We start from the raw sequence: 54,895 nt of genomic DNA, 5'->3' as shown, positions 1-54,895 counted from the left end.
GGTGCGTCACTGGGGGTCCACCGGCTGAATCTGGTGGGTGCCGTCCGGTGCCGTCCGGGCAGGCCGCGGGTCATCCGGGCCGGAAAGCGTCCGCGCATTCGACTTCCCCCGGAAGCGACCCGCCGGTAACCTGCCCGCGGCAGCCGCCCGCCGGGACGGCCGAATTTCCGGCAGGAGCGAGATGAAGAACCTCTTACGCGCGATCCTCTGCGCCCTCCTGCTGGTGGTCGGCGTCCTGTCGACGCCGCCCGCGCAGCCCGCCCGCGCCGCCGCCCCCCACCCCGAGGCCGCCCCGGGCACCACCGAGGCCTGGACCCCGCCGCTGTCCACCCGGGGCCGGTACGTCGTCGACGCACAGGGCAACCGCTTCCGCCTGCGCTCCGGGAACTGGGACGGAGCCCAAGGGTCCTGGAACGGCTCGGGCGACCGCAACGACCCCGCCACGCACCACAGCGGGCAGAACGCCCACGGAATCCCGATCGGCCTGGACCGCGTCCCCCTGCCCACCCTGCTCGCCGACTTCCGGGCCGCGGGGCTCAACAGCATCCGGCTGCCCTTCTCCAACGAGATGCTGCGCGACACCACCCCCGTCCCGGACTCCGCCGTCGCGGCCAACCCTGCCCTGCGCGGTCGCACGCCCCTCCAGGTCTACGACGCCGTGGTCGCCGCCCTCACCGACGCCGGCTTCGCCGTCATCCTCAACAACCACACCGTCAGCACCCGTTGGTGCTGCGGCCTCGACGGCAACGAGCGCTGGAACAGCGGTCGCTCCACCGCCCAGTGGGCCGACGACTGGGTCTTCCTCACCCGCCGCTACCGCGACAACCCGCGCGTGGTCGGCGCCGACCTCTACAACGAGGTCCGCCGCGACTTCTTCGACGACCCCAACTGGGGCCTCGGCGACGACCACGACTGGCACGCGGCCGCCCAGGAGGCCGCCGACCGCATCCTCACCGAGGCCAACCCGAACCTGCTGATCGTCGTCGAGGGCATCAACTGGTTCGGCCTGCCCGTGGACGGCTTCCCGCACGGCCGCCCCACCCTCACCCCCGTACGCACCCTGTCCCACACCCTGGTCACCTCGAACAAGCTGGTCTACTCGGCCCACTTCTACGGGTACACCGGCCCCCGGCACAGCGGCGCGACCGGCATCGGCGAGACCCATGACCTCCGCTACCAGGACATGACCGCCGCGGAGCTCGAACAGACCCTCTACGACCAGGCCTTCTTCGTGTCCGCGGAGACCGGCACGCACTTCACCGCCCCCGTTTGGATCAGCGAGTTCGGAATCGGGGCCGACGAGGGCGGCGCCGCCCCGCGCGCCTGGTTCGACCGCCTCACCGGTTACCTGACGCGCTCCGACGCCGACTTCGCGTACTGGCCCCTCGTCGGCTGGAGCACCACCGCCCAGGGCGCCCCCGGCGGCGACAGCTGGGCGCTCCTGCGCTACGACGCGACCGGCCGCCGCTCCGGCGTCCTGGACCCGGGGGACTGGCGCACCGCCCGGTGGTCCCCGCTCGCCGCCACCCCCGGCCGCACCGGACCGGTCCCCGCCACCACCGCCTGGTACCAACTGACCACGGACCACCGCGACCACAACGCCTCGCTGCGCACCCGGGCCGCCGGGGACTGGGACAGCGGGGCCCGCAAGGCGGTCTGTCCCGACGGCGCCCGTCTCAGCGGGCTCGCCCACACCGGTGGCCGGGGCCTGTGCACCAGCTCCGACCTGCGCGCCCCGACGGGCGGGCACACCGTGGTCCGCGACGAGCGGTACGTCCCGGCGGGCGGCGACTGGGCCACCGGATACACCAAGTTCCAGTGCCCGGCCGGCCAGTTCCTGATCGGCTACAGCCTGCGCGGCGAGCGGGTCTCGGCGGCGTTGTGCGCCCCGGCCCGTACGGCGCTTCCCGGGGGCGGCCGGACGGTGTGGTTCGACCGGGGCGACGACCGCCCGGCGGGCGGCCCCGGCGGCGAGTTCGCCTACGGGAACTACAAGGGCCAGTGCCTGCCCACCGAGTACGCGGCGGGCATCGCCTTCACCACCCGCGCCGCCACCCGCCCCTCCCCGGCCGCGCTGCTGTGCCGTCCCCTGCCGGGTCCGGGCGCCCGCTGACCGGCCCGCCGCGGCGACGGCGGCGAGCGCGACGAGGATCAAGGCCGCCGCGACCAGGAAGGTGAACCGCATCCCGGTGGCCACGGCCCCCGCGGGCGCCGAGGCGATGTCGGCCGTCGCCGACCCGTGCGCGAACACCGTGCCCATGAGCGACGCACCGCTGATGAGGCCGAGATTGCGCGACAGACCGAGCATGCCGGAGACGACGCCCCGCCGGTCGGGGCCGACGTCCGCCATGACGGCGGTGTTGTTGGCCGTCTGGAACACCGCGTAGCCCGCCGTCACGACCGCGAGCGGGGCGACGTACCCGGGGACACCGAGCGAAGCCGGCGTCAGGGAGAGGGCGACGGCGCCGGCCGTCATTGCCAGGAGACCGAGCAGGGTCGTGCGCTGCGCGCCGAAGCGGTCCGCGAGGCGTCCCGCGGGCATCCCGGTCACCGCGGCGACCAGCGGACCGGCCGACAGGACGAGTCCCACCGGGGCCTCGCCGAGCCCGAGCGCCCGGGAGAGGTAGAACGGCCCGACCACCAGTGTCGCCATCATCACCGTCGACACGAGCGCGCTCGAGGCGAGGCCCGCACCGATCACCGGAGCGCGCAGGAGCGTCCGTTGGACCAAGGGGGCGGCCGCCCGCGACTCCACGTGCACGAAGAGGACGACCCCGCAGACGGCAGCCAGCAGGAGGGCGGTGCCGAGCGTGCCGGAAAGGACGCCACCGCGGGTCATCGCGAGGGCGTAAGCGGCGAGCGTCAGCGCGAGCAACAGCGTCCCCAGGTGGTCGAAGGGGGGCCGGTCGCCCCCGCGTTCCGGCCGGTCGGCGGGCAGATGGCGGTGGGCGAGCAGGAACGCCGCCAGGCCCAGCGGCACGTTGACGAGGAAGAGCGCCCGCCAGCCGGCCCCGGCGAGCAGGACCCCGCCCAGCGACGGACCGAGGGCGGTGCCCACCGCGGACATCGAGGCGAGCAACCCCATGGCACTGCCCGTCCGCCCCTCGGGGACCGTCTCACCCACGAACGCCAGGGTGAGGGCCGTCAACACGGCGGCTCCCAGGCCCTGGGCCGCCCGGGCACCGACCAGCAGCCAGAGCGTGGGCGAGGCGGCGCACAGCACCGAGGCCGCGGTGAACAGGAGGATTCCCGCCAGGAGCAGCCGCCGGCGGCCGACGAGGTCGCCGAGGCGTCCGGCACCCACGACCAGGGTGGTGACGGCGAGGAGGTAGGCCAGGACGATCCACTGGACCTCCTGGAACGACGCGGAGAAGACCTGTGCCAGGGTCGGCAGGCCGACGTGGGCGATGCCGGTGCCGAGCGAGGACAGCAGCACGCAGAGGGAGAGGGCGGCGAGCGCCCACCGGGCCGCGGGCCGGTGCGCGCCGGCGTCAGCGCCGTCATCGTCGCCGGCGGTGGTGGTGCGGCGCTGTCGGGGTCCGGTCGCGGAATCAGTGTGTGGGCTCATGCCGGGGAGGGTGCGGGCGCCGGGTGGTGGACGGCAAACCTTGTTGCCGTTTCCGGGACGGCCGGGTGCAATGTCCGGATGGACGACAAGCCAACCCCCCACCAGGCGGTCCTCGACGAGGTCGCCCCCCGGCTCAGACGGCTGCGCGCCCGGCGCGGTCTCACCCTGGCCGCGCTCTCCGAGACGACCGGCATCTCGAAGAGCACCCTGTCCCGGCTGGAGTCGGGGCAGCGCCGCCCCAGCCTGGAACTGCTGCTGCCGCTCGCGGCCGCGTACCAAGTGCCCCTGGACGACCTGGTGGGCGCTCCCGAAGTGGGGGATCCCCGGGTCCGGCTGACCCCTCGCACCCTCCCGAACGGCGGCACGGCCGTCCCGCTGACCCGGGGCCCCGGCCCCCTCCAGGCCTACAAGATGCTCATCCCGGACCGGGGCGGCGAGCCGGATCCGCGGACGCACGAGGGCTACGAGTGGCTGTACGTGCTGGAGGGCCGGCTGCGCCTCGTCCTCGCCGAGCACGACCTGGTCCTCGGTCCCGGTGAGGCCGCCGAGTTCGACACCCGGCTGCCCCACTGGTTCAGCAGCGCGGACGGGCGGCCGGTGGAGATCCTCAGCCTGTTCGGGCGGCAGGGCGAGCGGATGCACGTCCGGGCGAAGCCCCGCGCGTGACGGCAGGGGCAGGTGTGCGGGCCGGCGCACTTTCGCATCCGATACGTCAAGTGGGATGAATCGAGCCGTGAATCGCTCTAGGGTGCGCCCTTAGGCACGGTCGTGGACTGCTGTTCGGTGGTTTTCGGCCATGGCTCATCCGGCCGCACCCTACGGCCGTACCGCACACCGAACTGGGGGATTCATGCGTAGATCCCGAGGGGCGGCGGCCGCGCTCGCCCTGTCCCTGGCCACCACCGCCCTGGGGGTGGGCCTCGGCCTCGCCCCGCAGGCGGCCGCGGTCACCCCGCCCGTCGCGTTCACCGCCGACCCGCTGGCCACCTGGCAGCCCGACGGGGTCGTCTGGGCCCTCGCCGAAGCGGCCGGCCAGGTCTTCGTCGGCGGCACCTTCTCCACCGTGCGTCCGCCCGAGGGAGGATCCGGAAACGAGAAGTCGGCCGTGAACTTCGTCGCGCTCGACGCCGCGACCGGCGCCCCGACCTCCTGCGAGCTGTCCTTCACCGTCGCCTCGGGCAGCGCCACGGTCCGCGCGCTCACCCTCTCGCCGGACAAGACGACCCTGTACGTCGGCGGCTACTTCGGGGCCGTCAACGGCACCCCCGTCTCCAGCCTCGCCGCCGTCGACGTGGCGAGCTGCACGGTGAAACAGGGCTTCCGGCCGGCCTTCGCGGCCACCGTGCGCGCCCTCGCCGTCACCGGCGACACCGTCTACGCGGGCGGCGACTTCCTCAGCGTCGCCGGCCAGCCGCGCCAGCGCTTCGCCGCCGTCGGCGCGGCCGACGGCGCGCTGAAGCCCTTCACCGCCGACGCCGACGAACCCGGCCGCGCCGTCGAGGTCACCCCGGACGGCGACCACGTGATCCTCGGCGGCGACTTCTTCACCGTCAACGGTACGAACACCCACGCGCTGGCCGTCGTCGACGCGACGAGCGGCGCGCTCACCAAGTCCTACGCCGGATTCATCGAGACCAACTCCGTGGTCAAGGACATCGCGACCGACGCCACCGGCTTCTACACCGCCAACGAGGGCACGGGCGGCGGGGTCTTCGACGGCCGGATCGCCCTCAACCTAGGCGACTTCGGCCAGCGCTGGCGCGACACCTGCCTCGGCGCCACCCAGGCCGTCCTGCCGTACCAGAGCGTGCTCTACAGCGCCTCGCACGCGCACGACTGCTCCAGCGTCGGCGAGTTCCCCGACGGGCAGCGCCACCACCTGCTCGCCCAGCCCACCACCGGGACCGGCAAGCTCGGCTGGGCCCCCGACACCAACGACGGCATCGGCGAGGGCATCGGGCCGCGCGTGATGACCGTGGGCTCCAAGGGCGGCGTCCAGTACCTGTGGGTCGGCGGGGAGTTCACCACCGTCAACGGTGCGCCGCAGCAGAGCCTGACCCGGTTCGCCTCCACCGGGGACACCGGCGCACCCACCGTGCCCGTGGCCAGCGCGGTCAGCTTCCGGCCCGGTGAGGTCCAGGTGCGCTGGCGCACCAGCCTCGACCTCGACGACAGCGCGCTGACCTACCGGATCTACCGCAACGGGGCCGCCACCCCCCTCGCCACGGTGACCGCCGACTCGCTGTTCTTCAAGCGGCCGCAGGCCTCCTGGACCGACACCACCGCGGCGGCGGGCCAGTCGTACACCTACCGGGTGACGGCCACCGACGCGGCCGGCAACACCAGCGCCCCGTCCGCCACGGCGAGCGTGACCGTACCGACCTCGGTGGAGGGCTACCCGAACCAGGTCCGCACCGACGGCGCCCAGCAGTACTGGCGCTACGACGAGTCGGCCCTGCCCTTCGTCGCCGATTCCTCGGCCGGCGGCAACCGGAGCGGCACGCACCTGAACGCCCCCGCCCTGCGGCAGACGCCCGGCGCGGTCTCCGGCGCGAGCACGGCGATCGGCTTCAACGGCACGGACACCCAGGTGTACGGGGACGTGCGGCAGACCGTGGGCAGCACCTACACCATCGAGACCTGGTTCAAGACCGACACCACCCGGGGCGGCAAGCTCGTCGGCTTCGGGAACAACCAGAACCGCGGCAGCAATCAGTACGACAAGCACATCTACATGACGAACAATGGCCGGCTGGTCTACGGCGTCTACACCGGAGCCACCCGCACCATCACCACCCCGGGCTCCTACAACGACAACCAGTGGCACCACGTCGTCGCCACCCAGGGTCCCGGCGGGATGACCCTCTACGTGGACGGCGTCCAGAGGGGCACCCTCGCCGTCACCACCCACGAGAACTTCTCGGGCTACTGGCACGCCGGCGGCGACAGCCTCGGCGGCTGGCCCGACCGTCCCACGAGCGAGTACTGGGCGGGCCGGCTCGACGAGACCGCCGTCTACCCCACGGTCCTCAGCGCGGCGCAGGTCCAGAACCACTACGCCCTCGCCACCGCCCCGGCCGACTCGGTGGTCCAGGTGCCCGCCACGGAGGACACCTACGCCAACGCGGGTGCGCCCGCCACCAACTACGGCACCTCGGGATCGCTCGCGGTGCGCGGCACCTCCTTCTACGCGAGCTACCTGCGCTTCGACCTGCCCGCCGCACCCGCCGGCACGGTGCTGAAGTCGGCCGTGCTCAGCGTGAAGACGAGCACGCAGAGCGGCGCCGGCACCACGGACACCGTCTCGGTCCTCCCGGTCACCGGTTCCTGGAGCGAAGCCGGGACGACGTACAACAACCGTCCCGCGCTGGGCGGTCCGGCGCTCGGCACCTTCGCCGCGATCCCGGACGGTTCGGCGGTGCACACCACCGGGCTGACCACCGCCGGCGTCGCGGCGGCGCTCGGCAGCAGCTACGGCCTGGCGCTCAGCAGCACCGGTACGGACGCCCTGTGGTTGTGGTCCTCCGAGGCGCAGGCGAACGAAGGGACGCCGCAGCTGACGCTGACCTTCGGCGCACCGTGACCTGACCGTCCCGTGAACCAGGGGGCGCGAGGCGGCCTTCGGGCCGTCCCGCGCCCCCTCCCGCATCAGCCGCGCGCGTCCACCACGGCGAGGAGCCCCTCCCCCGCCGGTGGACCCGTTCAGTTGCCCGTGGCGGGAGCCCCCTCGTTGCGGCGGAGGGCGTCGCGCAGCCGGACGGCCTGGGTGACCAGGCGCGAGGTGCCGCCCCGGGCCGCGACGGCGGCGAGCCCGGCCGGTTCGGGCGCCGCCGCCCCACACCGTTCCGCGCACTCGGCGGCCGTCGACAGCAGGTCCCCGGCACCACGGGGATCGGCCGTCCTGGTGAGCAGCGCGGGCAGCGAGTGGTCCAGTACGGCCCAGGTCGTCGCGTACGCGCCCGTCGCGGAGAGGGTGCGCAGCGAGTCGGCGAGCCGGGTGGGCTTGACCGTCCCCAGGGTGATCAGTTCGGCCAGGTCGCACCCGAGACGTACGGTGTCCAGCTCGCCCCGGGCGGCGAGGGTGAGGAGCGCGTCCACGGCCCGCAGCCGGTCCTCGGGGTGCCGGGCGCCGAGCCCGCTGGCCACCGCCAGGTGCAGGGCCGGGCCGGCCGGTCCACCGGCCGCGGCGAGCAGGGGCAGCGCGGTGGTCGCCTCCCGCGCTTCGCTGACGGCACCGGCCGTGACCGCCGGGAGGCACCAGGCGGCCAGGGCCTCCCGGTCCTCGGGCAGGACCGCGATCAGCGACGCGTCGGCGCGGCCGTCCCAGCAGCGGTCGGCCGCCTTGCGCTCCCTCGCCAGTTCGTGGAACGGGTGCGGGAACTCGCGCACTACGGTGATGCGCTGCTCCGTGTCCAGTACGAGGCGCGCCGGCGTTTCGCCGCCCCACCGGTGCCACACCGTCGGCGCGGTACGCCGGGTGACGGCCACGGGCCGGCCGGCGTCGCCGAGCCAGGCGGCCAGCCGGTCGCCGGCGGGCGTGCCGAGCGCGGCGGCCTCGGGGACAACGGAGGCGTCGCGGCGGACCCGCAGCAGGGCCTGCGCGAAGTCCGCGGGCCCGGGCTCCGCACCGAGGCGCCCGTACTCGACCAGGCGGGCGACCAGCACGCGGGGGTCCAGCGAACCCGTCTCCACGGTGGGCGTGGCGAGGAGGAAGGGCGCCGGCCGGGACCCGATGCGCCGCGCGGCCTCGACCACGCGCGCACGGGTGGCGGCGCCGGTCGCGGTGTGGTGACAGTCGATGCGCCAGGACCCGGGGGCCGGCTGCGGCGTGCCCGTCGGCGACGCGTCCAGGACGCACGCGGCCATGTGCTCCAGACCGGGCAACTCGTGCGTGGAGTAACGGGACTGCTCGGGGTCCAGCAACCAGCGGTCCGCCAGTGCGGGACGCAGTGCCTCGGCGAGGGCCGCGCGGTCCCGGTACGCGTGCCGTACCAGCCCGTCCAGGGCGCGCTCGAACTCCTCGACGGTGGCGGTGCGCGCGTTGATCACCGCGGCGACCAACTCCACGGTTTCGGCGACCGTCTCCGGGGCCGGTGCGAGCGGGGCCGGGACCGGGAACGGCGGCAGGATCTCCTGGTAGGGGCCGCACTCCTCGGTGGGAGCGGCGTCCGGTCCCAGGACCTCCACCGCCCGGGCCCGGTGGGACGGGCTCAACAAGTGTGCCCGGTGGGCGAGTTCGGAGCGCAGCCCGGGATCGTCGGTGAGGTGGGCGGCGACCAGCTTGAGCGCCCGCTCCTGGATGCCGGTGTCCGCGTGCCCGAACGCCTCGGCGAGCTCCGGCAACAGTTCGGGGGCGGCGGCCGGGTTGCGGGTGAGTTCCCTGCCGATCAGCACGAGTTGCGAGCGGACCAGCTTCTTCTCGGGGCGGAAGAGGACGGCGGCCGACATTTCGGCGAGCAGGCGGGGGGCCAGCTCACCCGCCGCGGCGAGCCGGGCGAGGGTCTGCTGGGCGCTCCCGGCGACGGCGGAAGGGGCGTCGGCGGCCAGCGCGACCCAGTCGGCGGCGCGCTCCCGCTCCTCCTCGAGGGTCGGACGCAAGGCTTCCAGGATCTCCTGGTAGGGCTTCAGCTGGGCGGGCTTGCCGCCGCGCAGCAACCGTGCGGTGCACCCGTCCAGCAGGACGCGGCGGTCCAGGCACCCCTCGTCGGCCAGGGCGGCCAGCGCGGTCGGCCAGTTGTCGGGGCCGTCCGGCTCCCGGTGCCAGGTGAGGACACCGACCGGTTCGGCGGTCTCGAAGAGCCGCGGGGCGAGGGCGGTGAGGTACGGGTCGTGGCGCAGGGTGACCACGAGAGGGGAGCGGGACGCGCCCACGGCCGTCGCCCAGCCCTCGACGCAGCCGTCGGTGGTGGGCATCGGACAACCGGCGAGCCGGACGAACTCGCGTATCAGCGGGTAGTCCTGTTCGGCGGTGGCGGACCGGGCGGCCAGCCGGTGGGCGAGGTCGCCGAGCCACTTCGGATCCCGGCCGGACAGTACGTCGAGCAGCGCGGCGACGGGCGGCCGCGGCCTCCAGCGGCGCAGATCGGCGGCGCCGATCCAGGCGGCCGCGGCCGCCGCCCCCGTGAGGCAGCCGGCTCCGGCGACCACGAGGGCCGGGCTCGTCCGGTTGCGGTCCTCCCAGCGCTCCCACCGCGAGGAACGCAGTTCGCGGCGCAGCTCCTTCAGCCCGGTGAGCAGCGCCCGGCCTTGTGCGGGTTCCAGGGGCTTCAGGAGACCGGGCAGCTCGGCGGTGCGGCCCGCCCGTACGGCTGCGAGGACGTCCTCGGTGGTGTCTTCGGTGATGTTCACGCTTGGGGTCGCGGTGGGGGTCGCGGTGGGGGTCATCGTGCGGCTCCGGAAGGGGCGGGGGAGACGGAAGAGGTGGCGGAGACGGCGGCCCGCAGGGCCATCCGGGTGGCCAGCGCGTGCTTGCAGGGGCCGCGGCGGCCCCGGTGGTCGGCCCACCACTGGCAGGTGCAGCTGAGCGCTCCGCCGGATTCGCGCACCTGGTAGCGGCGTTCACCGGAGGCCACCAGGGCGGTACCGGCCCCCGCCAGGGTGACCGCTCCGGCCGCCAGCAGGGCGCGGGCGGCGACCAGCCGCGGGTTGTGCCGCTCGGCGCGGCGGGCGTCGTAGGGGAGTTCGCGGTGGAAGTAGGCGGCTTCGGCGATGTCGTAGCCGACCCGGCCGGCCGTGCCGAGGCGGGTCAGGGCCGCCCGGACGCGGTCCACCGGGAGCCCCGACTGTTCGGCCAGGTCGGCCGGATCGATGCGCGGCTCCCAGGCGAGCAGTACGGAGATCAGCTCGGCGTCCTCGGCCGCTGCGTCGGTGGCCAGGGCCTCCAGGACGCCGCCCTCGCCGGAGAACCCGCGGGAGGCCTCCGGGGAGAGGGTGAGCGTGAGCCGCATTCCGGGCAGGGCGACCTCCCAGGCGGAGGCGGTGGGCTCCGCCCCGGCCGGCGCGGGACCGTACACGCGCAGGCCCGTGGCGTGCCGCAGCACCCGCTGGAGGGCGGCGAGGCGCTCGGGGCCGGGCAGGCAGACCGCGCCGGGCACCGGCCGGGTGGTGGGGCGCAGCGTACGACCGGCGGGAACCACCCACAGGGCGGCGCTCACGGCTCCGCCGCCCACCGCGGTACGGGGCAGCGAACGCAGGAAGCGCGTCGCCTCGGCGGCGGTCAGTTCGGCCCGCAGGTCGAAGCCGGTGGTGATGGCCTGGGACTCGGCGAAGCCGCGCAGCCAGCGCTCCGGCAGCGGAACCTTCTTCTCCACGACCGGACCGTCGAGCGTCGTCACCGCCATCTCGTCGGGGCCGACCCGCAGGTGCAGCGGGTCGTCGCCGCTCAGCCGGGACAACGCTTCGCGCAGCGGGTTGTTGACGTCGACGTTGGTGGTGCCGTGGCCGGTGTCGGCGCCCCGCAGCCCGTCCGGCAAGACGTCGAGCCGGGCGTACACCCCGCAGCACCCGGAGAAGGACTCGAAGCGCAGCCGGTCGCCGTTGCCCGTGACGACCGGGTCGAGCGAGGCGGGCAGGGTGCGCCGGTAGTAGCGGGCCGCGGCCACGTCCGCGACGGCGAGCAGGGCCCGCGCGGCCGCCTGAGGGGCGCTCAGGAAACCGGCGAAGAACCGGGGATGGAGGTCCGCCCCGGCCGGGGTCAGACCACCCGCCGTCTCCAGGCCGAGGGTCCTACCCGCGTCGGAGGCGGTCAGTGAGGAAGGGCGTGCGTAGGCGAAGGTATATGCGGTCCGCGTCATGTCCGAGACGCTAGGGGGCTCCACTGACAATGCCGTTCGCCCGCCGCCGGGAGGCCCCGGGAGCAAGGAGCGGACGCCGGTCGGCAACGAGCCCGTCGAGACGGCGGACGGGTGGGCGGCGATGCCTCGAGGAGCGCCGCCACGCGCGCGGTGCGAGGGGCTCACGAACCGTCCTCCGGGCCGGAGCGCGATGGTGCGACGACACCGCCGTCCTCGCCTCCGGCCGGGAGCGCCGGTTCAGGTCCCTCAGCGGGCCGGGTCTTCCCCCACCTCGTAGGTGAAGGTGTAGGCGACGGAGGTGTCGCCGTGCCGGTAGGTGAACCCTCCGGAGCCCGTCAGTCCCGCGAGGTCCCCGGTGCCGGAGCCGGGAACCACCTCGAAACGACAGACCGTCCCGCCGGCGTCGAAGCTGCCGCGCTCTTCCAGTACGAAACTGCCCTTGCGGCCGTCGACGCTGCCGCGGACCAACTCCATCCCGCTGTAGGAGCCGAGGTTCTCCCCGGTGTAGGCGATCGTGTAGTCGCAGGCGGTCTCGGCGGCCGCGATCCCACCGGTGAAGGCGTTGTTGACATGGGCGTGGGCGAGCCGCGGGACGGCGTCCACGGTGTCCACGGCGCCGACGGGGCTCTCCTGCCAGTTGGCGAAGGTGAAGCGGCCACCGGTCTCTACGGGCGTGGGCATGACAGTCCTTTCGGCCGGCCTGACGGCATCTCCGCCCGGCGTTCCCCCAGGCTGGCAGCCGTACCTGACACCTTCTGTCAGGTACGGGCGACAATGGCGCCATGCGCGCCGACCGGCTCCTCTCCCTGCTCCTGCTGCTGCAGAACCGCGGCCGGATGACCGCCCCCGAACTCGCTGCCGAGCTGGAGGTGTCGGTGCGCACGATCCACCGCGACATCGACGCCCTCGGCGCCTCGGGCGTCCCCGTGCTCGCCGACCGCGGCCCGGCCGGCGGCTACCGGCTCGCCGACGGCTACCGCACGCGCCTCACCGGCCTCACCGACACCCAGGCCGGCTCCCTCTTCCTCGCCGGCGCCCCCGGACCCGCACAGGAGCTCGGCCTCGGTGCCGACCTGGCGGCCGCCCAGCTCAAACTCCAGGCCGCGCTGCCGGCCGCGCTCGCCGCACGGGCCCGCCGGATCCAGGACCGCTTCCACCTCGACGCGCCCGCCTGGTTCCGGGAGGCCGACCCCGTCCCGCACCTCGCGCAGATCGCCCAGGCCGTCTGGGACCAGCACGTGCTGCGCACCCACTACCGCCGCTGGCGCGGCGAGGTACGGCGCGAGCTGCATCCGCTCGGCCTCGTCCTCAAGGGCGGCATCTGGTACCTCGTCGCCGATGTCGACGCCGCCGTCCGGACCTACCGGGTCTCCCGGTTCCTTTCCGTGGACACCGCGGCGGAGCGCTTCGAACGGCCCGCCGGGTTCGAACTGGCCGCGTACTGGCAGGAGTCCACCAGTCGCCTGGACGCCGTGCTCCACCAGCAGACCGCCGAACTACGGCTGTCCCCGCGCGGACAGCGGCTGCTGCCGATGCAGTTCGGGGCGGCCGGTACCCGGGCGCTCGCCGCCGCAGGCCCCGCCGACGCGGACGGTTGGGTCCGGCTGAGCATCGCCGTCGAGTCCCAGGTCGTCGCCGTCGGCGACCTGCTGCGCCTCGGCACGGAGGCCGAGGTGCTCGGCCCGCCCGAGCTGCGCCTAGCCCTCGCCGAGACGGTGACCGCGCTGGCCGGACGCTACGCCTGACACGGGACCCCGTCCGCCCCGCGCACCTCGTAGGGTGGGCCGTCAAGATCGAACACCGGGGAGAGGGAGCGCGTACGTGGAGATCGAGCTGCGCGAGACGAGCGACGACGACCTGGCTCTCTTCTGGGAGCAGTTGACGGACCCGGGCCTCCAACACATGGCGGCGATCACCCGGAAGTACCACTACGACCGGGGCCACTTCGACACGCACTGGGCGAAGGTGCGCAACGACCCCGCCTTGCTCCTGCGCACCGTGCTGGCCGACCGGGTCGTGGTCGGTCACGCCGCCGTGTTCGGGCCGCCGGAGGAGCGCGAAGTGACGTACGTGATCGGCCCGGAGCACTGGGGACGGGGCATCGCCACCCGGGCGCTGGCCCAGCTGATCCGGCTGGAGGGCACCCGCCCCCTGCACGCCGGGGCGGTGGCCGACAACACGGGCTCGATCCGGGTGCTGGAGAAGTGCGGATTCACCGTCACCGGCCGCACCCGCGATTTCGCGATGGCCCGCGGCCAGGAGGTGGACGTGGTCCTACTCACCCTCAGCTGAGCGGTCTCCCGCCCGGTCCTCAGGAGCCTCCCTGTCCTCCCGGTCCTCAGGAGCCTTCGGGCGCTCCCGGCCCTCCCGGGGGCTCCACTTCCAGGAAGCGGCGCCGCCGAGGGCCCCGGTACAGCAGGCACACCCAGCCCAGCCGTTCCAGCACGGCCGCGCAGGCCGTCAGCCGCTCCTGCTCCTCACCGGCCGCGCCGCCGCCCGCCGGGCCCAGCCAGGTCACCTCCACCCGCCCGGGTTCCGCCGCGGCCGCCACGCGATAGCCCGTCCGCGTGCGCCTCCCCTGCGCGTCCAGCGCCGACGGCGCGATCCCCGCCGCCTCCAGCGCGAGGGCCACCGCGCGCGGCAGCTGCCGTACCTCCCACGGCGCGGGAACCGCCGCGCCCGCCGGCCCGTTCACCAGACGGCGGATCTGCAGCAACCCCTCGTACGCGGTGCGCAGCTCCGCCGCACGCCCACCGGGCGCGGCTGCCGGGCCGTCGCCGGTCGCGGGCTCGAAACCCCGCCCGGGTACCGCCATCACCCACCACCCGTCCCGCCCGTCTGAGTACCTCGCACCCAACGACCTGAGTATCCACCCCGATTCCCCGAAGGCGCTCCGCTGGTCGAATGGGGACATGACTTCAGACGCCCCGAGCGGCCGGGCCGCCAGCCCGCGCATGCAGCACGTGACCACCGCCGGCTCGGCCCTGGCCGTGGCCCTGGTCCCGCTCGTCGTGGGCGTCCTGTTCGCCAAGGCGATGGCCGCCGACCCGATGACCCCGGTCAACGCCCTGATTGCGGGCGGCGGCCAGCGGGCCGCGCTGCCCCGGGGTGAATGGAAGCGGCGCGGCCACAACACCGTGCGCAGGCTGCGCACGGCCCGGCGCGACACGGCCCGGCGGTGCGCCCGCGCTTGCGGACGCCGCCCCTGAGGGTCCGGGGCTCGCCGGGGGTGCGCGGGGCGTGGGGCGTGGGGCGTGGGTTTCAGGACGCGGCGGCCAGGGGCTCCTGGAGTTCGGTGACCCACCGGTCCGGGTCCTCGGGGCAGGCCAGGGTCAGCTCGCGCGCGTACCCGGCCGAGCGGTGCCCGTGCGCGTCGATCCACCGTGCCAGGGCCTGCGACGTCGGCAGCACGCCGTCCATCGAGCCGCGGTGCACCACGGTGGCGGCCCGCTCCACCGCCGGCAGCGTGACGATCCGTACCTCACCCCCGAGGTCCTCGGCGCGGACCGAAGGCGCCACCGGCAGGCCGGCATGGACGAGGACCGCCCCCGTGGGTCCACCGGCGGCCGCATCCTCGTAGTAGGCGGTGCCGGGGCCGGTCGGGACGACCCCGGCCTCCTCGATCCGGCGGCACAGCTCCGCGTAGAGCGGCCCGATGACCGGCCCGATGTCCTGCGGTTCGTAACTCGCGGCCGTGCCGATCAGCTCGGCGAGCCGCACGGCCGGAAGGCTCTTCACGACGATGTCGTCAGCGGGCATGGTTCCCTCTTCCTCAATGGTCCGGAGCCTCGCCTCGACCTGGACCAGCCGGGCCGCCGCGGCGGCCATGGCGGTCTCCAACTCGGCCTGCCGCAGCCGCAGCATGCCGCGCAGTTCCTCCGCACCCACCCGCTCGCCGAGGATCGTCCCCACCTGGTCGAGGGAGAAGCCGAGTTCCTTGAGCGCGATGATCCGGTTGAGGCGGGCGAGCTGCCCGGCCTCGTAGGAGCGGTAGCCGGTGAAGGGGTCGACACGCGCCGGGCGCAGCAGTCCGAGAGCGTCGTAGTGACGCAGCATGCGGACCGACACCCGGCCGTGCTTGGCGAAGTCTCCGATGGTGAACATGACGCTCTCCACTACAAGGTCTGACACAGGGGGAGGGTCAAGCTTCGCACCGGCGACGGACGCGGCGGTCAGCGGCCGTACTGCCGCAGACAGAGGTCGACGATGGACGGCGGTACCGCGCCCTCCGCGGCCGCGCACAACTGGTCCAGGCGGGGCGGCGGGACCGGCCGCCGCCGCGGATGAGCCGTTGCCGACCCGGGCGTCCGCTTGCGCCGGGGCGGCGCCGCCTTCGCGGCCCGCTCGCGCGGGGGCTCCGGCTCCGGAGCCGACTTCGGGACCTGCCCCGGGCCCGCGCCCGGCTCCCGGGCCGCGTCCGGAGCGGGCGCGGTGGCCTCGGGCAGGGCCCCCAACGGCAGGGCCCGGGGCGTCGGGACCTCGGGTGCCTCGGCCGGCGGTACGGATCCGCGCACGGGAGCAGGATCCGGATCCCGGGGCCCGACGGAGACGCAGCCGGTGCTGGCGAGGAGCACGACGAGGGAGAGGGGCACGGCCCGGCGCAACTGCATCCGACCACCTTGCCGTACGGCCGGGCCGGACCGGTTTCCCTCTCACGCGTGCGGGTGAAACCCGTCCGGCGGGAATGGAACGGGGTGTGTGGGGACGCTCGCGGCGGCCGTCACCGTGTGGGGCGGGCGGGCGGGCGGGCGCTGCGGGAGCGGCATGCGCGACAGATCGGATGGACGGGGGCGGATCGGACACCCGGCTTGACCCGGCCCCCGCCGGAGGGCAAGAGTGCGCCGATCGAGGACCACAGCGTGAGCCGCACTTCGGAGAGACGTCAGATGCCCATATCCGTTCGCCCGTCGATCGACCCGGCCGAAATCGACGGTCCTCCGGCGCGCAACGCAGACGACCTACTCGGGACGCCCGGCGCCCCCGCCGCCGGTGCGGCCCCGTCTCCCGCCGCCCGGCGGCACGGAGCCTGACCGACCGGGCGGGGGCCGGCGCCGCACCGCCGCGCCGGCCCCCGTTCCCGCCGGGAAACCACCATGCGCCAGGACCCTGATGAGAGCGGGATCGTCCCCGACGACCACCTGTTCGTACGCCCGTACGTCGCCCCCTCGGGCCCACCGCCCCGATCGAGCGCGCCCGCCTGGCCGCAGACCGGCCCCCTCGCCTTCCCCGGCCCCGCGCACGTCCAGGAACCCGGCGTTCCCGTCGCCGTTTCCGCTTCCGTTCCCGTTCCCGCGCCCGTTCCCGCGCCCGGTTCCGCTCCCGACCCGACTGCGGGCCGCAGTGCCGGCCGGGGTCGTCGCAGCCGGCTCCCGTTCGCCGTCCTGACCCTGCTGGCGCTCGCCGCGGTGGGCGCCCTGGTGCTCCTGCTGGGCGGCCCCGACCCGCAGCCGCCCCGGGCCGGGGCGCCCGCCGAGCTGTCCGTACCGAGGCTCCCGGGGCACGGTCCGGACTCCGTCCCCGAGACCGGCGGGCCCGGCCCGACCGCGTCCGCACCGTCCGCCTCCACCTCTGCCGCCGGCTCGCCGGCTCCCTCCCGAGAACCGGGCGCCGCCGCGAGCCGGGGCCCGAAACCGCCCTCGTCGCCCAGCGCTTCGGTCCCTAGCCCGCCGAGCTCTCCCGGAACGCTGCGGATGGGCGACAGCGGCCCCGAGGTGCGCGCCCTTCAGGAGCTGCTCCACGGGCAGGGGTTCACGTACGTCTCCGTCACCGGGGTCTACGACAGCCAGACCAAGCGCGGCGTCGGCCAGCTGCAGCGCGACCGCTCCATCAAGGGCGACCCTCCGGGCGTCTACGGTCCGGCCACCCAGGCGGCGATGGGCTGACCGACCGCCGCACCCTCCGACCCCGTGGGGATTGAACGCGTTCAAATCTCGTGTCAGGCTACTGGTGAACGCAGAACGGGCGCTTTCGAGCGCTTCGTTCCCGTGCCATCCGTACCCGTGCCCAAGGGGGTTTCCTTGTCCGTCCCGGTCCCACCGCCCGGCCCGCCGCCGCCCCCGCACCCCCGACCGGTGCCCGCACCCCCGCCCCCGCCGGACGAGCACAGGGTGGCGAAGGCATTCGCAATGTCCTGCTTCACCGCCGTCGTCGTCGTGCTGCTGCTCTTGATGGCGCTGTTCAGCCTGGGAGGGTGGATCTGAACCCTGGAACCGTCGGCCCCCGCGGGATCAGCGGCCGCCGGAGACCCGCAGCACCGTGCCCGTCGTGTACGAGGCGTCCGCGGAGAGCAGCCAGGCGACCGCCCCGGCGATCTCTTCGGGCCGGACGGGCCGGCCGAGCGGGATCCCCGCCGCGGCCTTCGCCGGACGGTCGGGATCGCCCATGGCCGCGTGCATGTCGGTCTCGATGATGCCCGGAGCCACGGCGTTGACCCGGATCCCGTCCGGGCCGAGCTCTTTGGCGAGCCCCACGGTGAGCGCGTCGACGGCCGCCTTGGTCGCTGCGTAGTGCACGTACTCCCCGGGACTGCCGAGGGTGGCGGCCGTGGAGGAGACGTTCACGATCGCCCCGCCGTCGCCCTCCGCCATGTCCCGGGCGGCCCGGCGGCAGCACAGCAGATACCCGAGGAGGTTCACCTCGACGACCCGCCGCAGGTCCTCGGTGCGGGCATCGGCGAGCCGGCCCAGCGGGCCCGTCACCCCGGCGTTGTTCACCAGCCCGGTCACCCGGCCGAGTTCGGCGCCGGCGATGTCGAAGAGCCGCTCGACGGCGCACTCCTCGGAAATGTCACCGCGCACGGTCACACAGCGTGCCCCGGCGGCCCGCACCTGCTCGGCGACGGCCCCGGCCGCCGCCGCGTCGCGGGTGTAACCGAGCGCCAGATCGTGCCCGTCGGCGGCCAGCCGCAGACAGGTCGCCGCACCGATGCCCCTGCTGCCGCCGGTGACGACGGTGACCGGACGAGCTGACATGGGGCCTCCTGCGGGACACGGAACCTGGGACAGCGGCGCCCTAGCGACGCCAGGGGCGCAGCGACGCCAGGGGCGCCAGCGGCGCGCCGGGGCGGGCAGGCTAACACCGTGATATTCGCTGGACCAGCGGAAATGGCCAGAAGCAGAGTGGTCGTCACCGACGCACCGCACCACCGGGCGTCGTCCGTGTCCCCGATCACTGTTGGAGCCGTCCCATGTCGACCCTGCGCGTCACCGCCGAAGAACTGACCGTCCACGAGCACCCGAACGCGGATGCGCTGGAACTGGCCCAGGTAGGCCTGTATCGCGCCGTGATCGCCAAGGACGCCTACCGCACGGGTGAGTACGCGGTCTACATCCCCGAACAGGCGGTGCTGCCGGCGGATCTGATCGAGGAGCTCGGCCTCACCGGGCGGCTCGCGGGCGGCTCCGCCGACCGGGTCAAGGCGGTACGGCTGCGCGGCGAACTCTCGCAAGGACTGGTGTGCCGGCCGCGCGCGCTCGCCGACGTGGACCTGGCGCAGGCGGCCGAGGAAGGGACGGACTTCGCGGAACTGCTCGGCATCACCAAATGGGCCCCGCCCATACCCACGACCATGAACGGTGACGTCGAAGCCGCCGCCGACCTGATGCCGTGGGTCGACATCGAGAACCTCCAGCGCTACCCGCATATCTTCGAGCCCGGCGAGCCGGTCGTCCTCACCGAGAAACTGCACGGCACCGCCTGCCTGTTCACGTACGTGGCCGAGGGCGAGCGGTCCTTCGTCTCCTCCAAGGGGTTCGGCTCGAAGGGGCTGGCGCTCAAGGAGGACGAGCGCAACCTCTATTGGCGGGCCGTACGCGGGCACGGCGTGGCGGCCGTCGCGGCCGCCCTGGCCCACCGCCTCGGCGCGACCCGGGTCGGGATCTTCGGCGAGGTGTACGGCAAGGGCGTCCAGGACCTGTCGTACGGGACCGACGTCCGTACCGCCGACGCGCCACCCGGATACGCCGTCTTCGACGTCTCCGCCGAGATCGACGGGCAGACGTGCTGGCTGGACCCGGCCGCCGTCCTGACGGACGGTGAGCTTCCGCTGGTACCACGGCTGTACGAGGGCCCGTACGACCTCGACACGGTGCTGGAACTGGCGAGCGGCCGCGAGACCGTCTCCGGCAAGGCCGTGCACCTGCGGGAGGGTGTCGTCATCCGGCCGTCGGCGGAACGGTACAGCCCGGTCACGGGCGGCCGCGCCATCGCCAAGGCGGTTAGCCCGGCGTACCTGACCCGCAAGGGCGGCACCGAGTACGAGTGAGCCCCCGCGCCCTGCCGCGCTCTGCCGCGCCGCGCCGCGCCGCGCCGCGCCCGCCCCGCTTCGTGGGGCGGGCGCTTCGTGCATGGTGGGATGGGCCAGGGGCGGGTTCCACCAGCACACGGAGAGGCCGGGTACATGTCCCAGTCGGGCGGCAGCAGCCAGGAAACCATGCGGGCGATGGCGTACGAGACGTACGGCGGGACGGAGGTGCTCTCCGAGACCCGGCTGCCGATGCCCAAGGTCGGACCCGGTGAGGTCCTCGTCCGGGTCAAGTGCGCCGCGGTCAACCCCGTCGACTGGAAGATCATGGCGGGCGGGCTCGACCCCCTGATGGACGTGGTCTACCCGGTGGTCCCCGGCTGGGACGTGTCCGGCACCGTCGAGCGGGTCGGCATCGACACCCCCGAATACGCCGAGGGCGACGAGGTCATCGCGTACGCCCGCAAGGACTACGTGCACGGCGGGACCTTCGCCGAGTTCGTCACCGTCCCCGTGCGCGCCCTCGCGCACAAGCCCACCTCCCTCACCTGGGCCGAGGCCGCCGGACTCCCGCTCGCCGGGCTCACCGCCTACCAGCTGCTCACCCGCCTGGGCACCGGCAAGGACGACACCGTCCTCATCCACGGCGCGGCGGGCGGCGTCGGCTCCTTCGGCGTGCAGATCGCCCGCGCACTGGGCGCCCGGGTCATCGGCACCGCCTCCCCGCGCAACCACGACCGGGTACGCGAACTCGGCGCCGAACCCGTCGAGTACGGGGACGGGCTCGCCGCGCGCGTACGGGCCCTCGTACCCGACGGCCCCACGGTCGTCGCGGACTTCGTCGGCGGCGTCGGCGCCGTCACCCGGGAGGTGCTGCACGACGACGGCCGGCACGCATCCATCGCCGACCCCAGTGTGCTCGGTGCGGGCGGCGAGTGGATGTGGGTCCGCCCGGTCGGTAGCGACCTGGCCGAACTGGGGCGGCTCGCCGACAGCGGACAGCTGAAGGTGCCGGTCGCGACGACCTTCCCGCTGGGCGAGCTGGCGGCCGCCTTCGAGCTGAGCCAGGGAGGTCACACGGCAGGGAAGATCATCATCGAGATCTGATCCACGTGACCCCGGACCCGTGACCCCGGACCCGTGACCCCGGACCCGTGACCCCGGACCCGTGACCCCGGACCCGTGACCCCGGACCCCTGCGCGCTCACTCCTCACACCAGGTCCGGCACCTCGCCGCCGGCCGCCCAGGAGACCTCGACCCCCGCCAGGCCGGTCCGCCAGGGGCCGGCCAGGGAGGCCAGGCGCGCCGCGTCCGGCGGAGCCGCGCCGAGGCCGATCGCGTAGCAGGCCAGGGCCGGGCCCGACTCGAAGGGCCGGGGCCAGGCGTGCGCATCCGCGGCACCGGCCTCCTCCAGCGCGCCGAGCAGGGCCCGCAGCCGTCCGCGCACCCGGCCCAAGGTCTCCTCGAACTCCGCCTCGGAGGCCGTCCGTACGGTCACCACCGCCCAGGCGGCGTGCCGACGGTGCAGCGGCGGTGGCCCCGGGGCCCACACGGCGTCCACGGGGCCGGCTTCCAGCAGCTCCCAGGCCGCGTACAACTCCTGGACCAGCAGGTCGCGCAGGCCCGGCCCGACCTGGGCCGTGCAACTGCGCACCGGCTCCGAAGGGGTGAGGACCGTGACCGCGTCCGGCCCGCCCTCCGCCGCGCCCGGGCCCGCCGCCGACAGCGAGACGGGCACCCGCCAGTCCCAGGCGGCCCACCTGCCGAAGAACTCGCGCAGCAGGGCGTCGGGCGGCAGCACTCCGACCTCCTCCACCGTGCGCGCCGCGAGCACCGCCCAGGCCAGCCCGGGCAGCCCGCCGAACGGCGCCGAGTCCAGCCCGCGGGCCCGCGCCCACGCCTTCACCCGCCGTGCCAGCCCGGCGAACGCGGCGTGCCGCTCCGTTCCCACCCGTTCCCGTACGGCATCGGCGTCGCTGACCGCGCTCAGCGCGAGCGCGGCCGCCTCGCCCAGCTCCGCCCGCCGTGCCACTGCCTGCGCCGGATCCAGCCCGCCGGTGGCCACCGCGACCAGGTCCACCGACAGCCCGCCGACGCTGAACCGCAGCCCCGGCACCCGCGCTCCCGTCACCTCCCGCAGCCGCCCCGCCTCGGGCAGCGCCGCCGCCACCCGGTCCCGTACGAGGGCCACATCGCCCGGCCCGGGCAGCACCGCCACCAGGTCCAGGTCGGCCTCCGGCAGCGCGCAGCCCATGCGGCGGGACCCGGTCACGTGCACCTGTGCGCCGCCCAGGGCCGCCCGGACGCGCGCGGTGACCGCCCCGGCGGCCTCCTCCGGGACCGCGGTCCCGGGCCGGCCCGCGGTCTCCGGCTCCAGGCGGACCTCGCCCGTACCCAGTGCCACCGTCGCCCGGACCCGCATCGGCCCGTCCCCGCGCCGCGAGAGGACGGCCAGCTCCCCGACCCGCGCGGCCACCGGGCCGCCGAGCCGCGCCGCGAAGGCCGCGACCGCGCGCTGCGGGTCCCGGCTGCGCCCCAGCGTCAGATGAGGGGTGTAGCCGTGGTGATCGCCCGTACGCCCCCGGCAGCCCGGGAACCGCTCCGCCAGGGCGCTCCGGAGCTCCTGCCACGGCGCCTCACCGGCCGCTGCCGGGTCCAGCCAGACGGTGGCGTCCTCACGGTGTCCAAAGCTGTGCACGCCCTCCAACCGGACGGGGAACGGCCCGGTCGCGGCGGCCGCCTCCGCGAGGAGCGGCACCGCCTCGGCGAAGGAGGACTCCGGGACGAAGCCGAAGAGCAGGTTCACGTGCGCGGGCCAGCGCCCGGCCTGCGGGTCGAGTTCGCGGCGCAGCTCCCGAACCGCCTCCGGCAGGGGCGGTGCGAGCCATGCCACGGCCGTCCGTGCCGTCGCCGGTACGTCCAGGCGCGCGGGAGCACCGCCCCGCTCCCCGAACTTCACCGTCGCCTCCACACCGAAGTGGTCGGAGATGAACAGCCCCTCGGATGCCGGGGAGTCGCCGCGGAGCGCGGCCCGGGTCACCCGTGCCGGGGTGGACCGCAGCAGGATCCGGTCCAGCCGGGCCGCCCGCCCCGACAGCGAGCCCACCGCGGCCAGCGGATTGGCCACCGGGTCGAAGGTCGGCGTGTCGTCGGCCGCCCCGTGCACGTCGCTCCAAGCATCCCGCATGCCGAGCGCGGCCGCGGGACCCCAGGCGCCGTGGCGACCGTCGTTGAAGTCGCCCAGCAGCGCCACCCCGGCCCCGATGCCGCCCAGTCCCTCGGCGAGCCGCGCCAGTTCGGCCTCCCGCCGGACGTCCCCGTTCTCGGTGTGGTCGCTGGTCAGGTGGGTGTTCGAGACGACCAGCGGGCCGGCCGCGGTGTCCACCGTGACCGCGGTGACCGCCTTGTGCGGACGGAGCAGGTGCCTCCCCGCCTCCCGCACCGGAAGCCTGCTGAGCAGCAGCAGCCCGCACTCGGCGACGTCCGGGCCGCCCGGATCCGTACCGAGGGTGTACGAGGCCCGCACCCACGGCGCCGCCAGCAGCATGCCGAGCAGCTCGGGTTCGACCTCCTGCAGCGCGATGACATCGGCATCCGCGGCCGCGAGATCGGCCAGCAGCAGCGGCCTGCGCCGGGCGGTCGAGATGCGCGGGGCGTCGTACCGGTCCCAGAGCGTGTTCCAGGTCAGCAGCTGCACCGAGGCGGGCGCGACGGCCGTCCCGCCCCCGGGCACCGGCTCGGCGGGCCGCCAGGCGCCGCCGCCCGCCGGGTCCCACGCGTGCGGGGTCCGGGCGGTGAAGAACGGAGCCCGCAGCAGCCGCGGATCGCGAACCCGGCCCGCCGCGGTGACATCGATCCGGTCCACGCCGGTGGCGCGGTCCCACACCAGCTCACCGTCCGCCTCGACGAACAGCACCCGGTGCCAGGGGATGTCGCCGCCGGGCACGAAGGAGGGCAGCGGGACCCGCTTCGGCGCGGCCCCGCGCTGGAGCAGGCCGAGCACGAACCGGGCCGGATCGAACCGGGAGTCCCAGCGGACCTGGTGGTAGAGCTCCTCGCTGGTACGCATCAGTACGGCCCCTGTCCCTGTCCCTGTCCCGGTTTCGTGTCCGCAGGCGCGGCCGCGAGGCCGCCCGCCGTGTCCTCCACGACCCCGGCCGCACCGATGTACCACGTACGGTGCGCCTGACCGGCGTACGGCGGGTTGAACCGGTGCACCTGCGAGGTGAGCACCTGCGGCGGCACCGGATGCGGGCGCACCCCGTTGCGCCGCACCAACTCCGCCTTCTCCACGAGCACCACGGCGTGGGTGACCAGCGCGTTGCGGCGCCGTGCGACCGAACCCGCCAGGCCGCGCTGCTGGTCGGTGAGCGAGGTGGCGTCCCACACCACCGTCCCGCCGCGGGCCAGGGCCGCGTCCAGCCGGTCCAGGCCCTCGCTCAACACCTCGGCGTTGGCCCCCTGGTCCGCACGGGCACCTCGGGCCGTGCGCAGATCGTCCAGACCGATGTACGCGTCCACCCCGGGCAGTTCGCGGCCGAACGTGCTCTTCCCGCTGCCCGAGGGCCCGCACAACTGCACTAGTCGCGGAAACGTTCCGTCACGCCACTGCCACGTCGCCGCCACCGCTTCCTCCACCGCCGACCCCGAGATCGCGCCCCGCGCGAAGGCCCGCCGGGCCTCGGCCCAGCAGCGGTCCGCAGCCTCCGTGCCCAGCCCAGCGAGCGCCTCGCGCAGCCCGGCGCGCAGGGCCTCCAGCGGATCCGGGCCGAGCAGCCCGGCCTCCTCGGCGCACAGCTCCGACCATTGCGCGCACTCCCGCGCCTCCGGCCCGTCCGCCAGCGCCCCGGCCAGCGCGTGCAGCACGCCGAGATCGGCCGCGGCGGCCATCCGGACCAGCCCGGCCCGCCGGTCCTCGTCCGGGAACGGCCGCTGCAGGTACGGGTACAGCCCCACCAGATCGGCGACCCGTCGCGCGAGCCGCATACCGGCCGGGCCCGCCGCGATCCGTGCCGCGATCGTGGCCCGCGGCTCGCGGTGGAGCACGGCCGCCAGGACCCCGGCCAGCCGGTCCTCCCCGGTCCGCCCCGCCCCGTCGATCCGGGCCACGACCTCGGCCACCTCGTCCGCGGCGGCGGCCCCGGTGCTGCCGGCGGCTCCGGTGGTGCCGGTCCCGGGCATCCCGAGAGCGGCGGACAGCCCGGGCACATCGGCCTCGGCCCCCGAGCGCACCGCCCACAACGCGGCCGTCGGTCCCAGCCCGTTCGGCACGACCTGCGCGAACATCCAGTGCGTACTGGTCTGCACGTGGCCGCCCCGCACCCACTTGGCCACGCACCGGCCGAAGTCCTCGCGCGCGAAACCGGCCGCCGTCCGTACGACGTACCCCTCCTGACGCGTCGTGTCGAGCTTCAGCTTGCGCAGCGCGCGCTCGTCGAAGGTGCCCCGCCACAGGACGCGCGGGGTGGGCACGCCCAAACCGTGCAGGAACCGTACGGTCCGGTCCCAGTCCAGGCAGTGCTCCCCGTCCCACACGGAGAACCCGTAGAACCAGCTGTCCAGGTCCTCGTACGGGATCGAATGCCGGGCGTAGAGGTTCTCCCCGCACACCCGCCACCCGGCCGGGATCCCGGGGCCGATACGGCCCTGGAGGCCCTTGACCCAGGCGCGCGAGGGGTGGTGCGCCGAGTCGAGCGAGCGGGCGTGCAGCCCGTCCGCGTACAGGGTCGTGTTCTCCCCGTCGAGCTTCTCGGTCACCACGACCTCGCGCCCGACCAACCCCGCCAGTCCGACGGCCCGGACGTCGTCCGCCGCCGCCCCGGGGGACCAGGGGAGGTGCGGCGTACGGGGATAGTGGATGCGCATGGTCCGCTCCTGCTCGACATCGGGTACCTCGTCACTGTAGGTAACCCGACCGGACGCATCCACCCGATATCACCAGCCGCAGGCCATCCTGTCAGCCCGGTACCGATACCGGTGGCGGCACCGGCACGGCTGCGGCGAGTTGGCCGGCCGCCGCGAAGTGCAGCCGCTCCAGCCGGGCCGCGTACGGCCAGCCGGCCGCCCGGTAGAAGCACAGGTCGCTCGGGATCGGTACGGCCCGCAGGTCGGCGGCGTGCGTTCCGTCCGGGAGCTCGGTGGCCGCCGCGAGCAGCGGGTCCGCCGAACCGGCCCACTCACCAACCGGGGCGGGCCGCGGCCACGGCTCCCCGGTGTTGGGGAACAACCACCGGGTGTCCCGGGCCATCCGCGCGGCGAAGTCAGGGCCCGCCGCGGCCCGCCGGGCCAGCCGTGCGAAGGTCAGCAGCAGGTCCGGCAGGGACTCGGCGAGCAGGGCCAGCTCCGGGTACTCCCGCAGGCTCTCGCCGTTGCCGGGCACGGACACCACGTACCCCCACCGGCCGGTCGCCGGGTCGATGCGGATCTGCGCCAGGGCGTGGTCGCGCCCGTGGTCGATCCGGGCGAGCGGCCAGTACGAACCGTCGCCGCCCAGCATGCGGTGCAGTTCGGGGTCCACCGCGTGCTCGGGCGCCCCGGGCAGCAGCCGCAGGGCCGGAAGTCCCGCGATCGCCACCCCGCCGATCTCCCGGAGCACGGTCCGGACCTCCTCGGGGACCGGTACCGCCCAGCCGTCCATGACGGAGTCGGCGCACCCCGCATCGAGCACGACGAAGCCGGGCCGTTCGTCGGCCAGTTCCCGCAGCTCGGCCACCGCACGCCGAGCGGCATCGGCCGGCACGCGGTGGCGGCGCACGGCCCGGCCGAGGAAGTCCCCGCTGACCACGCTGCGCAACAGGAGGGCCCTGCCCTCACCCACGATCTGGAACTGGATCTCGCTGCTTCCGGTGTCGGCCGTGTCGTGGAAGGTCGAGAAGTACGGCTCCCAGTCCACGGCGCACGGATAGCCCGGCAGGCCGTGCAGATCGACGAGATCGGTGAGCGGGTCACCGCGGCCGACGAGCGCGACGAGCTCGCCGTCGAGCCCCTCGCCCCCCTCGTCCCCCTCGCCCCCTTCCGCTCCCTCGGCGAGTTCGACGGTGGAGGTGGCCGGCACGGAGAACCTCCCCCGCGGCCGGTCCGCCACCCCGTCCGCGAACCGTTCGGCGAACCCGGCGAGCCATGCGGTGAAGTCCGGTGCCTCGACGGTGACATCGGGGTCGGACCCCCACGGATTGACGGCCACGACGGGCCCCCAGCCGGTGCCCCCGACCCCCACGATCAGCGAGCCTTCACCGAAGTCGGTTTCCCCCAGGGTCCAGCAGCCGTCGGCGAACACCTCACGGCCGCGCGGTCCGAAGCGGTACTCGTGGTCCTCGGTCTCCAAGCCGCCGATCTCCCGCAGGACCCCCCGCACCTCCTCGGGCACCGCCACGGCCCAACCGTCCAACTCCGCGTCCGTGAACCCTTCGAACAGCTCCAGCTCGTCCGGTCGCTCCCGCGCCAGTTCCCTGAGCGCCCGCACGGCATCCACCGCCGACGGCCCCGCCTCGTACATCTTCTTGGCTCCCCGTGTCGTCCGTTCCGCGGCTTTGAGGGTATCCCCGCGACTGCGGCCGCGGCGGCCCCCGGGCGCACTCAGCGGCAGAGGGCGACGATGGACGGATGCACCGTGCCCTTGGCCGCCTCGCACAGGGAGGCCATGTCGTACGGACGCTGCGGCGCCGGCCGGGGCTTGACCAGTGTCGGCGGCCGCTTGCGGGGCTTTGCCGGAGCCGCGGTCTTCACCCGCTTGGCGGGCCGCCGGGGGCGCGGGGGCTTCGTGTCGACCCGGTGGGGGCGATGCGGCCGTTCGACCGCCGCCGGTGCCGGTGCCAGAGCCGGAGCCGGAGCCGGCCCGGCCTCCCGGAGCACGCGCGGTGCGGGCGGTGCGGGCGGTGCGGGCGGTGCCGGTGGGACGGGCAAGGAGGTGTCCGGCGATACCGGGAGCGGGCTCAACGGCAGCGCGAGGGGTGCCGGTTGCCGGACCGGCGTACGGGCCGCCGCAGGCTCCGCCGGTCGCGGCGCGGCCGGCGGAGCGGTGGGACGCACCGTCAGGCACCCGGTGGCCAACACGAGAGCGGCAAGGGTCACGGGCAGGGCGAGGCGCAGCTGCATCCGCCCACCCTGCCGTACCGGCACCGCGCGAGCCGAACCCCCTCACACGGACGGGTGACGGCGCGCGTTCAGGCCCGGCTGCGCCCCCGCGTGGCCAGCCGGAGCACGTGCTCCACCGGGCCGCGGCGCAGCGGGCTTTCGGCCCAGACCAGCTGCCAGGACCAGGTCAGGGCCAGGGCCGCGCCGCTGAAGGCCAGCCAGGCGGACCAGGACGCGGCGCCGTGCGCCGGACCGGCCAACACCAGCGCGTGGACGACGTACGCGCTCAGCGCCATCGCCCCGAGCACCGTGAGCGGCCGCAGCAGGCGCGCACCCACCCCGTGCCGTGCGGCGAGCGCGCACAGGCCGATGAGGGCGCAGCCCACCCCCGCGTTGCCCAGGGTCTCGAGCGGGGTCTGGCTGTAGGGATCGGCCACCAGCAGCCAGTCCCAGGAGGTGCTGGGCACGGCGCCGTACTGGCCTTGCAACACCTCCCGTACGGGATCGGCCGCGGCCAGGGCCTCCGGATGGTGCACGGCGATCGCCTCCAGCAACCGCTGCCGGGCGCCGAACACGTGGCTCGCGAGCCACGCGGAGCCGTATCCGGCGAAGGCGGCCACCGTGCCCCACACCGCCATCCGCCGGGCCACCGACCGCTCCCGCACCTCGCACAGCCGGGCGAGCGCCATTCCGGCCAGGACGTACGGGAAGTAGGTGGCCAGCGGATAGGCCCCGGTGAGCAGCAGCTCCAGCACCACCGCACCCAGCCCGGACCAACTGGCCAGATCGGCGACCTCGGGTACCAGCCCGCGCCCGGACGCCTCGTACCCGAACACCGGGCCCAGCAGGAACGACAGCAGCGGCCCCGCCACCACCGAGACGCCCGCCACGACGGTGAGCACCGGAGTCGACAGCCGGGTGAAGGGCTCGGCCGCCAGGAAGTACACGGCGAAGAAGGCCAGGATGACCAGGATCCCGGGCCACAACGAGGCCAGCCACACGCCGAGTACGGCCAGCAGCGCGCAGCGGACCAGTAGGGGTCGCCAGCGGTCCGCCCAGCCCTGCGGGCGCTGCGCCGGGTCCAGCCCGCGCTGGGCGAGGACCAGGGAGAAACCGGCGAGCAGGGTGAAGAGGGCCGGGGCGCGCCCGTCGGCCGCGACGAGGAGGTATCCGGCGCCCTCCGGCTCCGGGCTGGGGCCGACGTGCACGGCGAACATGCCGAGGACGGCCAGTCCGCGTACGGCGTCGACCCCGGCCAGCCGGCCGCCGGACCCCGCGGACGGCGGCGCCGCCGCTCCCGCGCCCGGGCCCGTCACGCGCCGCACGTCACGCGGTCGCGCGGGGTGCAACGGGTCTTCATCGTCTCCCGTCCGAAGCGGCCCGCCGAAGCCGACGGCCGCGGCACCGCGGCCGCACCGGCGATCCCCGTCGCGGTCCACCTCCTGCCGGGTTCCGCCGGGGTGCCGGTGCCCGTGGGGGAGGCGCGTCGCATGTGGGGGTCCCTCCTGGGTCCGTCGGGTCCGTCCGGTGCCTGAAAGCTGGTCGGACCGACGGCTTTCACGCCGCCAGTCCGCATCCGGAAGGTACCAGGGAGTACATAACCAAGTAATAAGGAGGTATAGGGGCGGTAAAGGCGAGGGGCGTCGGAGAGGGCGGGCCGGGCGCCGTAACCCGGGAGCCGTGCCCGCTGTTGCACAGTCCGGCAGGTCCACCCACGGTGAACGGAGTCCGATGCCGCAGCTGACCGACCAGGGCGCGATCGACGAACACGACGCGATCGACGAACACGAGCGGGAGCGGACGGGGACCTGGATGACCCCGGCGGAGTACGGGGCCTCGCGGGCCGCCGTGTGGACCGCGGCCGTCGTCCTCGTCACCGACACCCACGGCCGGATCCTCGTCCAGAGCGTCGACTACCGCGCCGACCGGCTGCTTCCCGGCGGAGCCGTGGACGCCGGCGAGGCACCGTCCGCGGCGGCCGCCCGGGAGCTGCGCGAGGAACTCGGCGTCGACGGCCGCTACCCGCGCGGCCTCGCCGTGGACTGGATCCCGGCCGACACCCCGGGCTTCCCGCCCGAGATGCGCTTCCCCGGCGAGATCCTGCACGTCTACGACGGCGGCACCTGGACCCCCGACCGGATCGAAGCCGTCCGCCTCCCGGCCCAGGAGATCACCGCCATCCACTTCGCCGAACCGGCCGACCTGCCCGCCCTGATGGACCCGGGCGACGCCCGCCGCGCACTGTCCGCCCTGCGCGCCCGCATCAACGGCTCCGGCGCAGTCCTGCTCGAGGACGGCCGTCCCACCGCGCCGACCGCCCTCGACCGGCTCGGGGTCCTGCGCACCCGGCGGATCCCGCAGCACGGCGCCTGGCACCCGGGCCCGGTTCCGGAGCGGCTGCCCGTGCGGGACCTGTCGGCCTGGCTGTTCGCCCCCGACGGCCGGGCCCTGGTGCTGATCTCCCGGGCCACCGGCGCCGTCCACCTCCCGCCCCCGACGGCCGCAGCCACCGAGGACGCCGTCCCGCTCGGCTACCGGGACGGCGAGCAGGGCGCCCACGCCCGCACCGCGGCCCGCCTCACCGTCCTCCCCCCGGGCACGGACGCGGCGTACGCGCGCCTGCTGGCCACCCCCGAACAGGTCCGCGAACTGAGCGACTGGGGACGGGCGGGCGACGACGAGCTCACGGCGGTCCACGCCGCCCGCGCCCGTTTCGGCCTCCCCGTCCCCGCCCGCACCCCACCCACCGAACTTCCCGGGGAGGACGTCCGTCGCTGAGGTGTCCCTGGTGACGGCGGTGGTGTCCGCGGCGTTGTCAGTGGCGCCCCCTACCGTCGACCGCATGGGTTTCACCAGCGCCTGGTCGATCAGCTGCCACGAGGACTCCGTGATCGCGGACCTCGCGCCGCGGACGGCGGCGGCCATCGAGGCCGACCGCAGCTGCCCGCACGCCCGCCGCCGCCTGGCCGCCTGGCAGCGTGCCCCGCTCCCCGACCACCGCACCTGGTGGACCTGCACCCCGGCCGAGGACGAGGCGATCCGCTCCTTCCAGGACCTGACCCGCCCCGGCCGCCACGTCGACGACCTGTGCGAGTTCCCGTTCGTGGACGACGTCTGGGAGCGACAACCGGACCAGGAGCTCATGTTCGTGTCGGTGCACAGCAAGGCGCACCCGGTCAGCGCACTGTTCCACGCCGTCGGCCCCGAGCGCGCGGTCCTGCTGCCCGGCTGGTGCGGGAACTTCCTGCTGACCGCCGCCGAAGCGCGGCGGGCCCTGCCCGCCGTGGAGCGGGCCTTCGGATTCGGCCCGGCGGAGCGGGCGCGGGCGCAGGAGCAGGTCTGGCTGGACCCCGAGCCCCGCGAAAGCGTCCTGGACGGCCCGCTGCGTGTCTGGCGGGCCGCGGTGCGGGCCGGCCTCGGGCTGTGCGGGCTGGCTTTCCACGTGTACTGACCCGCCCCGTTTGGTCACCGCCATGATCGGGAAATCCGGCGTCCGCGGTCCGCGGTCCCGCAGCATGGGGCCATGAGCGACAGCGCGATCACCTACACCCTGTACATCCAGACAGATCCCGCCAGGGTCTGGCAGGCCCTCACCGAGCCCGCCTTCACCCGCCGGTACTGGGGGCTGAGCTTCGAGACCGACTGGGCGGTGGGCTCGCCGATGGACTGGGTCGAGCGGGGGGCTCGTACCAGCGACCCCGAGCAGGTGGTCCTCGACTGCGTCCCGGACCGCCTGCTCTCCTACACCTGGCACACCTTCACCCCCCAGTGGGCGGCCTCGGTCGGGATCGGCGAGGAACTGCGGGCCGAACTGGCCAAGGAGCGCCGCACGAAGGTGACGTACGAGATCGAGCCCGTCGGCGACACCCTCGCACGACTGACCATCCGGCACGAGGACTTCGAACCCGGCGGAACGCTGATCGGCATGTGCGGACGGGCCTGGCCGATGCTCGCGTCCAGCCTCAAGACCCTGCTGGAGACCGGCGCTCCGCTGCCGGAAGCGGAGCAGGAGGCGGGCGAGGTCTGAGGCGCGACGCGGAGGGCCGGTACGCGTCCGCGATCGCGCCCCCGGTCGTCCCGTACGGCCCGGCTCTCCGCGGTCCCCCTCCCGGCCCAACCGACCCGCACCGCACCTGAGATCATGTGTATAGACCACGAATCAGGAGCGCAGACATGGCACTGGAGCACCACCGCGTCGTCATCACCGCCGCCGGCCGCGACTTCGGGCGCACCCTCGCCCTCCGTTTCGCCAGCAGGGGCGCCGAAGTCCACCTCTCCGCACGCACCCTCGAAGCCGCCGAGCGCGTCCGCGAGGAGATCCGCGGGCAGGGGCACGACGCGGACCGGGTCCACGCCTACCCGTGTGACCTCACCGATCCTTCGTCCGTGCGGGAGTTCGCCGCCGCGGTCGCAGCCCGCACCGACCACGTGGACGTCCTCGTCAACAACGGCTCCCGCTACCAGCACGGCACGGACCTGCTGTCCGCCTCCGACGAGGACGTGACGGACACCCTCGCCTCCGGCGCCACCGGCACCGTCCTGGCCACCAGGGCCTTCCTGCCGCTGCTCCTGAAGTCGGCGAAGCCGGACGTCGTCACCATGGTCTCCGGCTGCGGGGAGACCGGCCACCACCGGTCCGACGCCCACGCCGCCTTCTACGCGGCCAAGAGCGCCCAGGCCGGTTTCACCGAGATCCTCTCCCGCAGGCTGCGCGACCAGGGCGTCCGCGTCATCTCCCTCTACCCGCCGGACTTCGACAACCACGACCCGCTCTCGGAGTCCTGGGAGGGCGCGTCGCGCACGGCGAAGGACCCGCTCACGTCGCAGTCGCTCGTGGACTGCATCTTCTTCGCGATCGGCCAGCCCCGCGACTGTTTCATCAAGTCCTTCCACTTCGAGCAGGTCTGACGGCCGTGGGACGGACACTGGCGGAGATCCTGGACGCCGCCGCCGAGGGGCGGTTCCCGCCACCTGACGGCGCCACGACCGTGGTCCCGCAGGAACACCGGCGCGACGCGGGCGTCATCGCCTTCACCGCACACTCCGTGGTGTTCACGGACGAGGACCCGGACTGGGTCCGCGCGACCCTCGACGCCCTCGACTGCGACGCGCTGGCCGCCACCATGAACCCGCGGTTCCTGGCCGCGCTGCTCGACCGCACGGGACGCGCCACCGACACGATCGACCTGCTCACCGTCGCCGGTCCGCTGCCCGGCGCACCGGCACTGGAGCTCGTGGAGACGACCGACCCCGACCACCCGCGCGTGCGCAGGGCCCTGCGCCGCCGCCACGACGTACGGGTCTGGTCGGCCGCAGGGGGAGTCCTCGTCCTCGGCCGCGGCGTCGCGGGCCGCTGGGAAGCAGCGGTCGAGGTCGACGAGGGCGTGCGCCACCGCGGACTGGGCCGGGAACTGGCCCGCGCCGCCCGCCACCTCGTCCCCGACGGGCAGCCGGTCTGGTCCCAGCAGGCCACCGGCAACGCGCGCAGCATCCGAGCCTTCCAGGCCGCGGGCTACCGACCGGTCGGTGCGGAGTCCCTGATGCTGGCTCCGCACCGCTGAACAGGCGCTGACGGCACCCTGATCGCCGGCTGCACATCGAGGTCGTGTGGAATGGGGGCCATGGCGCCAGTGAACGATCAGCAGCGACCCGCCACGGGCATACCGGCTCGGGCCCCCGTGAGCGGCCCCGACCCCGACGAGCCCCCCGAGCACTGGCGCTACGCCCGCCACCTGGAGTCCCTGGCCGCGGTGCCGGACTCGGGCGCGGGCGCGGAGGCCGAGGCGGAGGTCGTGGCCGCGGTGCTGTCCGATCCCGACCGGGTGATGGCCGAGAGCGCGGTGGTCACCCACCTCGACCGGCGCGCCGTGCACCTGCTCGCCGACGAGGAGTTCCCCGCCTGGGCCCGGGCCATGGCGGGCGTCCTCGCCGGGCGGGCCTTCCCCGAGCGCCGGCTGCGGGAGTGGAGCCTGCTCGAGGCCGTCACCCGGGGCAGGCCCTGGTCCGCCGAGGAGCTCACCGCAGCCTCCGACTGGTGCCAGCGCACCGCCGTCCGGGTGCTGACCTCGTACGAGGCCCTGACCCTGCTGGCCACCGAGGCCCGCACCCGCCGCGTTCGCAACGCGGCCGTCGAACGCCTGCGCCGCGGCACCACGTTCTGAACCGGAGGCGAGTTGACGACGAGAAGCGGCACCCCTACACCGGAGGTCAGCGTGTTCCTAGCGGAAGAGGTCGATTTCGACGCCGACGAGATGCTGATCCTGTACGGCTCGGTCGGCTGGGAGGGCTACACCAGCGACGTCGGCAGACTCTGTCGCGGTCTCGCCAACTCCCACCTCGTCGTCACGGCGCGAGACGGTTCAGGAACGCTCCTCGGACTGGCCCGGACCATCTCCGACGACGAGCACGTCTGTTACGTCCAGGACGTCGTGGTCAATCCGGCGAGCCACCGGCAGGGAGTTGGCAGGGCCTTGGTCGAACACCTGAAGCGGCGCTACTCCCACTGCCGCTTCTTCCTCCTGTCGACGGACCACGAGTCGTCACCAGAGGGCGAGCGCAACCACGCCTTCTACCGGAGTCTGGGTTTCCTGTCCTACGAGGAAAAGGAGATGGCGGGCTTCGGCCTGCCGAGGAACCGCCCCGACCTGCGGGAGACGGCTCCATGAGGAAGCCCCGTACGTTTCAGCGGGCGAGCTGCCGCACCGCGAGGTACGGGCGGTGGTGCACCGCGACCGACAGAACGCGCGGTGCATCGCGCGTCGGAGACCGTGCCTTCGTATACCCGCCCGAAGGCCAGCCCTCCCCGAATCCGCGCCCACTGCGCATCTGTCACCACGGAGCCGTGGTCCCACCCGCGCCCGGACCAGCCGGGGGCGCTGTCGGTGGGGTGTGGTCAGATGGCCTCACACTCTAGTCCGCCTGCTGGGAGACCGTATCCATGCCCGTGCACCCGTCGCTGACCCTTGCTCTGACGGAGGCCCTGGTCGACGTCCTCCGGTTCATCGACGGCAGCGAGGACGAGCAGATGGATCAGGACGACGCCGTCAAGATGCTGGAGTGGGTGGGCCACCTGCTGAACCGGCTGCCGGACGACCAGCGCAGCGAGTTCGTCGACCTGCTCGGGCAGATGGCGGAGGAAGAGGGCGATCCCGCGCGCCGCGCGTTCCTGCGGGAGTTCCCCGAAGACTTCGGGCTGGTCGAGGAACCGGCCTGACCCGGCCACCGTACGCATCGGGGGAGCCCCGGCCCCGGCCGGTGTGCCGGACATTGCGTGTCCGCCCCGGTGTGCGCGCCCGTAGTCCCGGGGCGTGCTCCAACTCGTCCTCGCGGTATCCGCGTTCACCGCGGCCGCCGCCGAGCTGCTGCTCGACGGGTACCTCGACATCGACGGGGCCGGGGCGGCGCGGCTGACCGAGGAGGGCCGCGGGCCTGCTGCGACGACGCACACCACTGCCACCACCCGAGGTCGGGTCACGCCGCGCCAACGGAACGGGGGAATCGGTGCGGTGCTCCTCGAAGCACTCGAACTGCACGCGCGCAGCGCCGAGTTCGACACCCCGATCGTCTGGCCGTCGGATCGCAGCAGCCCGCTCTACCGGCGCTCCGGTTTCCAGCCACCGGAAGAACCGGTGGAGTTGCCGCTCGACCCGTGAAGGGTTCCATTTCCGGCCGCGTCACGCCGGCCGCGTCACGCCGGCCGCGCCGCACCACCCGAGCACCGGCACCGCAGCCGCCACCTGGAGACCCTCGGCGTCCCGCCGGGCGAGCGCGCCGAAGCCGGGGCCGTCGTGCCAGCGGGTCGGGCGTTCCGCTCAAGGTCATCACCCGCGGAGCGCCAGGGGCCGCCGGATAGGAATAACCGGAAGATCTTGCTCACATCTCGTCACGCGTCGATTCAGGGCTTAGGGTGCCGTTACCCGGCCGGGTATCAGCGTGAAGACCGATGCCACTTCGCTGGAGGATGACTCTCCGTGTCGCACGTTCCACAAGTTTCCGTCACGACCCCCGACGGTGAGCCAGCCCCGCTCGTCCCCACCACGTACGACGAGGTCAGAGGCTGGTTCTCAGCGCACGACCAGGTGCTCTTCGACTGGTTCCTGACGCGTCAGAACAGCGGCGAGGGGCAGCCGGGCGACCTGCTGGAGCTCGGTGCCTTCATGGGGAAGAGCGCGATCTTTCTCGGCGGGTACCTCCAGCCCGGTGAGGAATTCACCGTCTGCGACCTCTTCGACTCGCCCGCGACGGACGACTTCAACGTCGCCGAGAACCGCGAGTCCTACCCCACGCTCACGCGGCGCGGCTTCGAGACGAACTACCTGGCCTTCCACGAGGCGCTGCCGACGCTGATCCAGGCCCCCACCTCGGTCGTCGCCGACCAGGTCAAGCCCGCGAGCTGCCGATTCGTGCACATCGATGCCTCGCACCTCTACGAGCACGTCGTCACGGACATCGCGTCCTCGCGTCTCGTCGCGGCCCCGGACGCCGTGGTCGTCTTCGACGACTACCGCTCCGAGCACACCCCCGGCGTCGCGGCCTCCGTGTGGACCGCGGTGGTTACGGGCGAACTGCGCCCGATCTGCGTTTCGAACATGAAGCTCTACGCGACCTGGGGCGACCCGGAGCCCCACCAGGCGGCGCTGCTCGCGTGGCTGAAGGGGCGCACCGACCTCCGGTACGACGTGGACATGATCGAAGGCCGCCCGCTGGTGCGCACCACGGACCAGGGCGTGGTCGTGCCGGTGCCCCCGCAGCCGCTGCACCCCGCGCCGCCGGCCGCACCTGCGCCGGTCCCCGCCCCCGCCGCCGTGCGCAGGCCGGGCGTCCGCTGGCGGAAGCTGGCCAAGGACCTGCTCCCGCCCGTGGTCACCCGCGCGATCGTGGCTCGCAACCGCCGTCGCAGGCGCTGACGCCGAACGGCCTGACACCACGCCCCCGTACCGGGTCCGGTACGGGGGCGTGGTGCTGCGCACGCGTGTCAGACGCCCCGGCGTACCCGGGCCGCGCGGCGGGCCTCGGCCTGCTGGCGGGCCTCGATCGTCTTGCGGGACTCCTTGCCACGGCCCGGGCGGGTGCCCATGCCGCGGAAGGCCAGGTCAGAGCCCGAGGGCTTGCCCTTGGCGTCGGTGGGTGCGGAGCCCGCCAGCGGGACCCCGGAGGGGGCCTTGGCGCCGGTGATGCGGGTCAGTGCCGCCTCGCCGGAGCGCACCTGCGTGATCGTCGGACGGATCCGGGCGTCGGAGAGCAGGCGGACCATGTCCCGGCGCTGGTTCGGGGTGACGAGGGTGACGACCCGGCCGCTCTCGCCGGCCCGCGCAGTGCGGCCACCCCGGTGCAGGTAGTCCTTGTGGTCGGCGGGCGGGTCGACGTTGACGACGAGGTCGAGGTCGTCGATGTGGATGCCGCGCGCGGCGACGTTCGTCGCGACGAGGACGGTGACGGCCCCGCTCTTGAACTGGGCCAGGGTCCGGGTGCGCTGCGGCTGCGACTTGCCGCTGTGCAGGCCCTCCGCCCGCACGCCCATCGCCCGCAGGTGCTTCACGAACTGGTCGACCCCGTGCTTGGTGTCGAGGAACATCAGCACCCGGTTGTCCCGGGCCGCGATCTCGGTCGCCGCCGAGACCTTGTCGGCCGCGTGGATGTGCAGCACGTGGTGGTCCATCGTGGACACCGCCCCCGCCTGCGGGTCGACGGAGTGCGAGACCGGGTCCTTCAGGTACTTCCGGACGAGCTGGTCGACGTTGCGGTCCAGGGTCGCCGAGAACAGCATCCGCTGTCCCGCGTGGTGCACCTGGTCCAGGATCTCGGTGACCTGCGGCATGAAGCCCATGTCGCACATCTGGTCGGCCTCGTCGAGCACGGTGATCTTCACGCGCTCCAGGTGTACGTCCCGCCGCCCCACCAGGTCGCTGAGCCGGCCGGGGGTGGCCACGACGACCTCGGCCCCGGTGCGCAGGGAGCTCACCTGGCGGCCGATGGACAGCCCGCCGACCACGGTGGCCATCCGCAGCTTCAGGGCCGCGGCGTACGGCTCCAGCGCCTCGGTCACCTGCTGTGCCAGCTCACGCGTCGGTACGAGGACCAGCGCCAGCGGGCGCTTCGGGTCCGCCTGCTGGCCCGCCGTACGGGCCAGCAGAGCCAGGCCGAAGGCGAGGGTCTTGCCCGAGCCGGTCCGGCCGCGACCGAGGACGTCCCGACCGGCCAGCGCGTTCGGGAGGGTCGCGGCCTGGATCGGGAACGGCTCCGTCACGGCCAGCGAGGCCATGGTCTCCACCAGCTCATGGGGCAGGTCGAGCTCGGCGAAGGACTCCACCGGCGCCAGCGCCGGCTCCTTCGGCGCGTGCATCGTGAACTCACCCTGCGGGCCGAGGGTCCGGGGGGCCTTGGCGGGGGTCCGGGCACCGGCCTTGGCACCGCCCTTCACACCGAAGCGCCCATGAGCTGACGGGTTCCTCATGCAGGACCTTTCGAAGCAGAGAGAAGGAGGGGGAGAAAGAAGGAGATGGTCAACCGCCCATGGTACCAGCGGGGGCTAAGCCTCCCCGGCGGTCGGTTCCCCGGTCAGTTCCCCGGACCGCACCTGCGCACAGTGCGCGCGGATCTCGACCGCCGCGCGGCCGAACCAGTCGGCGATCACGGCGACCTCGTCGGGGGTGTAGTCGGCGAAGAGGGTGGCCAGCCGGTCGTACATCGGCTGGTACACGGCGACGACCCGCGCGGCGGCCGTGGGGTCGGCCACGACCCGGACCCGGCGCCGGTCGGCCGGGTCGGGGACGCGCCGCGCGTATCCGGCGCGTTCGAGGCGGTTGAGCACACCCGTGACGGCTCCGGTGGTGAGGTCCAGCAGTCCGGCCAGGTCACCGGCGGCGAGCGGGGCGTCCCCGGCGCCCAGGATGTGCCCCAGGCAGGTCAGATCGGTGACGTTGAGCCCGAGCAACTGCGCCACCTCCTGCTGGCCGACGATGCCCAGGGCGACGTACTGGTCCATGCGCGCAATCGCCTCGCCGGCCGTGGCCGGGGGGCGGGTCTTGCCCTGCACCCAATTTCTCCTTAGTATCTAAGTTACTTAGCAAGTGAGATGCTTACCTCGCGAAATAAGCTTCCCGCTTCCGAGCGTACTGCTGACTGCTGCCGGTCCGACCAGGGAGAACCATGAGCGCGCACGGCCACGTAGACCTCGGCCACACGGTGGCCGGCTGGACCGGGACCGGCCTGGCCCTGCTGGGCTTCGCGGGAGCGGGCGGCGCCCTGTGCGCGTCCTGGATCCCCGGGATCTGGATCGGCCTCGGCGTCGTCGCCGCGGCCGGGATCGTCACCTGGCTGCTGCACCTCGCCGGGTGGGGCAAGCCGAGCGGCCCCCGGCCGGAGGCCGACTGGGACTGGCGCACCCGGGACGCCGGCGCGCACGCGGGGCACGCCGACTGCCTCGGCTGCCGCGCCGGCGGGCCGCGGAGGGCCCTTGCGGCGGCCGCTCGGCCCCGATCCACCGCGTCGCTGCCCGCTGGGGACGGCAACGCGTGACCGGCGCCCGGGTATGGCCGCGGCGGCCCGGCCCGAGCGCCCCTCGAAGCGCTCTGCGCGGGGCCCCTCCCTCTTTTCACGGACAAGTCGGCCGTAAGTTCGAATGCACGCCGCGCCCCGGTTGGCCGCGTTCAGCGTGTGCTCCGGGGGACGGTTGGGCAGGATCGAGACGGCCGCGCGTGCGGCCCGCAGTGGAACGTTGTGAAGGATCAGCCAGATGGCAACAGGCATCGTGAAGTGGTTCAACTCGGAGAAGGGGTTCGGCTTCATCCAGCAGGACGACGGCGGCCCCGATGTGTTCGTGCACTTCTCCGCGATCGAGACCACCGGGTTCAAGTCGCTGGAGGAGAACGCGCGCGTCGAGTACTCCGTCTCGCAGGGCCCCAAGGGTCCGCAGGCTGAGAAGGTGGTTCCCCTCAGGTAGTCCGCTTCACGGGCCCGGCCCGTGGCGCCAAGCCCCGCCGGTCCGCCCGGCGGGGCTTCGCACGTTCCGGGCGGTCCCGCTACCGGGTCCGGGTCGCGTTCGGCCCGCCGTCGGGCCCGATCGCGCGGTGGAGGGCCAGGAGCAGCTGCCAAAGGTGGTCCGCCAGGGCTTCGGGATCCGCCCGGATGTCCTCGTGCAGCCAGTCCGCGAGTACGCCGGTGAACGCGGCTGCGACCGCCGACGCGACCAGCTCGGGGTGGGGGGCGCCCACCGCCGCCCGTTCCGCCCGGGCCCGGGCGCGCAGCTCCCGGTGGAGGCGTCGGCCGAGCGGGCCGTCGCCGCCCGGGAGGAGCAGGGTCCGGTAGAGCGGTGCCCGGTCGGCCACCTCCGTCAGGAACGCGGCCAGCGCGGCGGGCGGCCGGGTCGGGGGGAGCGGCGGCGGGCCGGTCTGCCAGGCGTGCAGGGCGTCGACCGCCGCGTGCACCACGTCCGCACAGGCGTCCACGGCGAGCGCGGTGAGGTCCTCGTAGTGCAGGTAGAAGGTGGCGCGGCCGATGCCGGCCCGGCGCACCACCGCCGAGACGCTGACCTCGGCGAGCGGCCGGACCGCGCATTCGGCCAGCAGGCTCGTCCGCAGCCGCCCCTTCGTCCGGGCCGTGCGCGGGTCCTCGGCGCGCCGGTCCTGCGGGCTCACGCGGCCAGCAGCGCGGCGCCGAGGGCGAGGGCGCCGGGCAGGGCCTGGGCCACGAGGATCCGGCGGTTGGCGGTCGCGGCCCCGTAGATCCCGGCGACGACCACGCAGATGAGGAAGAAGATCTGGGTGGCGAGCGAGTCGATCACGAGCGACCAGACCAGTCCGGCGGCGAGGAAGCCGTTGTAGAGGCCCTGGTTGGCGGCGAGCGGAGCCGTGAGGCGGGCGGTGTCCGCGTCGAAGCCGGACAGTGCGCGGCCGGGGGGCCGCTGCCACAGGAACATCTCCAGGACCATGAAGTACGCGTGCAGCGCGGCCACGAGGCCGATCAGGACCGATGCGACCGTGTGCATGGCCGCCTCCACTTCTCGGGGTCGACGTACGGGCGGTGGTGCGGGCGGTGGTGCGGGCCGGTATTTCCTGGACAACTGTACAGGAAATTTTACGCGTGCCCGGAGGAGGAACGGACCGCCCCCGGCGCCACCCGCCCGCTCTACGCGGACTTCCTCGACCTTGCGGGACGGCCGGAGGGCGGCCGCTCTCTTCCGCGACTCGGCCGACAACCGGTCCCGGGTCGCGGAACCGGCGCGGGCGGCCGGCCCGGACACGGACGCACCGGGGCGGCGGGCCCTCTTCGACGAGCTGGCCGGCCTGGCGGACGGCGCTCAGAGGTGGGCGTCCAGGAACGCCCGGAACTCCTCGCGCGTCATCGGCCCCGCCTGACTCGCGACCGCCTCACCGTCCTTGATGAGCACGGCGGTCGGCGCGCCCGTCACCCCGTAACGCCTGGTCGGCCCGGGGCAGCGGGTCATGTCGGTGCGGACGGGGGTGAAGCGCGTCCCGTACTCCTCGGTCAGTTCCCCGACGACGGCGTCCATCGCGCGGCACGCCTCGACGGCCTTGGGCCAGGAGCCGCAGAAGTACGCGAGCACGGGCCCGGTCGTCATCGAGAGGATGAAGTCGAACTCCTGGTCCTCCAGTGGCTGGTGCACCCGACGTGCCATGCGTGTCGCTCCTCGCTCGTACGCCTCCCCGGACCGGGAGGGCGGCCCCCATCATCGCCGCCCCGGCGGACCGCGACCGCCGGGGCCGTTGTCAGTGGTGGCTGTGAAGCTGAGCGGTATGGACGACAGGATGCTCCGACGCCGGGTCTACGGCGCCGACCACGAGGACCCCGACCCCGGACCGCGACCCGGACACACCTACGGCGAGCTGGTCGGCGGGCCGCTCGACGGGCTCCTCCTGGACACCACCGGCTGGAGCGGCCCCCAACTGGCCGAAGAGGCCAGGCTCCCCACGGAGATAGGGCGCTACGGAGCGGGCGGCCGCGCCCACTACCGCCGCCGTACGGGGGACCCGGGCCACTGGGACTGGACGGGAGACAGCCGCTGACGGCGGGGCCCGCCCCGGCGGCCGGACCGGCCGCCGGTTCCGCGCCCTCAGGCCTCCCGGCTCACCTTGCGGGCCCAGAGCACCAGCGGCACCTGCAGGGGCATCCGGACCAACGTCGCGGCCCGGACGGCGGGGGAAGCGTGGCGCGCATCGGCGGCCATCTTCACGTGCGCCGGGAACACGCCGACGAAGAACGCCGCCGTGGCCAGCGCGGCCACCCGGCGGGTGCGCGGATGGGCGACGCCGGCGGCAAGGGCGAGTTCGGCCACCCCGCTGCCGTACGTCCACGCGCGCGGACTGCCCGGCAGTGAACGGGGCACGATCGCGTCGAACTTCCCGGGTACGGCCGCGTGGGCGACCGCCGCAGTGGCCAGGAGACCGGCCAGTAGGACGGGGGAGGAGGCGCGTGGCATCGGGGGATCCTCTCGAGGGTGTCCGGGCCCGCGATCCTACTCGCCGGTAGTCGGACGTGGGTGAGCTCCGTGCGGTCCGGCCGCACGATCCCGTCCGGCCGCCCGTGCCCCCGTGCGGCGGCCGGACGGGGGACCGCGGTGGCCGTGTCGGGACATTCTTCGAAGAATTTCCCGGAGGCTGTCGATCCGGGCGTCTCCCGTTCGACGCAGGAGTGAGAGGCGGGGAGGTTCCCCGCCCTCCTGACCGAGGAGTCACCATGCCGCGCTTCCTGACGATGATCCGCATCGACGAGCAGGACCTGCCCAGCGATGAGTTCCCGCCCGAGTTCGAGCAGCGCATGGGCGCGCTGCTGGAGGAGATCACCAAGGCCGGGGTCATGCTCGACACCGCCGGGCTGCTCCCCACCTCCGCGGGGACCCGCCTCAGCTGGTCCGGCGGGAAGATCAGCTACACCGACGGACCCTTCACCGAGACCAAGGAGGTCGTCGGCGGCTACTCCCTCACCCAGTGCAAGGACAAGGCCGAGGCCATCGAGTGGACCCGGCGGTTCCTTGAGATCCACCCGGTGGAATGGAAGGTGAGCGCCGAGGTCCGGGAGATCCAGGAGATGTGATCCCGGCGCGCCCGCGCCGCGTTTGCCCTGCCCCGTCACGGCTGCTCTGATGGGTGGCCGTGACGGCAGTGAGTGCGGCCCAGGCGGTCGAAGCGGTGTTCAGGATCGAGTCCGCGCGGATCATCGCCAGTGTCGCCCGCGTCGTGCGGGACGTCGGCATCGCCGAGGAGATCGCCCAGGACGCCCTCGTCGCGGCGCTGGAGCAGTGGCCCCGGACGGGGGTTCCGGACCGGCCGGGCGCCTGGCTCATGACCACCGCCAAGCACCGCGCGATCGACCTCGTCCGCCGCAAGGAGACCTACGCGCGCAAGCTCGCGGAGGTCGGCCGGAGCCTGCAGGACGTGCCACCGCCCGCCGAGCCTGCGGACCCCGAGGACATCGACGACGACCTGTTGCGCCTGATCTTCACCTCCTGCCACTCCGTCCTCGCCACCGAGTCCCGGATCGCGCTCACCCTGCGCCTGGTGGGAGGGCTGACCACCCAGGAGATCGCCCGCGCGTTCCTCACCTCCGAGGCCACCGTCGCCCAGCGCATCGTCCGGGCGAAGCGGGCCCTGGCCAAGGCGGGGGTGCCCTTCGAGGTTCCGTACGGCGCCGACCGCGACGCACGGCTCTCCTCGGTCCTGGAGGTCATCTACCTCGTCTTCAACGAGGGGTACGCGGCCACCGCCGGGGACGACCTCGTCCGCCCCGCCCTGTGCGAGGACGCCCTGCGCCTGGCCCGGGTACTGGCCGCCCTGATGCCCGAGGAGCCCGAGGCGCACGGGCTGGCCGCGCTGCTGGAGTTCCAGGCCTCCCGGATCGCCACCCGCACCGGCCCCGCCGGGGAACCGGTGCTGCTCGCCGACCAGAACCGGGCCCGGTGGAACCGCCTGCTCATCCACCGGGGCGCCCGGGCGCTGGGCCGGGCGGGCAGCGGACCGTACTCCGTCCAGGCCGCGATCGCCGGCTGCCACGCGGCGGCGGTCCGTTACGAGGACACGGACTGGTCGAGTATCGCCACCCTGTACGGGCGGCTCGTCCAACTGGTCCCGTCCCCGGTCGTGGAGCTCAACCGGGCGGTGGCCGTCTCGATGGCCGAGGGGCCGGCGGCGGCCCTGCCGCTGGTCGACGGCCTGGCCCGGGAACCGGCCCTGCGCGCCTACCACTTGCTGCCGAGCGTACGCGGAGACCTGCTGGAGCGGCTGGGTCGGACCGAGGAGGCCCGCGCGGAGTTCGAGCGGGCGGCCTCCCTCACCCGCAACGCACAGGAACGCACCCTGCTCCTGACCCGCGCGGCCCGCCTCTGAGCGGCGCGGCCGTCCGAGGAGGGGCCAGTCGTGCGACACCCTTGCCGAGGATGTTTACGTCCTATACTTTGTGTAACACGTAAACATCTGCTGGGGCGCGATGCGGCACCGCTCGCGCGGCGAGCAGTCGGAAAGGAGGGGCCCGATGCCCCGTGAGCCCCGGGGGCCGGGCGGATCCGCCGCCCCGCCCGATCTCGCCGCCGTCGCCGACCTGTTGTGGCGGGTCGACGCCGAGCGGACCATCGAGGGCCGACCGCGCCTCACCCCCCGCCGGATCGTCGACGCGGCCGTGGCCGTCGTCGACACCGACGGGCTGGACGCACTGTCGATGCAGCGCGTGGCCACCGAGCTGGGCTGTACGGCCATGGCCCTCTACCGGCACGTGCCGGGTCGCGAGCACCTGCTCGCGGCCATGGTCGACGCCGCCTGCGGCCGCCCGCCCGCGGCGACCGGGGCGGGCTGGCGCGCCGAGGTGGAGGCCTGGGTCGACGCGCTCTGGTCGAGGTACTGCAGCCATCCGTGGATGGTGCGGGTCCCGACGGTCAGCGCCCCGGTCGGACCGAACGAACTCGCTTGGTTCGAGGCACTGCTGAGTCCGCTCGCCCGCTCCGGCGCCGCCCGCGGCGAGCTGATCCCGCTCGCGACCTTCGTCTCCGGCGCCGTGCGCGACCTGGCCCGGATCGCCACCGAACTCGACCCGGCCGGCGCCGCCTCGTACGGACGGGTCCTCGCCGAGCGCCTCGACCCGGGTAACTTCCCCACGCTCTGCGCGCTCGCGGGCGAGCCGGGTCTGGACGAGGAAGAGGACGGCGCGGTCGCCCCGATCGTGGCCTGCGGCATCGCCCGCCTGCTCGACGGCATCGAGAAGGCCCCCTCCACAACCGACGAAAAGGGAAACCGATGAACGAGAACCACGTCTTACGCCTCACGGGCATCTGCGGCATCGCGGCGGGCGCACTCGCCGCCGTCGCCGTACCGCTGTACTTCGTCCACTCCGGACCGCCGCCCGCCGGCAACGTCCTGGCCCGGATCCTCCTCAACCTCCTGACCTGCGCGGCCCTGCTCGTCTTCCTCGCGGGCCTGCGTCACGTCATCCGCAGCGCGGGCCCCGCCTTCGCCTGGCCGGCCAGCGTGGTCTTCGGCGCCGGACTGGCCTACGTGACCGTCACCCTGGTCGCCGCGTCCGTCGAGGCGGGCATCGTCCTGGAGAACCCCGGCGGGCGACTCGACCCGACCGTGGACGGCCCGCTGGCCCACGCCAACATGCTGCTGCACGGCTCGGCAGCCCGGCTGTTGACGGCGGTGCTCCTCGCCGCCGCCGGGTACGCGATCCTGCGCGCCGGGGTCCTGCCGCGCTGGACCGGGTACACGGCCCACGCCGTCGCCGCGGTCAACCTCGCCTTCGTCCCCTCCCTGTTCTTCGGGACGGACGCCGCCCGCTTCTACAGCGCCGTGGGCTGGGGCAACACGGCACTGACGGCCGCCCTGCTCGTCTACTGGGCCTTCGCCGTCGGGATCGCCCTGCTGCGGCGCACCTCGCCGGCCGGTGGGCGTGCGGCGGCCCGACCGGCCTGAGGCGGCCGAGGCTCAGCCGCGGCGGGCGACCGCTGCGACGTCCAGCGGGGTTCCCAGGGGCCGCCGCGGGGTGGTCAGCGCGATGGGCCGACGGAACCCGCCGGACCGGGCGATCTCCTGCACGGTCAAGCGCAGTCCTTCCTGGAAGTCGCCCATGGTCCGGCGGGCCGCCGGGGTGTCGACGTAGATCGAGTTCATGTGCATCCCCTCCGTGTCCCGTTGGAACCACGAACAGGCCCCGTTGGCCCGCGCCGACCACACGTGTGTGGTGGGCCGCCACTCGTCGTGGCGCTCGGCCCCGGGGCACTTGCGCATGTCGATGTACGAGAAGAAGTTCACCGGGTACGGCCAGGAGCGGGCGGCGAACTCCTCGGGCGCCAGCAGCTGCCACGCCCGGACGAACGGCACGTCGAGATGGCTCATCATCTCGCTGAAGCCGGCCCGGACGGAGGCCATGACCTGGGTGAAGTCCCGGCCGGGCGAGGCGTCGAACTCGATGGGCAGGGTGTTGACGAACCAGCCCACCGAATGCGCCCAGGTGTCCCGGCCGCGCTCGCTGACCGGCATGAAGCCGCGGTAGACGCCCGGGCCGCCGGCCTCGCGCAGGCAGACGGCGACCGAGGCGAGCACCCCCATGAACGGCTTGCCGCCGGCCGCCAGGCACGTCTTCTCGAACACCTCGGCCTCGGCGGCGTCCAGGAGGGTGGAGGACTCGTTGACGATCGGGTACATCCGGCCCGGCTCGACCCCGAGGTCGAGCGGGAAGCGCGGGAAGAACTCGCCGGCTTCCCCCATGAACGCCTTCCAGTAGTCCAGGCGTTCGTCACGGTCGTCGATGGACAGGTAGCGGCGGCGCTGCTCCTCGGCGAAGTCGAGGTAGCTGGGGGCGGGCGGCAGTTCGACGTCTTCGCCGCGGCACAGGGCCTCGTAGCCCATGGACACCTCGCGGGCCACGATCGGCATCGACATGCCGTCGCAGACGATGTGGTCGAAGGCGAGGTAGACCGTCGCGGAGTCCTCGCGTTCCACCGCACCCATGATGAACAGCGGCCAGGAGAGGGTGTCGATGCTCCGCTTGAACCGCTCGACGAGGAAGTCCCGCAGCAGGTCGGAGGTCTCGAACGCGCCCATCTGCCGGGGTTCGAGGGTCAGTCCGGCCGGGTCGAACGGCTCGCAGGCCACTTCGCCCGCCAACCGGCGGAACGCACACCGCAGGACCTCGTGCCGCTGCACGAAGGAGAGCAGGGACTGCGCCAGGGCCTGCTCGTCCAGCCGCCCGGTCACTTCGAAGGTCACCGCGACCCACGACGCGACCGGGTCGTCGGCGGCCCTGCTCTCCTCGGCGACGGTGAAGTGCTTGTCCTGGTTGAAGGACGCCTTCCTGCCCACCGGATCACCCGTGTCGGCGGCCTCCGCCGCCGTGGACCTGAGCCGCCACTCGACCACCCGGCCGGGTGCCATGTGGTGCATCTCCAGAGGAAACTGCCGCATTCCGTCATCCCTTCGCCCCCGAGTCAACCCCCAGGCCCTAACGACCCCCGGCCCGGGGAAGTGACGAATTCCCTCGGGCCGGGCGGGACGGAGCGGGACGGGGCGGGGCTTCAGCGGGAGTTCACGGGAAGTTCGGTCCGGCGGCGCCGGCCACCGCCTCCTCAGCCCGGCGGCCGTGCCGCGACCGCGGCGTCGAAGAGGGTCCAGCCGTCGAACTCCTTCGAGGCGCCGCCGGGCTGCCACCCCTGGGCCCGGGCCGCTGCCATCAGGGCCAGGGCGGTTCCGGGCTCGTACAGGTTCAGGCTCCCCCCGTCGATCTGGGCGACCTCTCCGGACTGCCCCAGATAGCCGCTCGGGGAGAACCTCCCGGTCTCCCTCTTCCGGAAGACGACGCGCAGGCACCCCGGGGCCCCGGCCAGGTGGACGGTGACGGTCTCGCGGCAGTCCTCGGCCGGGCCGGTGGCCGGCCGGTGGTGGGCGTGCCGCACCGACCACGTGTACGCGTCCCCGCCCACCACGAGACGTCGGGCCTTGGCACGAGGACGGGGCATCAGGACACCCCTGGGGGAGACGTCGGGGACAGGGTGTCGATCGGACGTGTTCGCACGGCTTCGGAAACTACCCGCGCGGTCACCGGGGACGCGAACGGATAGACCGCCCCGGAGCACGGCCCTATTCGGTGTGCAGGGCCGACGCGATCGTCATCCGGGCCGCCGACCGGGCCGGCACCAGCGCGCCGAGGACGGCGATCGCGACCCCCGCCAGCAGCAGGCCGGCCACGAGCGGGGCGTCCCAGACGTCCTTCATCGACTCCGGGAAGCTGACCACCCCGACGTGGTCCACGACCAGCCGGTGCGCGATCAATCCGAGCGGGACACCGAGCAGCCCGCCGACCGCGCCCACGCCCGCCACCGAGGTCACGGTCATCGCCACGACCTGCCGCGGGGTCATCCCGATCGACTTGAGCATGCCGAGGTCCCGGCGGCGCTCCCGGATGCTCAGGAGGACCGTGTTGAAGACGCCGAGCGCCGCCACGGTGCTCAGCAGGACGGTGAACACCGACGAGAAGGCGACGACGGTGACGGTGGCGGCGTTCCGGCCGTCCAGCACCGATACGCGCAGGTCGGGATCGACCGCCTCGGCCGCTTCCACGTACGCCGGCACGTCGGCCCCGACCGCGAGGCGCACCTCGTACTCGACGGCGCGTGCCTCCGGCGACAGCCGGAGGAAGGTCTGCCAGGTGGCGTCCAGGGCCTGCGCGTTGCCCTCCACGAGCTCGCCGACGACGGTCGCCGCCACCTGTCTGCCGTTCATCGCCAGGGTGACCCGGTCGCCGACCTTCAGCCCGTTCTGGGTCAGGAAGGCGGGCCCGGCCGTGATCTCGCCGGCCGCCCGTGCCTCCCGTCCCCTGGCGATCCGGCCCGCGGCCGCGGGGTCGTCCCCGCGGTAGAAGTTGGCGTAGACGGGCCGGATCTGCCCGACCAGGCTCACCTGGGCCAGCCCGCGGGCCCGTACCCCCGTCGCGCCGGGCAGGGACCGCAGCCGCTCCTCGGTCGGGCCGTCACCGAGTACGGGAGCGGGCCGGTCGTTCAGCGGCCCGCCCGCCTCCACGTGGATCCGGGCGCCGCCGCCCCGGCCGGCCTCGCCGAACGCGAGCATCGTGCTGGTCAGGCCGGTCGCCAAGGTCACCGTGGTGACCCCGAGGACGATGGCCGCCATGGTCATCAGGGTGCGTCCGGGCCGGGCGAACGGCTGGCCGAGGCCCAGGCTGACCGGACGCGGCAGCCGGGTGCCGCCGAGCAGGCGCTGCACGCGCAGGCCCCGCCCGGTCCGGGGGGCGCCGCCCGCACTGATCGCACGGGCCGCCGGCAGCCGGTGCGCCCGCAGCGCGGGAACCAGGGCGGTGAGCAGCACGAGGGCGGGCATCCCCAGCAGGCAGACGACGGACACCCACGCACCGACGTCGCCGACGGTGGCCCGGCCCATCTCGATGCCGGAGAACGCGACCCGGAGGACGGGCACGGCCAGTGCGTTGCCGAGCAGGGTGCCGAGGACGGCGCCGACGACCGCGGGCACGGCCATCATTGCCAGGTACACGGTGACGACCTGGTTCGGGGTGAAGCCCAGGGCCTTGAGCACCCCGATGTGGCGGTACCCGGACACCACCGCCCCGCTGACGACGTTCCCGACGATCAGGGCGGACACGAGGAGGCCGAGCACACCGAACAGCGTCATGAAGGGGAGGTAGGCGCCGGCCAGGGCCGAGAAGGCCTGCTGGAGGGCGAGATGGGTCTGTGTGCCGGTCAGTGACCCTTCGGGCAGTCCGGCGGTCGCCCCGGCCAGCGCGGCGGACAGCTCGGCGTCCGTGGTGGAGCGCGTGAAGCGGTACAGCATCTGCGCGGCGGACGGTCGCAGTGCGGTCATCTGCTCGGGCGAGACCCAGGCGCCGGCCGACCTGCTCACGCCGGCCGCGACCCCGACGACGGTCAGCGGGGCGGATCCGGGGACGTCCAGTCTGGTTCCCAGCGGCCGAGGTCCTGGGGAGCCGTACGAGTTCCAGCCGACGACGATCTCGCCGGGCGCGGTCGCCCAGTGGCCCTCCAGGAGCTCGATCCGGTCCACCGGGCCCCCCGGGTCGGCCCGACCCACCACCGTGAGGGAGCCGCCCGCCATCCACAGCCAGCCCGCAGGGACGTCCAGGACGGTCTGCTCGAACGGCCCGGCCGCGGCCTCCACCCCGGGCCGGTCGGCGGTCCGCGCGAGTTGCTCCGGAGAGGCCTTCGCCGTGTCGAAGGTCGCCACGGTGTGCGGGCCGCGCTGGGCGGCGTACGCCCTGTCGAAGGGGCTGGAAGCGGCGTCGAGCAGCCCCAGTGCGAGGAGGACGGTGGTGGTCGAGCAGAGCACGACGAGCCCGATGACGAAGGTCTGGAGCCTGCGGCGCCGCACGGCTGCGCGCGAGGCCCGCCACACGGCGCTCACGCGGTCGCCTCCAGTGCGCTCTGCCGGGCGACCCGGCCGTCGGCGACCTCGACCAGGCGGCTCGCGCAGCGGGTGGCCAACTGCGGGTCGTGCGTGACGATCAGGAGGGTCTGGCCGATCTGGTTGAGGTCGATCAGCAGGTCCATCACCTGCTCGCCCGAACGGCTGTCCAGGGCACCGGTCGGCTCGTCCGCCAGCAGCAGGGCCGGACGGTTCATCAGGGCGCGTGCCACGGCGACCCGTTGGCGCTCACCGCCGCTGAGCGTCGCCGGATAGTTGTTGCGGCGGTCGGCCACACCGAGCTCGTCGAGGAGCTCCAGGGCCCGGCGGCGCGCCTGCCGGGCCGGGGCGCCCGTCAACTGGGCGGCCAGCGCCACGTTGTCCAGGACCGGCAGGTCGTCGATCAGGTTGAAGAACTGGAAGATCATGCCGATGTGCCGGCGCCGGAAGAGCGCCAGCCCGGTCTCGTTCAGCCCGCCGAGGTCCTGGCCCTGCACCTCTACGGTGCCCGAGGTCGGCCGGTCGAGCCCTGCCACCATGTTGAGCAGCGTGGACTTGCCGCAGCCGGACGGACCCATCACGGCCACCGCGTCCCCGGCGCGGATCTCCAGCGACAGTCCGTCCAGGGCCTTCGCGTCGCCGTACTCCTTGTGCACGCCGTCCAGCCGTACGACGACCTGCCGCGTGGTGTCATGATCACTTGTCATGACCCGAAACTAAGGCGGAGCCCGCGGTCACGGCGTCGGCCTGCGGATGTAACCGTACGGGCAGGTCATCCTGGGGATGTACGGCGGCCGTCCGGCACAATGGCGTCGAGGCTTACGGGGCGGGGGAGTTCGAGGTGGGGACGGTCATCGCCGCGGTCGCGGCCTGCGTGTCCGCGGCGGCGGCCGGTGCGCTCGGCGTGGCCCTGCTGCGCGCGCGGCGCAGCCACCGCGTGGCGCTCGAGGAGCGAGGCTGGCTGCTGGAGCGGGAGCGCGAGGGCGCGGCCCGCAGCGCCGTCGACGCCGAACGGGCCAGGATCGCGGCGGAGCTCCACGACGTCGTCAGCCACAACGTGAGCCTGATGGTGGTCCAGGCCGGGGCCGCCCGCGAGGTGCTCGCCACCCTGCCCGAGGAGGCCGCGGCGGCGATGGGCGCCGTGGAGCGGGCCGGGCGGGACACGATGACCGAACTGCGGCACCTGCTGGGCCTGCTCGCCCCCGCCCAGGACGGCGCGGACGAACCGTACGGGGCCCCGGGCGCCACCCGGTTGGCGCCGCAGCCGAGCCTCGCCCGGCTCAGCCCGCTGATCGACCGGTTCGCCTTCGCCGGGCTGCAGGTGGAGGTGCGGATATCCGGGGAGCCGCGCCCGATCCCGGCCGGGATCGACGTCACGGCGTACCGGATCATCCAGGAGGCGCTCACGAACGCGCTCAAACACGGGGACGGGGGCAGGACCGAGGTGACCGTGCGGTACCAGGAGCACGCGCTGCGCGTGGAAGTGCTGGGCGGCGGCCCCAGCGTGCTGACGGGACGTGCGCCCGGGCCGGGACCGGCCGGCGGCCGGACCGGGCCGAAGGCCGAGGGTGCCGGTCGCGGGCTGCTCGGCCTGCGCGAGCGCGTCGCCGTCTACGGCGGCGACCTCGATGCCCGCCGCCGCCTCGGCGGCGGCTACCGGGTGCGCGCCCGGCTCCCGCTGGAGCGGTCGTGACCACCCCGGACGGGCCCGCCGTGCCGGACGTGCCCGAGGTGCCCGACGGGCCCGCGCCGCGGGTGGTGATCGCCGACGACCAGGACCTGGTCCGCACCGGCTTCCGGCTGATCCTGACCGCCCGCGGGATCGACGTGGTCGGGGTGGCCGCCGACGGCGTGGAGGCCGTCGCCGCGGTGCGCCGGCTGCGCCCCGACGTCGTGCTGCTCGACATCCGGATGCCGAACATGGACGGCCTGGAGGCCGCCCGGCGCATCCTCGCCGAAGCCCCGGACTGCCGGGTGATCATGTTGACCACCTTCGACCTCGACGCGTACGTGTACGCCGCCCTCGCGGCCGGGGCCAGCGGCTTCCTGCTCAAGGACGTCACCCCCGAACACCTCGCCGCCGCCGTCCGGCTGGTCAGCACGGGTGACGCGCTGCTCGCCCCGTCGATCACCCGCCGCCTCGTGGAGCGCTGCGGCCCGGGCGCGGCCGCGTCGGACCCCGCCGCGGCGGACGCCGTCCGGCAGGAGCTGGCCGGGCTGACCCCGCGCGAACGCGAGGTGCTGACCCTGATGGGGCACGGGCTCTCCAACGCCGAGCTGGCCCGCGAGTTGACGCTGAGCGAGGCCACGGTGAAGACCCATGTGGCCCGCATCTTCGCGAAGTCGTCGTTGCGCGACCGGGCCCAGGCCGTGGTCCTCGCCTACGAGACGGGCCTGGTGACCCCCGGCTCGGTCACCGCTCCCCGTCCGGGACACCCTCCGGCGCCCGCGGGGTGACAGGCCCTCCGGGGCCGCCGTGCGGGCACCCGACGGTTGGCGGCGCCGCGCAGTGGGCCGTACGTCCGCCGGCCGGCCCATCGGGACCGAGCCGCCGTCAGGGCATCAGCTCCACCATCACGGCGCGCGGTAGCGAGGGGTTGCCCGCCGCCTCGCTCGCCACCCGGTGGTCCTCGTCGGCGAGCAGCTCGGTGATGGCCTCGGGCGGCAGCGCCGGGTGGGCGGCGGCCAGTGGCCGGGACGTTCGGTGCGCCAGGCAGGGGAGCAGGGCCGGGCCGGTCGCGTTGGGGTGCTTGGCGACCTCCTTGAGCGCCTTGCGCACACCCGGTCGGTGCTGCGTCACGTGCTCCAGCAGCGGACCGGACGCGTCCGGGTTGGCGGCCACCGCGGCGAGGACCTGTTCGCCGTGCCGCGCGATCATGGCGCGCAGCAGCTCCTCGGACAGGCCGGGGTGCCGCGCGACGGCCCTGACCACGGACGCGTCCGGATCGACCGCCAGCGCGTCGCGCAGCTCCGGGGGCAGGTCGCGCCGCTGCCCCACGAGCATCCGTACGGGGCCGTGGCGGGAGCCGGCCAGCTCGGCGAGTTCGGCGGGTGTGGCGGCGGCGATCCGCGGCAGCACGTTCCACGCCGCCCGGTCGCCCACGACGAGCTCGACCAGCAGGTCGAGCGGTACGTGCGGATGCTCCGCGACGGCGCGCCGTACCTGGATCTCCGGATCGGCGGCCAGGAGGCGGATCAGCTCCTGGCCGATCCCGGGGTTGCTCGCGTACGTGGCACGGAGACCGGGATGCGCCTCGGCGACGAGCCGGGCGTAGAGCGCCTGCGGCAGATCGGGGCGCTCGTGCAGCGCCCATCCCAGGGCGAGTTCGGGGTCCTCGGCCAGGGCGAGGACGACTTCGAGCGGGGTGGATGGGTTGGCCGATACCGCGAGGCGGACCTGGGGATCCGGGTGGAGGGCGAGGCGGGCGGTCACGGGCGAGTCCGTCCAGTGGGCCAGTTCCTGCACGATCTCCACGTCCGGGTCGGCGGCGAGCAGGTCCACCGCATCGGGCGGCAGGCCCGGGCAGGAGGCCAGCTTCCAGCGGATCTCGGCGTCCGGGTGCGCCGCGAGGAGGAGGGGCCACTCGGGGTGCCCGCGGCCCTCGTCGATCAGGGCGACGGCCGCGTACGGCCAGCACAGGGGATCCACGTCGTCGGCGGTGAGCGTCCCGTGGTACGCGAGGTACGTGGCGGTGCTCCTCGCGTATGCGGCCAGCGCCAGCACCTGGTCGCGGCGCAGATCGGTGCGCCCGGCCAGATCGTAGAGCAACTCGTCGGCGTAGTCCCGGGGGGCATCGGGCTGGGTGCCCGCCTCCTTCAGCGCGCGCGTCAGCAGGCGGTCGACGAGTTCCGGCGGCAGCGCCGGATTGGCGGCAAGTCCGCACAGGAGGTGGTTCAAGGGCGCTCTCCGGTCGGTGTGTGGGTCGGGGCGGCGGCAGCAGCGGTCAGGGCGGTGGCCAAAGCCTTGGTGTGGGGGTGCGGGCGTCTGCGCCGGGGCAGGACCAGCCCGATGTGTCGGGCCGGCCGCGGGGGGTCGACGCGGACCGCGGTCGACTCCCCGGCCCTGGTGAGCGAGACGTCCGGGATGAGGGAGACCCCGACCCCGGCCGCGACCAGGGTCTGTGCGAAGAAGTAGTCGGTGGTGGAGGCCGCCACCCGGAGGTCGAAGCCGGCGAGCTCCGCGTACCGGCGCAGGTAGGCCTCCGTCCTCAGGCAGCCCAGTACCCAGCGGTCGGCGCCCAGTTCGGCGAGGTCCACCGACGGCCGGTCCGCGAGGCGGTGGCCGGGCGGCAGCACCATCCACAGCGGATCCTCCATCAGCGGAACCCAGTCGAGCCCCGGGCGCTCACCCGGGCGGACGGGCGGCGGCCCGTCGAAGTGGTAGGCCAGCGCGAGATCGGCGTCCCCGGTGCGCACCATCGCCGCCGCGCCCTCCGGCTCGCTCTCCAGCACCGTCAGCTCCACCTCCGGGTGCGCCGCCACGAACCGGGGCAGCGCCGCGGGGAGCAGGTGCCGGCCCCCGCTGGTGAAGGTGGCGACGGTGAGCCGAGGCCGCTCCGCCGTGAGACGGTCGATGGCGTGGCGGACCTGGTCCAGCTCGGCGGAGATCGACTCGGCGGCCTCCACCAGCAGCCGGCCGGGCTCGGTGAGGGTGACCCCGCGCGTGCTCCGCACCGCCACCGGGTGGCCGATCGTGCGTTCCAGCGCCGCGATGTGCTGCGAGACGGCCGAAGGGGTCAACAGCAGGGCGCCGGCGGCCCGGTTGAAGCTGCCGTGCTCGGCCACCGCCCGCAGGACCCGCAGCCGGTGCACATCGATCATCAGTTTTCCTTA

Annotated in this window: 53 protein-coding genes and 1 pseudogene; 29 read left to right on the top strand and 25 right to left on the bottom strand. The window is 74.2% G+C overall.

The genetic code is table 11. The annotated features are described in order from the left end of the window. The first annotated feature begins 181 nt into the window (after positions 1–181). Positions 182–2,113, top strand: coding sequence for a cellulase family glycosylhydrolase (locus ACIQK6_RS02885; RefSeq protein ID WP_329105603.1), 1,932 nt, complete (start codon positions 182–184; stop codon positions 2,111–2,113). A gap of 76 nt (positions 2,114–2,189) precedes the next feature. Further along, positions 2,190–2,387 carry a hypothetical protein gene (locus ACIQK6_RS02880; RefSeq protein WP_329105605.1) on the top strand — a complete coding sequence of 66 codons (198 nt, stop codon included), beginning with the start codon at positions 2,190–2,192 and terminating at the stop codon, positions 2,385–2,387. Here ACIQK6_RS02880 and ACIQK6_RS02875 read toward each other — a convergent pair. Further along, positions 2,330–3,568 (bottom strand): annotated as a pseudogene (locus tag ACIQK6_RS02875) (MFS transporter); the annotation flags it as partial. The gene ACIQK6_RS02880 and the pseudogene ACIQK6_RS02875 overlap by 58 nt on opposite strands. 78 nt (positions 3,569–3,646) lie before the next feature. Between ACIQK6_RS02875 and ACIQK6_RS02870 the strand changes: the two are divergent. Both ACIQK6_RS02870 and ACIQK6_RS02865 read left to right on the top strand, forming a co-directional pair. Next, positions 3,647–4,234 carry a helix-turn-helix domain-containing protein gene (locus ACIQK6_RS02870; RefSeq protein WP_402694286.1) on the top strand — a complete coding sequence of 196 codons (588 nt, stop codon included), beginning with the start codon at positions 3,647–3,649 and terminating at the stop codon, positions 4,232–4,234. 184 nt (positions 4,235–4,418) lie between these two features. Continuing rightward, positions 4,419–7,151 (top strand): DNRLRE domain-containing protein, encoded by a 2,733-nt coding sequence (locus ACIQK6_RS02865; protein ID WP_402694167.1) that lies wholly within the window; start codon positions 4,419–4,421, stop codon positions 7,149–7,151. A 119-nt stretch (positions 7,152–7,270) separates the two neighbouring features. On the opposite strand, the gene ACIQK6_RS02860 is transcribed toward ACIQK6_RS02865, so the two are convergent. From ACIQK6_RS02860 to ACIQK6_RS02850, 3 genes are all read right to left on the bottom strand, one after another. Next, the gene (locus ACIQK6_RS02860; RefSeq protein WP_402694166.1) at positions 7,271–9,952 is read right to left on the bottom strand and encodes a DUF6493 family protein; all 2,682 of its coding nucleotides are present in this window, start codon (positions 9,950–9,952) and stop codon (positions 7,271–7,273) included. Then, on the bottom strand, positions 9,949–11,361 hold the full coding sequence (locus ACIQK6_RS02855; RefSeq protein ID WP_402694165.1) for an SWIM zinc finger family protein: 1,413 nt from the start codon (positions 11,359–11,361) through the stop codon (positions 9,949–9,951). The genes ACIQK6_RS02860 and ACIQK6_RS02855 overlap by 4 nt, the downstream gene beginning before the upstream one ends. Before the next feature lie 246 nt (positions 11,362–11,607). Continuing rightward, complete coding sequence (locus tag ACIQK6_RS02850) at positions 11,608–12,042, bottom strand: DUF3224 domain-containing protein (RefSeq protein ID WP_329105613.1); 435 nt, start codon at positions 12,040–12,042, stop codon at positions 11,608–11,610. A gap of 101 nt (positions 12,043–12,143) precedes the next feature. Here ACIQK6_RS02850 and ACIQK6_RS02845 point away from each other — a divergent pair, with 101 nt between their 5' ends. After that, positions 12,144–13,106, top strand: coding sequence for a transcriptional regulator (locus ACIQK6_RS02845; protein WP_329105615.1), 963 nt, complete (start codon positions 12,144–12,146; stop codon positions 13,104–13,106). Between the two features lie 76 nt (positions 13,107–13,182). Then, entirely contained in the window at positions 13,183–13,653 is a 471-nt protein-coding gene (locus ACIQK6_RS02840; RefSeq protein WP_329105617.1) for a GNAT family N-acetyltransferase, read from the top strand. A 46-nt stretch (positions 13,654–13,699) separates the two neighbouring features. Here the strand turns inward: ACIQK6_RS02840 and ACIQK6_RS02835 are convergent, their stop codons facing one another. Further along, positions 13,700–14,176: a hypothetical protein gene (locus tag ACIQK6_RS02835; protein ID WP_329105619.1), complete on the bottom strand. Its 477-nt coding sequence runs from the start codon at positions 14,174–14,176 to the stop codon at positions 13,700–13,702. A 97-nt stretch (positions 14,177–14,273) separates the two neighbouring features. Between ACIQK6_RS02835 and ACIQK6_RS02830 the strand changes: the two genes are divergently transcribed. Next, positions 14,274–14,570, top strand: a complete 297-nt coding sequence (locus tag ACIQK6_RS02830) for a hypothetical protein (RefSeq protein WP_266600301.1) — start codon at positions 14,274–14,276, stop codon at positions 14,568–14,570. A 52-nt stretch (positions 14,571–14,622) separates the two neighbouring features. Here ACIQK6_RS02830 and ACIQK6_RS02825 read toward each other — a convergent pair whose 3' ends face one another. Together ACIQK6_RS02825 and ACIQK6_RS02820 are read right to left on the bottom strand one after the other, a co-directional pair. Further along, a complete protein-coding gene (locus ACIQK6_RS02825) occupies positions 14,623–15,465 on the bottom strand; it encodes a MerR family transcriptional regulator (protein WP_402694285.1) in 843 nt (280 codons plus the stop codon). 68 nt (positions 15,466–15,533) lie between these two features. Next, positions 15,534–15,971 carry a hypothetical protein gene (locus ACIQK6_RS02820; protein ID WP_329105623.1) on the bottom strand — a complete coding sequence of 146 codons (438 nt, stop codon included), beginning with the start codon at positions 15,969–15,971 and terminating at the stop codon, positions 15,534–15,536. Between the two features lie 483 nt (positions 15,972–16,454). Here ACIQK6_RS02820 and ACIQK6_RS02815 point away from each other — a divergent pair, with 483 nt between their 5' ends. Beyond that, the gene (locus ACIQK6_RS02815; RefSeq protein ID WP_402694164.1) at positions 16,455–17,243 is read left to right on the top strand and encodes a peptidoglycan-binding protein; all 789 of its coding nucleotides are present in this window, start codon (positions 16,455–16,457) and stop codon (positions 17,241–17,243) included. Positions 17,244–17,588: 345 nt separating this feature from the next. On the opposite strand, the gene ACIQK6_RS02810 is transcribed toward ACIQK6_RS02815, so the two are convergent. Beyond that, positions 17,589–18,332 carry an SDR family NAD(P)-dependent oxidoreductase gene (locus ACIQK6_RS02810; RefSeq protein ID WP_402694163.1) on the bottom strand — a complete coding sequence of 248 codons (744 nt, stop codon included), beginning with the start codon at positions 18,330–18,332 and terminating at the stop codon, positions 17,589–17,591. A gap of 215 nt (positions 18,333–18,547) precedes the next feature. Here ACIQK6_RS02810 and ACIQK6_RS02805 point away from each other — a divergent pair, with 215 nt between their 5' ends. Together ACIQK6_RS02805 and ACIQK6_RS02800 are read left to right on the top strand one after the other, a co-directional pair. Then, complete coding sequence (locus ACIQK6_RS02805; protein WP_329105629.1) at positions 18,548–19,624, top strand: RNA ligase (ATP); 1,077 nt, start codon at positions 18,548–18,550, stop codon at positions 19,622–19,624. A 168-nt stretch (positions 19,625–19,792) separates the two neighbouring features. After that, positions 19,793–20,710 carry an NADP-dependent oxidoreductase gene (locus ACIQK6_RS02800; RefSeq protein WP_329108188.1) on the top strand — a complete coding sequence of 306 codons (918 nt, stop codon included), beginning with the start codon at positions 19,793–19,795 and terminating at the stop codon, positions 20,708–20,710. A 104-nt stretch (positions 20,711–20,814) separates the two neighbouring features. Here ACIQK6_RS02800 and ACIQK6_RS02795 read toward each other — a convergent pair whose 3' ends face one another. From ACIQK6_RS02795 to ACIQK6_RS02775, 5 genes are all read right to left on the bottom strand, one after another. Next, positions 20,815–23,673 (bottom strand): poly(A) polymerase, encoded by a 2,859-nt coding sequence (locus ACIQK6_RS02795; RefSeq protein WP_402694162.1) that lies wholly within the window; start codon positions 23,671–23,673, stop codon positions 20,815–20,817. Continuing rightward, positions 23,673–25,469, bottom strand: a complete 1,797-nt coding sequence (locus ACIQK6_RS02790; RefSeq protein WP_402694161.1) for an RNA ligase family protein — start codon at positions 25,467–25,469, stop codon at positions 23,673–23,675. Before ACIQK6_RS02790 ends, ACIQK6_RS02795 begins: the two co-directional genes overlap by 1 nt. Before the next feature lie 91 nt (positions 25,470–25,560). After that, on the bottom strand, positions 25,561–27,099 hold the full coding sequence (locus ACIQK6_RS02785) for a hypothetical protein (RefSeq protein ID WP_329105636.1): 1,539 nt from the start codon (positions 27,097–27,099) through the stop codon (positions 25,561–25,563). A gap of 80 nt (positions 27,100–27,179) precedes the next feature. Beyond that, positions 27,180–27,698, bottom strand: a complete 519-nt coding sequence (locus tag ACIQK6_RS02780) for a hypothetical protein (protein WP_329105638.1) — start codon at positions 27,696–27,698, stop codon at positions 27,180–27,182. Between the two features lie 68 nt (positions 27,699–27,766). Next, entirely contained in the window at positions 27,767–28,993 is a 1,227-nt protein-coding gene (locus tag ACIQK6_RS02775; protein WP_329105640.1) for a DUF418 domain-containing protein, read from the bottom strand. A 415-nt stretch (positions 28,994–29,408) separates the two neighbouring features. Between ACIQK6_RS02775 and ACIQK6_RS02770 the strand changes: the two genes are divergently transcribed. The 10 genes from ACIQK6_RS02770 to ACIQK6_RS02725 all read left to right on the top strand — a co-directional run bounded on the left by ACIQK6_RS02770 (position 29,409) and on the right by ACIQK6_RS02725 (position 36,583). Beyond that, a complete protein-coding gene (locus tag ACIQK6_RS02770; RefSeq protein ID WP_329105642.1) occupies positions 29,409–30,455 on the top strand; it encodes an NUDIX domain-containing protein in 1,047 nt (348 codons plus the stop codon). 64 nt (positions 30,456–30,519) lie between these two features. Further along, positions 30,520–31,128: a hypothetical protein gene (locus ACIQK6_RS02765; RefSeq protein WP_329105644.1), complete on the top strand. Its 609-nt coding sequence runs from the start codon at positions 30,520–30,522 to the stop codon at positions 31,126–31,128. Between the two features lie 72 nt (positions 31,129–31,200). Continuing rightward, entirely contained in the window at positions 31,201–31,704 is a 504-nt protein-coding gene (locus ACIQK6_RS02760) for an SRPBCC family protein (RefSeq protein WP_329105647.1), read from the top strand. A 146-nt stretch (positions 31,705–31,850) separates the two neighbouring features. Then, positions 31,851–32,585 (top strand): SDR family oxidoreductase, encoded by a 735-nt coding sequence (locus ACIQK6_RS02755; protein ID WP_329105649.1) that lies wholly within the window; start codon positions 31,851–31,853, stop codon positions 32,583–32,585. A 5-nt stretch (positions 32,586–32,590) separates the two neighbouring features. Beyond that, positions 32,591–33,238: a GNAT family N-acetyltransferase gene (locus ACIQK6_RS02750; RefSeq protein ID WP_329105651.1), complete on the top strand. Its 648-nt coding sequence runs from the start codon at positions 32,591–32,593 to the stop codon at positions 33,236–33,238. A 60-nt stretch (positions 33,239–33,298) separates the two neighbouring features. Continuing rightward, entirely contained in the window at positions 33,299–33,838 is a 540-nt protein-coding gene (locus ACIQK6_RS02745; RefSeq protein ID WP_402694160.1) for a hypothetical protein, read from the top strand. Between the two features lie 51 nt (positions 33,839–33,889). Next, the gene (locus ACIQK6_RS02740) at positions 33,890–34,342 is read left to right on the top strand and encodes a GNAT family N-acetyltransferase (protein WP_329105655.1); all 453 of its coding nucleotides are present in this window, start codon (positions 33,890–33,892) and stop codon (positions 34,340–34,342) included. 272 nt (positions 34,343–34,614) lie between these two features. Then, the gene (locus tag ACIQK6_RS02735; RefSeq protein ID WP_329105657.1) at positions 34,615–34,890 is read left to right on the top strand and encodes a hypothetical protein; all 276 of its coding nucleotides are present in this window, start codon (positions 34,615–34,617) and stop codon (positions 34,888–34,890) included. A 94-nt stretch (positions 34,891–34,984) separates the two neighbouring features. Continuing rightward, positions 34,985–35,329 carry a GNAT family N-acetyltransferase gene (locus ACIQK6_RS02730; protein WP_329105659.1) on the top strand — a complete coding sequence of 115 codons (345 nt, stop codon included), beginning with the start codon at positions 34,985–34,987 and terminating at the stop codon, positions 35,327–35,329. 318 nt (positions 35,330–35,647) lie between these two features. Further along, positions 35,648–36,583, top strand: a complete 936-nt coding sequence (locus ACIQK6_RS02725) for a class I SAM-dependent methyltransferase (RefSeq protein WP_402694159.1) — start codon at positions 35,648–35,650, stop codon at positions 36,581–36,583. 68 nt (positions 36,584–36,651) lie between these two features. On the opposite strand, the gene ACIQK6_RS02720 is transcribed toward ACIQK6_RS02725, so the two are convergent. Together ACIQK6_RS02720 and ACIQK6_RS02715 are read right to left on the bottom strand one after the other, a co-directional pair. Further along, complete coding sequence (locus ACIQK6_RS02720) at positions 36,652–38,130, bottom strand: DEAD/DEAH box helicase (protein ID WP_402694158.1); 1,479 nt, start codon at positions 38,128–38,130, stop codon at positions 36,652–36,654. A gap of 75 nt (positions 38,131–38,205) precedes the next feature. Beyond that, positions 38,206–38,712, bottom strand: a complete 507-nt coding sequence (locus ACIQK6_RS02715; protein WP_329105661.1) for a MarR family transcriptional regulator — start codon at positions 38,710–38,712, stop codon at positions 38,206–38,208. Positions 38,713–38,825: 113 nt separating this feature from the next. On the opposite strand from ACIQK6_RS02715, the gene ACIQK6_RS02710 reads away from it, so the two are divergent. Together ACIQK6_RS02710 and ACIQK6_RS02705 are read left to right on the top strand one after the other, a co-directional pair. Continuing rightward, positions 38,826–39,194 carry an HGxxPAAW family protein gene (locus ACIQK6_RS02710; RefSeq protein ID WP_329105664.1) on the top strand — a complete coding sequence of 123 codons (369 nt, stop codon included), beginning with the start codon at positions 38,826–38,828 and terminating at the stop codon, positions 39,192–39,194. Between the two features lie 217 nt (positions 39,195–39,411). Beyond that, on the top strand, positions 39,412–39,618 hold the full coding sequence (locus ACIQK6_RS02705) for a cold-shock protein (RefSeq protein ID WP_033213830.1): 207 nt from the start codon (positions 39,412–39,414) through the stop codon (positions 39,616–39,618). A gap of 79 nt (positions 39,619–39,697) precedes the next feature. On the opposite strand, the gene ACIQK6_RS02700 is transcribed toward ACIQK6_RS02705, so the two are convergent. The 3 genes from ACIQK6_RS02700 to ACIQK6_RS02690 all read right to left on the bottom strand — a co-directional run bounded on the left by ACIQK6_RS02700 (position 39,698) and on the right by ACIQK6_RS02690 (position 41,313). Next, entirely contained in the window at positions 39,698–40,312 is a 615-nt protein-coding gene (locus tag ACIQK6_RS02700; RefSeq protein ID WP_329105667.1) for a TetR-like C-terminal domain-containing protein, read from the bottom strand. Beyond that, entirely contained in the window at positions 40,309–40,662 is a 354-nt protein-coding gene (locus ACIQK6_RS02695) for a DUF1304 domain-containing protein (RefSeq protein WP_329105668.1), read from the bottom strand. The genes ACIQK6_RS02700 and ACIQK6_RS02695 overlap by 4 nt, the downstream gene beginning before the upstream one ends. Positions 40,663–40,974: 312 nt before the next feature. After that, the gene (locus ACIQK6_RS02690; RefSeq protein ID WP_329105670.1) at positions 40,975–41,313 is read right to left on the bottom strand and encodes a thioredoxin domain-containing protein; all 339 of its coding nucleotides are present in this window, start codon (positions 41,311–41,313) and stop codon (positions 40,975–40,977) included. Positions 41,314–41,431: 118 nt separating this feature from the next. On the opposite strand from ACIQK6_RS02690, the gene ACIQK6_RS02685 reads away from it, so the two are divergent. Beyond that, positions 41,432–41,701, top strand: coding sequence for a hypothetical protein (locus ACIQK6_RS02685; RefSeq protein WP_329105672.1), 270 nt, complete (start codon positions 41,432–41,434; stop codon positions 41,699–41,701). A 47-nt stretch (positions 41,702–41,748) separates the two neighbouring features. Here the strand turns inward: ACIQK6_RS02685 and ACIQK6_RS02680 are convergent, their stop codons facing one another. Further along, entirely contained in the window at positions 41,749–42,114 is a 366-nt protein-coding gene (locus ACIQK6_RS02680; protein WP_329105674.1) for a hypothetical protein, read from the bottom strand. Between the two features lie 257 nt (positions 42,115–42,371). Between ACIQK6_RS02680 and ACIQK6_RS02675 the strand changes: the two genes are divergently transcribed. From ACIQK6_RS02675 to ACIQK6_RS02660, 4 genes are all read left to right on the top strand, one after another. Further along, positions 42,372–42,728 carry a YciI family protein gene (locus tag ACIQK6_RS02675; RefSeq protein WP_189742561.1) on the top strand — a complete coding sequence of 119 codons (357 nt, stop codon included), beginning with the start codon at positions 42,372–42,374 and terminating at the stop codon, positions 42,726–42,728. A gap of 68 nt (positions 42,729–42,796) precedes the next feature. After that, complete coding sequence (locus ACIQK6_RS02670; RefSeq protein ID WP_402694284.1) at positions 42,797–44,017, top strand: RNA polymerase sigma factor; 1,221 nt, start codon at positions 42,797–42,799, stop codon at positions 44,015–44,017. A gap of 145 nt (positions 44,018–44,162) precedes the next feature. After that, positions 44,163–44,921: a TetR/AcrR family transcriptional regulator gene (locus ACIQK6_RS02665; RefSeq protein ID WP_402694157.1), complete on the top strand. Its 759-nt coding sequence runs from the start codon at positions 44,163–44,165 to the stop codon at positions 44,919–44,921. Continuing rightward, positions 44,918–45,592, top strand: coding sequence for a hypothetical protein (locus tag ACIQK6_RS02660; protein ID WP_402694156.1), 675 nt, complete (start codon positions 44,918–44,920; stop codon positions 45,590–45,592). The genes ACIQK6_RS02665 and ACIQK6_RS02660 overlap by 4 nt, the downstream gene beginning before the upstream one ends. Before the next feature lie 12 nt (positions 45,593–45,604). Here ACIQK6_RS02660 and ACIQK6_RS02655 read toward each other — a convergent pair whose 3' ends face one another. The 4 genes from ACIQK6_RS02655 to ACIQK6_RS02640 all read right to left on the bottom strand — a co-directional run bounded on the left by ACIQK6_RS02655 (position 45,605) and on the right by ACIQK6_RS02640 (position 50,769). Beyond that, positions 45,605–47,083, bottom strand: coding sequence for a condensation domain-containing protein (locus tag ACIQK6_RS02655; protein ID WP_329105682.1), 1,479 nt, complete (start codon positions 47,081–47,083; stop codon positions 45,605–45,607). Positions 47,084–47,244: 161 nt separating this feature from the next. After that, the gene (locus ACIQK6_RS02650) at positions 47,245–47,634 is read right to left on the bottom strand and encodes a hypothetical protein (protein ID WP_329105684.1); all 390 of its coding nucleotides are present in this window, start codon (positions 47,632–47,634) and stop codon (positions 47,245–47,247) included. Positions 47,635–47,755: 121 nt separating this feature from the next. Next, on the bottom strand, positions 47,756–50,062 hold the full coding sequence (locus ACIQK6_RS02645) for an ABC transporter permease (RefSeq protein ID WP_329105686.1): 2,307 nt from the start codon (positions 50,060–50,062) through the stop codon (positions 47,756–47,758). Beyond that, on the bottom strand, positions 50,059–50,769 hold the full coding sequence (locus tag ACIQK6_RS02640; RefSeq protein ID WP_402694155.1) for an ABC transporter ATP-binding protein: 711 nt from the start codon (positions 50,767–50,769) through the stop codon (positions 50,059–50,061). Before ACIQK6_RS02640 ends, ACIQK6_RS02645 begins: the two co-directional genes overlap by 4 nt. 134 nt (positions 50,770–50,903) lie before the next feature. Between ACIQK6_RS02640 and ACIQK6_RS02635 the strand changes: the two genes are divergently transcribed. Beyond that, positions 50,904–51,755 carry a histidine kinase gene (locus ACIQK6_RS02635; protein ID WP_329105689.1) on the top strand — a complete coding sequence of 284 codons (852 nt, stop codon included), beginning with the start codon at positions 50,904–50,906 and terminating at the stop codon, positions 51,753–51,755. Beyond that, on the top strand, positions 51,752–52,519 hold the full coding sequence (locus ACIQK6_RS02630; protein ID WP_402694154.1) for a response regulator: 768 nt from the start codon (positions 51,752–51,754) through the stop codon (positions 52,517–52,519). The genes ACIQK6_RS02635 and ACIQK6_RS02630 overlap by 4 nt, the downstream gene beginning before the upstream one ends. 97 nt (positions 52,520–52,616) lie before the next feature. Here the strand turns inward: ACIQK6_RS02630 and ACIQK6_RS02625 are convergent, their stop codons facing one another. Together ACIQK6_RS02625 and ACIQK6_RS02620 are read right to left on the bottom strand one after the other, a co-directional pair. Next, entirely contained in the window at positions 52,617–53,960 is a 1,344-nt protein-coding gene (locus tag ACIQK6_RS02625) for a hypothetical protein (RefSeq protein WP_329105691.1), read from the bottom strand. Next, positions 53,957–54,883, bottom strand: a complete 927-nt coding sequence (locus ACIQK6_RS02620; RefSeq protein ID WP_329105692.1) for a LysR family transcriptional regulator — start codon at positions 54,881–54,883, stop codon at positions 53,957–53,959. Before ACIQK6_RS02620 ends, ACIQK6_RS02625 begins: the two co-directional genes overlap by 4 nt. Positions 54,884–54,895 lie beyond the last annotated feature (12 nt).

Origin of the sequence: Streptomyces sp. NPDC091682 (genome assembly GCF_044756625.1) — a bacterium.
Lineage (GTDB): Bacteria > Actinomycetota > Actinomycetes > Streptomycetales > Streptomycetaceae > Streptomyces.
Note: the sequence above shows the minus strand (reverse complement) of the source record. Positions and strands in the feature narration are given on the sequence as shown.

Excerpts from the sequence above, each read along its gene's own strand:
- ACIQK6_RS02885 (WP_329105603.1), top strand. The coding sequence starts at position 182 with ATGAAGAACCTCTTACGCGCGATCCTCTGCGCCCTCCTGCTGGTGGTC.
- ACIQK6_RS02870 (WP_402694286.1), top strand. The coding sequence starts at position 3,647 with ATGGACGACAAGCCAACCCCCCACCAGGCGGTCCTCGACGAGGTCGCC.
- ACIQK6_RS02865 (WP_402694167.1), top strand. The coding sequence starts at position 4,419 with ATGCGTAGATCCCGAGGGGCGGCGGCCGCGCTCGCCCTGTCCCTGGCC.
- ACIQK6_RS02860 (WP_402694166.1), bottom strand. The coding sequence starts at position 9,952 with ATGACCCCCACCGCGACCCCCACCGCGACCCCAAGCGTGAACATCACC.
- ACIQK6_RS02855 (WP_402694165.1), bottom strand. The coding sequence starts at position 11,361 with ATGACGCGGACCGCATATACCTTCGCCTACGCACGCCCTTCCTCACTG.
- ACIQK6_RS02850 (WP_329105613.1), bottom strand. The coding sequence starts at position 12,042 with ATGCCCACGCCCGTAGAGACCGGTGGCCGCTTCACCTTCGCCAACTGG.
- ACIQK6_RS02845 (WP_329105615.1), top strand. The coding sequence starts at position 12,144 with ATGCGCGCCGACCGGCTCCTCTCCCTGCTCCTGCTGCTGCAGAACCGC.
- ACIQK6_RS02835 (WP_329105619.1), bottom strand. The coding sequence starts at position 14,176 with ATGGCGGTACCCGGGCGGGGTTTCGAGCCCGCGACCGGCGACGGCCCG.
- ACIQK6_RS02830 (WP_266600301.1), top strand. The coding sequence starts at position 14,274 with ATGACTTCAGACGCCCCGAGCGGCCGGGCCGCCAGCCCGCGCATGCAG.
- ACIQK6_RS02825 (WP_402694285.1), bottom strand. The coding sequence starts at position 15,465 with ATGTTCACCATCGGAGACTTCGCCAAGCACGGCCGGGTGTCGGTCCGC.
- ACIQK6_RS02820 (WP_329105623.1), bottom strand. The coding sequence starts at position 15,971 with ATGCAGTTGCGCCGGGCCGTGCCCCTCTCCCTCGTCGTGCTCCTCGCC.
- ACIQK6_RS02815 (WP_402694164.1), top strand. The coding sequence starts at position 16,455 with ATGCGCCAGGACCCTGATGAGAGCGGGATCGTCCCCGACGACCACCTG.
- ACIQK6_RS02810 (WP_402694163.1), bottom strand. The coding sequence starts at position 18,332 with ATGTCAGCTCGTCCGGTCACCGTCGTCACCGGCGGCAGCAGGGGCATC.
- ACIQK6_RS02805 (WP_329105629.1), top strand. The coding sequence starts at position 18,548 with ATGTCGACCCTGCGCGTCACCGCCGAAGAACTGACCGTCCACGAGCAC.
- ACIQK6_RS02800 (WP_329108188.1), top strand. The coding sequence starts at position 19,793 with ATGCGGGCGATGGCGTACGAGACGTACGGCGGGACGGAGGTGCTCTCC.
- ACIQK6_RS02795 (WP_402694162.1), bottom strand. The coding sequence starts at position 23,673 with ATGCGTACCAGCGAGGAGCTCTACCACCAGGTCCGCTGGGACTCCCGG.
- ACIQK6_RS02790 (WP_402694161.1), bottom strand. The coding sequence starts at position 25,469 with ATGCGCATCCACTATCCCCGTACGCCGCACCTCCCCTGGTCCCCCGGG.
- ACIQK6_RS02785 (WP_329105636.1), bottom strand. The coding sequence starts at position 27,099 with ATGTACGAGGCGGGGCCGTCGGCGGTGGATGCCGTGCGGGCGCTCAGG.
- ACIQK6_RS02780 (WP_329105638.1), bottom strand. The coding sequence starts at position 27,698 with ATGCAGCTGCGCCTCGCCCTGCCCGTGACCCTTGCCGCTCTCGTGTTG.
- ACIQK6_RS02770 (WP_329105642.1), top strand. The coding sequence starts at position 29,409 with ATGCCGCAGCTGACCGACCAGGGCGCGATCGACGAACACGACGCGATC.
- ACIQK6_RS02765 (WP_329105644.1), top strand. The coding sequence starts at position 30,520 with ATGGGTTTCACCAGCGCCTGGTCGATCAGCTGCCACGAGGACTCCGTG.
- ACIQK6_RS02760 (WP_329105647.1), top strand. The coding sequence starts at position 31,201 with ATGAGCGACAGCGCGATCACCTACACCCTGTACATCCAGACAGATCCC.
- ACIQK6_RS02755 (WP_329105649.1), top strand. The coding sequence starts at position 31,851 with ATGGCACTGGAGCACCACCGCGTCGTCATCACCGCCGCCGGCCGCGAC.
- ACIQK6_RS02745 (WP_402694160.1), top strand. The coding sequence starts at position 33,299 with ATGGCGCCAGTGAACGATCAGCAGCGACCCGCCACGGGCATACCGGCT.
- ACIQK6_RS02735 (WP_329105657.1), top strand. The coding sequence starts at position 34,615 with ATGCCCGTGCACCCGTCGCTGACCCTTGCTCTGACGGAGGCCCTGGTC.
- ACIQK6_RS02720 (WP_402694158.1), bottom strand. The coding sequence starts at position 38,130 with ATGAGGAACCCGTCAGCTCATGGGCGCTTCGGTGTGAAGGGCGGTGCC.
- ACIQK6_RS02710 (WP_329105664.1), top strand. The coding sequence starts at position 38,826 with ATGAGCGCGCACGGCCACGTAGACCTCGGCCACACGGTGGCCGGCTGG.
- ACIQK6_RS02705 (WP_033213830.1), top strand. The coding sequence starts at position 39,412 with ATGGCAACAGGCATCGTGAAGTGGTTCAACTCGGAGAAGGGGTTCGGC.
- ACIQK6_RS02695 (WP_329105668.1), bottom strand. The coding sequence starts at position 40,662 with ATGCACACGGTCGCATCGGTCCTGATCGGCCTCGTGGCCGCGCTGCAC.
- ACIQK6_RS02690 (WP_329105670.1), bottom strand. The coding sequence starts at position 41,313 with ATGGCACGTCGGGTGCACCAGCCACTGGAGGACCAGGAGTTCGACTTC.
- ACIQK6_RS02685 (WP_329105672.1), top strand. The coding sequence starts at position 41,432 with ATGGACGACAGGATGCTCCGACGCCGGGTCTACGGCGCCGACCACGAG.
- ACIQK6_RS02680 (WP_329105674.1), bottom strand. The coding sequence starts at position 42,114 with ATGCCACGCGCCTCCTCCCCCGTCCTACTGGCCGGTCTCCTGGCCACT.
- ACIQK6_RS02675 (WP_189742561.1), top strand. The coding sequence starts at position 42,372 with ATGCCGCGCTTCCTGACGATGATCCGCATCGACGAGCAGGACCTGCCC.
- ACIQK6_RS02665 (WP_402694157.1), top strand. The coding sequence starts at position 44,163 with ATGCCCCGTGAGCCCCGGGGGCCGGGCGGATCCGCCGCCCCGCCCGAT.
- ACIQK6_RS02660 (WP_402694156.1), top strand. The coding sequence starts at position 44,918 with ATGAACGAGAACCACGTCTTACGCCTCACGGGCATCTGCGGCATCGCG.
- ACIQK6_RS02655 (WP_329105682.1), bottom strand. The coding sequence starts at position 47,083 with ATGCGGCAGTTTCCTCTGGAGATGCACCACATGGCACCCGGCCGGGTG.
- ACIQK6_RS02650 (WP_329105684.1), bottom strand. The coding sequence starts at position 47,634 with ATGCCCCGTCCTCGTGCCAAGGCCCGACGTCTCGTGGTGGGCGGGGAC.
- ACIQK6_RS02640 (WP_402694155.1), bottom strand. The coding sequence starts at position 50,769 with ATGACAAGTGATCATGACACCACGCGGCAGGTCGTCGTACGGCTGGAC.
- ACIQK6_RS02620 (WP_329105692.1), bottom strand. The coding sequence starts at position 54,883 with ATGATCGATGTGCACCGGCTGCGGGTCCTGCGGGCGGTGGCCGAGCAC.